This window comes from Rhodococcus sp. 14-2483-1-2 (assembly GCF_002259405.1).
GTDB lineage: Bacteria > Actinomycetota > Actinomycetes > Mycobacteriales > Mycobacteriaceae > Rhodococcoides.
Genome location: NZ_NPFW01000004.1, coordinates 56,760 through 113,092, shown reverse-complemented (window position 1 = coordinate 113,092; position 56,333 = coordinate 56,760). Strand labels below are relative to the sequence as shown.

Annotated in this window: 57 protein-coding genes (2 of these 57 cut by a window edge); 36 read left to right on the top strand and 21 right to left on the bottom strand. The window is 64.8% G+C overall.

The features are described from left to right. On the bottom strand, positions 1–747 hold the 5' portion of the coding sequence (locus CH295_RS03145) for a crotonase/enoyl-CoA hydratase family protein (protein ID WP_037191901.1). 18 nt of this gene lie to the left of the window's left edge; the window shows 747 of its 765 coding nt (coding positions 1–747); the start codon lies at positions 745–747; its stop codon lies beyond the left edge, outside the window. Between the two features lie 62 nt (positions 748–809). Between CH295_RS03145 and CH295_RS03140 the strand changes: the two genes are divergently transcribed. After that, positions 810–1,412, top strand: coding sequence for a TetR/AcrR family transcriptional regulator (locus tag CH295_RS03140; protein WP_094739760.1), 603 nt, complete (start codon positions 810–812; stop codon positions 1,410–1,412). Beyond that, the gene (locus CH295_RS03135; protein WP_094739759.1) at positions 1,399–3,015 is read left to right on the top strand and encodes an acyl-CoA dehydrogenase family protein; all 1,617 of its coding nucleotides are present in this window, start codon (positions 1,399–1,401) and stop codon (positions 3,013–3,015) included. Before CH295_RS03140 ends, CH295_RS03135 begins: the two co-directional genes overlap by 14 nt. A 67-nt stretch (positions 3,016–3,082) precedes the next feature. On the opposite strand, the gene CH295_RS03130 is transcribed toward CH295_RS03135, so the two are convergent. Further along, positions 3,083–4,051, bottom strand: coding sequence for a type IV toxin-antitoxin system AbiEi family antitoxin domain-containing protein (locus CH295_RS03130; protein ID WP_094739758.1), 969 nt, complete (start codon positions 4,049–4,051; stop codon positions 3,083–3,085). A gap of 124 nt (positions 4,052–4,175) precedes the next feature. Then, positions 4,176–5,825: a glucose-6-phosphate isomerase gene (gene pgi, locus CH295_RS03125; protein WP_037192202.1), complete on the bottom strand. Its 1,650-nt coding sequence runs from the start codon at positions 5,823–5,825 to the stop codon at positions 4,176–4,178. An 82-nt stretch (positions 5,826–5,907) separates the two neighbouring features. Between pgi and CH295_RS03120 the strand changes: the two genes are divergently transcribed. Continuing rightward, entirely contained in the window at positions 5,908–7,359 is a 1,452-nt protein-coding gene (locus tag CH295_RS03120; protein WP_037192204.1) for an NAD-dependent succinate-semialdehyde dehydrogenase, read from the top strand. 45 nt (positions 7,360–7,404) lie between these two features. Here the strand turns inward: CH295_RS03120 and CH295_RS03115 are convergent, their stop codons facing one another. After that, positions 7,405–7,695, bottom strand: a complete 291-nt coding sequence (locus tag CH295_RS03115) for a chorismate mutase (RefSeq protein WP_037192205.1) — start codon at positions 7,693–7,695, stop codon at positions 7,405–7,407. 296 nt (positions 7,696–7,991) lie between these two features. Here CH295_RS03115 and CH295_RS03110 point away from each other — a divergent pair, with 296 nt between their 5' ends. Further along, on the top strand, positions 7,992–10,472 hold the full coding sequence (locus tag CH295_RS03110) for a UvrD-helicase domain-containing protein (RefSeq protein WP_094739757.1): 2,481 nt from the start codon (positions 7,992–7,994) through the stop codon (positions 10,470–10,472). A gap of 69 nt (positions 10,473–10,541) precedes the next feature. On the opposite strand, the gene CH295_RS03105 is transcribed toward CH295_RS03110, so the two are convergent. Beyond that, a complete protein-coding gene (locus CH295_RS03105) occupies positions 10,542–11,576 on the bottom strand; it encodes a M23 family metallopeptidase (protein ID WP_094739756.1) in 1,035 nt (344 codons plus the stop codon). Between the two features lie 239 nt (positions 11,577–11,815). Between CH295_RS03105 and CH295_RS03100 the strand changes: the two genes are divergently transcribed. From CH295_RS03100 to CH295_RS03085, 4 genes are all read left to right on the top strand, one after another. Next, on the top strand, positions 11,816–13,681 hold the full coding sequence (locus CH295_RS03100) for a hypothetical protein (protein WP_141216943.1): 1,866 nt from the start codon (positions 11,816–11,818) through the stop codon (positions 13,679–13,681). Positions 13,682–13,827: 146 nt separating this feature from the next. After that, the gene (gene sucC / locus CH295_RS03095; protein WP_032377331.1) at positions 13,828–14,991 is read left to right on the top strand and encodes an ADP-forming succinate--CoA ligase subunit beta; all 1,164 of its coding nucleotides are present in this window, start codon (positions 13,828–13,830) and stop codon (positions 14,989–14,991) included. An 8-nt stretch (positions 14,992–14,999) separates the two neighbouring features. Then, a complete protein-coding gene (gene sucD, locus CH295_RS03090; RefSeq protein ID WP_027496015.1) occupies positions 15,000–15,911 on the top strand; it encodes a succinate--CoA ligase subunit alpha in 912 nt (303 codons plus the stop codon). Between the two features lie 115 nt (positions 15,912–16,026). Further along, positions 16,027–16,389, top strand: a complete 363-nt coding sequence (locus tag CH295_RS03085; protein ID WP_252341885.1) for a DUF2200 domain-containing protein — start codon at positions 16,027–16,029, stop codon at positions 16,387–16,389. 7 nt (positions 16,390–16,396) lie between these two features. On the opposite strand, the gene CH295_RS27665 is transcribed toward CH295_RS03085, so the two are convergent. From CH295_RS27665 to CH295_RS03065, 3 genes are all read right to left on the bottom strand, one after another. After that, the gene (locus tag CH295_RS27665) at positions 16,397–16,909 is read right to left on the bottom strand and encodes a hypothetical protein (protein ID WP_170945722.1); all 513 of its coding nucleotides are present in this window, start codon (positions 16,907–16,909) and stop codon (positions 16,397–16,399) included. Between the two features lie 439 nt (positions 16,910–17,348). After that, positions 17,349–18,359 (bottom strand): COG1361 family protein, encoded by a 1,011-nt coding sequence (locus CH295_RS03070; RefSeq protein WP_094739752.1) that lies wholly within the window; start codon positions 18,357–18,359, stop codon positions 17,349–17,351. Between the two features lie 7 nt (positions 18,360–18,366). Continuing rightward, positions 18,367–18,885, bottom strand: coding sequence for a hypothetical protein (locus tag CH295_RS03065; protein ID WP_094633105.1), 519 nt, complete (start codon positions 18,883–18,885; stop codon positions 18,367–18,369). A 210-nt stretch (positions 18,886–19,095) separates the two neighbouring features. Here CH295_RS03065 and CH295_RS03060 point away from each other — a divergent pair, with 210 nt between their 5' ends. The 9 genes from CH295_RS03060 (at position 19,096) to CH295_RS03020 (ending at position 30,981) form a co-directional block, all read left to right on the top strand. Next, positions 19,096–20,319 carry an acyl-CoA dehydrogenase family protein gene (locus CH295_RS03060; protein WP_170945721.1) on the top strand — a complete coding sequence of 408 codons (1,224 nt, stop codon included), beginning with the start codon at positions 19,096–19,098 and terminating at the stop codon, positions 20,317–20,319. 23 nt (positions 20,320–20,342) lie between these two features. After that, positions 20,343–21,467, top strand: coding sequence for a dimethylsulfone monooxygenase SfnG (sfnG, locus tag CH295_RS03055; RefSeq protein ID WP_094633106.1), 1,125 nt, complete (start codon positions 20,343–20,345; stop codon positions 21,465–21,467). Positions 21,468–21,562: 95 nt separating this feature from the next. Further along, positions 21,563–22,744 (top strand): DUF5336 domain-containing protein, encoded by a 1,182-nt coding sequence (locus CH295_RS03050; protein WP_141216941.1) that lies wholly within the window; start codon positions 21,563–21,565, stop codon positions 22,742–22,744. Positions 22,745–22,819: 75 nt separating this feature from the next. Next, complete coding sequence (locus CH295_RS03045) at positions 22,820–24,265, top strand: cell division protein PerM (RefSeq protein WP_094739751.1); 1,446 nt, start codon at positions 22,820–22,822, stop codon at positions 24,263–24,265. Between the two features lie 71 nt (positions 24,266–24,336). After that, positions 24,337–24,960: a phosphoribosylglycinamide formyltransferase gene (gene purN, locus CH295_RS03040; protein WP_353955445.1), complete on the top strand. Its 624-nt coding sequence runs from the start codon at positions 24,337–24,339 to the stop codon at positions 24,958–24,960. Beyond that, positions 24,957–26,513, top strand: a complete 1,557-nt coding sequence (gene purH, locus CH295_RS03035) for a bifunctional phosphoribosylaminoimidazolecarboxamide formyltransferase/IMP cyclohydrolase (protein WP_037191926.1) — start codon at positions 24,957–24,959, stop codon at positions 26,511–26,513. The genes purN and purH overlap by 4 nt, the downstream gene beginning before the upstream one ends. A gap of 150 nt (positions 26,514–26,663) precedes the next feature. Beyond that, positions 26,664–27,533, top strand: a complete 870-nt coding sequence (locus CH295_RS28065; RefSeq protein WP_094739749.1) for an endonuclease domain-containing protein — start codon at positions 26,664–26,666, stop codon at positions 27,531–27,533. Positions 27,534–27,649: 116 nt separating this feature from the next. Next, complete coding sequence (locus CH295_RS03025; protein WP_037191931.1) at positions 27,650–29,035, top strand: sigma 54-interacting transcriptional regulator; 1,386 nt, start codon at positions 27,650–27,652, stop codon at positions 29,033–29,035. Beyond that, positions 29,035–30,981 carry a vWA domain-containing protein gene (locus tag CH295_RS03020; RefSeq protein ID WP_094739748.1) on the top strand — a complete coding sequence of 649 codons (1,947 nt, stop codon included), beginning with the start codon at positions 29,035–29,037 and terminating at the stop codon, positions 30,979–30,981. The genes CH295_RS03025 and CH295_RS03020 overlap by 1 nt, the downstream gene beginning before the upstream one ends. Position 30,982: 1 nt before the next feature. Here CH295_RS03020 and CH295_RS03015 read toward each other — a convergent pair whose 3' ends face one another. From CH295_RS03015 to rpmB, 7 genes are all read right to left on the bottom strand, one after another. Next, positions 30,983–31,555, bottom strand: coding sequence for a DUF1707 SHOCT-like domain-containing protein (locus CH295_RS03015; RefSeq protein ID WP_094739747.1), 573 nt, complete (start codon positions 31,553–31,555; stop codon positions 30,983–30,985). A gap of 25 nt (positions 31,556–31,580) precedes the next feature. After that, positions 31,581–32,045, bottom strand: coding sequence for a hypothetical protein (locus tag CH295_RS03010; RefSeq protein ID WP_037191938.1), 465 nt, complete (start codon positions 32,043–32,045; stop codon positions 31,581–31,583). A 46-nt stretch (positions 32,046–32,091) separates the two neighbouring features. Further along, a complete protein-coding gene (locus CH295_RS03005) occupies positions 32,092–33,018 on the bottom strand; it encodes an AEC family transporter (RefSeq protein WP_037191940.1) in 927 nt (308 codons plus the stop codon). Between the two features lie 86 nt (positions 33,019–33,104). Further along, on the bottom strand, positions 33,105–33,359 hold the full coding sequence (rpsR, locus tag CH295_RS03000) for a 30S ribosomal protein S18 (protein ID WP_008719028.1): 255 nt from the start codon (positions 33,357–33,359) through the stop codon (positions 33,105–33,107). Between the two features lie 14 nt (positions 33,360–33,373). Continuing rightward, complete coding sequence (rpsN, locus tag CH295_RS02995; protein ID WP_037191942.1) at positions 33,374–33,679, bottom strand: 30S ribosomal protein S14; 306 nt, start codon at positions 33,677–33,679, stop codon at positions 33,374–33,376. 2 nt (positions 33,680–33,681) lie between these two features. Further along, on the bottom strand, positions 33,682–33,852 hold the full coding sequence (gene rpmG / locus CH295_RS02990) for a 50S ribosomal protein L33 (protein ID WP_170944568.1): 171 nt from the start codon (positions 33,850–33,852) through the stop codon (positions 33,682–33,684). Then, positions 33,849–34,085 carry a 50S ribosomal protein L28 gene (gene rpmB / locus CH295_RS02985; RefSeq protein ID WP_008719020.1) on the bottom strand — a complete coding sequence of 79 codons (237 nt, stop codon included), beginning with the start codon at positions 34,083–34,085 and terminating at the stop codon, positions 33,849–33,851. Before rpmB ends, rpmG begins: the two co-directional genes overlap by 4 nt. Before the next feature lie 138 nt (positions 34,086–34,223). Between rpmB and mrf the strand changes: the two genes are divergently transcribed. The 6 genes from mrf (at position 34,224) to CH295_RS02950 (ending at position 40,355) form a co-directional block, all read left to right on the top strand. After that, complete coding sequence (gene mrf / locus CH295_RS02980) at positions 34,224–35,456, top strand: ribosome hibernation factor-recruiting GTPase MRF (RefSeq protein ID WP_094739807.1); 1,233 nt, start codon at positions 34,224–34,226, stop codon at positions 35,454–35,456. Beyond that, positions 35,453–35,713, top strand: a complete 261-nt coding sequence (locus CH295_RS02975; RefSeq protein ID WP_094739746.1) for a type B 50S ribosomal protein L31 — start codon at positions 35,453–35,455, stop codon at positions 35,711–35,713. Before mrf ends, CH295_RS02975 begins: the two co-directional genes overlap by 4 nt. A gap of 3 nt (positions 35,714–35,716) precedes the next feature. After that, positions 35,717–35,884 (top strand): 50S ribosomal protein L32, encoded by a 168-nt coding sequence (gene rpmF, locus CH295_RS02970; protein WP_032388658.1) that lies wholly within the window; start codon positions 35,717–35,719, stop codon positions 35,882–35,884. A gap of 25 nt (positions 35,885–35,909) precedes the next feature. Continuing rightward, positions 35,910–36,971 carry a VIT1/CCC1 transporter family protein gene (locus CH295_RS02965; protein WP_037191946.1) on the top strand — a complete coding sequence of 354 codons (1,062 nt, stop codon included), beginning with the start codon at positions 35,910–35,912 and terminating at the stop codon, positions 36,969–36,971. A gap of 320 nt (positions 36,972–37,291) precedes the next feature. Beyond that, positions 37,292–38,473: an RtcB family protein gene (locus CH295_RS02955; protein WP_094739806.1), complete on the top strand. Its 1,182-nt coding sequence runs from the start codon at positions 37,292–37,294 to the stop codon at positions 38,471–38,473. Positions 38,474–38,636: 163 nt separating this feature from the next. Further along, positions 38,637–40,355, top strand: a complete 1,719-nt coding sequence (locus CH295_RS02950; RefSeq protein WP_094739744.1) for a metallophosphoesterase — start codon at positions 38,637–38,639, stop codon at positions 40,353–40,355. Between the two features lie 17 nt (positions 40,356–40,372). Here the strand turns inward: CH295_RS02950 and CH295_RS02945 are convergent, their stop codons facing one another. Both CH295_RS02945 and CH295_RS02940 read right to left on the bottom strand, forming a co-directional pair. Further along, a complete protein-coding gene (locus tag CH295_RS02945; protein ID WP_094739805.1) occupies positions 40,373–41,389 on the bottom strand; it encodes a magnesium and cobalt transport protein CorA in 1,017 nt (338 codons plus the stop codon). Positions 41,390–41,501: 112 nt separating this feature from the next. Continuing rightward, complete coding sequence (locus tag CH295_RS02940; RefSeq protein WP_170945720.1) at positions 41,502–41,873, bottom strand: PASTA domain-containing protein; 372 nt, start codon at positions 41,871–41,873, stop codon at positions 41,502–41,504. A 31-nt stretch (positions 41,874–41,904) separates the two neighbouring features. On the opposite strand from CH295_RS02940, the gene CH295_RS02935 reads away from it, so the two are divergent. The 10 genes from CH295_RS02935 (at position 41,905) to CH295_RS02890 (ending at position 50,876) form a co-directional block, all read left to right on the top strand. Beyond that, on the top strand, positions 41,905–42,519 hold the full coding sequence (locus tag CH295_RS02935; RefSeq protein ID WP_037191954.1) for a trimeric intracellular cation channel family protein: 615 nt from the start codon (positions 41,905–41,907) through the stop codon (positions 42,517–42,519). A 65-nt stretch (positions 42,520–42,584) separates the two neighbouring features. Then, positions 42,585–43,271 (top strand): response regulator transcription factor, encoded by a 687-nt coding sequence (locus CH295_RS02930; RefSeq protein ID WP_032395747.1) that lies wholly within the window; start codon positions 42,585–42,587, stop codon positions 43,269–43,271. Then, complete coding sequence (locus CH295_RS02925) at positions 43,271–44,722, top strand: HAMP domain-containing sensor histidine kinase (protein WP_094739742.1); 1,452 nt, start codon at positions 43,271–43,273, stop codon at positions 44,720–44,722. The genes CH295_RS02930 and CH295_RS02925 overlap by 1 nt, the downstream gene beginning before the upstream one ends. A gap of 101 nt (positions 44,723–44,823) precedes the next feature. Beyond that, positions 44,824–46,368: a S1C family serine protease gene (locus CH295_RS02920; RefSeq protein WP_094739741.1), complete on the top strand. Its 1,545-nt coding sequence runs from the start codon at positions 44,824–44,826 to the stop codon at positions 46,366–46,368. Positions 46,369–46,457: 89 nt separating this feature from the next. Beyond that, positions 46,458–46,955 (top strand): MogA/MoaB family molybdenum cofactor biosynthesis protein, encoded by a 498-nt coding sequence (locus CH295_RS02915; RefSeq protein ID WP_037191958.1) that lies wholly within the window; start codon positions 46,458–46,460, stop codon positions 46,953–46,955. Positions 46,956–46,963: 8 nt separating this feature from the next. After that, positions 46,964–47,167: a hypothetical protein gene (locus tag CH295_RS02910; protein ID WP_037191960.1), complete on the top strand. Its 204-nt coding sequence runs from the start codon at positions 46,964–46,966 to the stop codon at positions 47,165–47,167. Between the two features lie 560 nt (positions 47,168–47,727). After that, positions 47,728–48,414 (top strand): MspA family porin, encoded by a 687-nt coding sequence (locus CH295_RS02905; RefSeq protein WP_094739740.1) that lies wholly within the window; start codon positions 47,728–47,730, stop codon positions 48,412–48,414. Between the two features lie 172 nt (positions 48,415–48,586). Then, the gene (locus tag CH295_RS02900; protein ID WP_094739804.1) at positions 48,587–49,015 is read left to right on the top strand and encodes a hypothetical protein; all 429 of its coding nucleotides are present in this window, start codon (positions 48,587–48,589) and stop codon (positions 49,013–49,015) included. Between the two features lie 398 nt (positions 49,016–49,413). Next, positions 49,414–50,082 carry an MspA family porin gene (locus CH295_RS02895; RefSeq protein ID WP_094739739.1) on the top strand — a complete coding sequence of 223 codons (669 nt, stop codon included), beginning with the start codon at positions 49,414–49,416 and terminating at the stop codon, positions 50,080–50,082. Positions 50,083–50,144: 62 nt separating this feature from the next. Further along, positions 50,145–50,876, top strand: a complete 732-nt coding sequence (locus CH295_RS02890; RefSeq protein WP_252341884.1) for an MspA family porin — start codon at positions 50,145–50,147, stop codon at positions 50,874–50,876. A 99-nt stretch (positions 50,877–50,975) separates the two neighbouring features. Here the strand turns inward: CH295_RS02890 and mscL are convergent, their stop codons facing one another. The 4 genes from mscL to CH295_RS02870 form a co-directional block, all read right to left on the bottom strand. Further along, complete coding sequence (gene mscL, locus CH295_RS02885) at positions 50,976–51,449, bottom strand: large conductance mechanosensitive channel protein MscL (RefSeq protein ID WP_037191966.1); 474 nt, start codon at positions 51,447–51,449, stop codon at positions 50,976–50,978. Positions 51,450–51,492: 43 nt separating this feature from the next. Beyond that, complete coding sequence (locus CH295_RS02880; protein WP_094739738.1) at positions 51,493–52,155, bottom strand: SAF domain-containing protein; 663 nt, start codon at positions 52,153–52,155, stop codon at positions 51,493–51,495. A gap of 89 nt (positions 52,156–52,244) precedes the next feature. Next, positions 52,245–52,589 carry an FmdB family zinc ribbon protein gene (locus tag CH295_RS02875; RefSeq protein WP_037192233.1) on the bottom strand — a complete coding sequence of 115 codons (345 nt, stop codon included), beginning with the start codon at positions 52,587–52,589 and terminating at the stop codon, positions 52,245–52,247. A 153-nt stretch (positions 52,590–52,742) separates the two neighbouring features. After that, a complete protein-coding gene (locus tag CH295_RS02870; RefSeq protein WP_094633120.1) occupies positions 52,743–53,339 on the bottom strand; it encodes a 5-formyltetrahydrofolate cyclo-ligase in 597 nt (198 codons plus the stop codon). Positions 53,340–53,446: 107 nt separating this feature from the next. On the opposite strand from CH295_RS02870, the gene CH295_RS02865 reads away from it, so the two are divergent. The 3 genes from CH295_RS02865 to CH295_RS02855 all read left to right on the top strand — a co-directional run. Then, entirely contained in the window at positions 53,447–54,400 is a 954-nt protein-coding gene (locus tag CH295_RS02865; RefSeq protein WP_037192236.1) for a UTP--glucose-1-phosphate uridylyltransferase, read from the top strand. Positions 54,401–54,433: 33 nt separating this feature from the next. Further along, on the top strand, positions 54,434–55,693 hold the full coding sequence (gene glp / locus CH295_RS02860; RefSeq protein WP_032395737.1) for a molybdotransferase-like divisome protein Glp: 1,260 nt from the start codon (positions 54,434–54,436) through the stop codon (positions 55,691–55,693). A 72-nt stretch (positions 55,694–55,765) separates the two neighbouring features. Beyond that, on the top strand, positions 55,766–56,333 hold the 5' portion of the coding sequence (locus CH295_RS02855; RefSeq protein WP_037191969.1) for a GNAT family N-acetyltransferase. It continues 80 nt past the right edge of the window; only the first 568 of its 648 coding nucleotides appear in the window; the start codon lies at positions 55,766–55,768; its stop codon lies beyond the right edge, outside the window.

Below are 56,333 nucleotides of genomic sequence, written 5' to 3'. Positions count from 1 at the left end.
GTGTCGTCCCGCCCCCGATGCGAACCGGCTCGCGCCACTGAGCGCATCGGCGTTGATCGAGATGGCACCGTGTCGGAATTCGTTCTTCAGGGCGGACTCTTCGTCGAGGCCGTCCTGTTCCAGCAGGGACAACCGATCCTCACGCATGCAGGTCTGCGGTAGCAGCGCGAGCTCGGCGGCCAATGCCTCTGCTTCCGACCGGGCTCGGCCCACCGGAACCACTCTGGTGATCAGTCCCATGTTCAACGCCTCTTCGGCATCGACGGCGCGACCGGTGAGGATCATGTCCATCGCCCGGCCCGTACCGACGATGCGCGGCAATCGCACTGTGCCGCCGTCGATCAACGGAACTCCCCAGCGCCTGCAGAAGACGCCGAACGTGGCGTCGTCCTCGGCGATGCGGAGGTCGCACCACAGAGCGAGTTCCAGTCCGCCCGCGACGGCGTATCCCGACACGGCCGCGATGACCGGCTTGGACAACCGCATTCGCGTCGGGCCCATCGGTCCGTCCCCGTGTTCGGTCGCGTGATTCGAGCGCGGTGTGCCCAGTGCCTTGAGGTCGGCTCCCGAACAGAACGTGCCGCCCTCGCCCCACAGGACTGCCACCGAGGCGGATTCGTCGGCGTCGAACTCCTCGAACGCCTGGATCAACTCCTGAGCGGTGGGGCCGTCGACGGCATTGCGGGCCTCCGGACGCGACAGGACGATGGTGGTGACGGGGCCTGATCGTTCGATCCGTACCGGCATATCTGTGAACCCTACTCGAGTTCTCTTGCGTGAAGCAATGAATCAGTGCTTCAATCCTTGGCATGCCCTATCGACGAACCCGCGCGGTGCAGGCCAGGCTCGACGCCGGCCGCGAGAAGCTGTTCGCTGCCGCCATCGAGGTGCTCTCGACGCACGGTTACGCAGGGCTTTCGATCGCGTCGGTCGCCGCGGCCGCGGGAGTATCCGCAGGCAGCGTCTACACCCACTTCGAGGGCAAGGCGGACCTGGTGGTCGCCATCTTCCGCGAGGTCTGCGGCCGTGAGGTCGCGGCAGTAGTGGCCGTCGCCGGGCACGGAAGCACTGCCGAGCGGGTGACGGCAGTGGTGGAGACCTTCGCCGGACGAGCCCTGAAGAACCGAACGATGGCCTACGCGCTGCTCGCCGAGCCGGTGGATCCGGCCGTCGACGCCGAGCGGTTGGTCTTCCGGCGAAAATTCACCGAGGCATTCGCCGACGCGATCGCGGCAGGCATCGCAGCCGGGGAGATCCCCGAGCAGGACGCAGCGATCTCGGCGGCAGGTCTGGTCGGGGCCGTCGGCGAAGTTCTGGTCGGTCCGTTGTCTTCCCATGAATCCAAGGATCCGGTCCCGGGTCTGGTCGCATTGTCGTTGCGCGCGTTAGGAGTTCGAGATGGACACGCATGAGGTATTCAACCAGGCGATTAACCTGACGCCCTACGACACCTCCGCGGACCCGTCGTTGCTCGACGGCGTGGTGCGGGCAGGTGGCGGCTGGGCGCTCGACGAGGTTCGGCAGTTGGGAGCCCTCGCCGGCGGAGTCGAGGCTCAGGAGTGGGGACGGCTCGCCAACGAGAACCCACCGGTGTTGAAGACCCACGATCGCTACGGCCATCGCATCGACGAGGTCGAATTCCATCCGCATTGGCACGATCTGATGACCGTTGCTGTCGAGCACGGACTGCACGCCAGCCCCTGGACCGACGACCGCGTCGGTGCACACGTCGCCCGCGCTGCGAAGTTCTACGTCTGGGGGCAGGCCGAGGCCGGACACATGTGCCCCGTTTCGATGACCTACGCCGTCGTTCCGGCGTTGCGGCACAATCCTTCTCTGGCTGCGCAGTACGAGCCACTACTGGCGTCGAGGGAATACGATTTCGGCCTGCGGACCCCGTCGAGCAAGCGCGGACTGATCGCAGGCATGTCGATGACGGAGAAGCAGGGCGGCTCCGACGTCCGCGCCAACACCACCACGGCCACACCGTCGTCGGACGGTACGTATTCGATCGTCGGCCACAAGTGGTTCACGTCTGCGCCGATGTCGGACATGTTCCTCACCTTGGCGCAGGCCCCCGGCGGGCTCTCGTGCTTCATGCTGCCGCGCGTGCTGCCCGACGGCACCCGCAACCGAATGATGCTGCAGCGCTTGAAGGACAAGCTCGGCAACAAGTCGAATGCATCGGGCGAGCTCGAATATCACGGGGCCACCGGCTGGCTCGTGGGTGAAGAGGGACGCGGCGTGCGCACCATCATCGAGATGGTCAACATGACGAGACTGGACTGCGTCGTAGGGTCCGCAGCCGGAATTCGCAACGCCACAGTCCGCGCGGTCCATCATGCGCGCCACCGAGCAGCGTTCGGTGCTGAGCTGATCGATCAGCCTCTGATGCGAAACGTGCTGGCAGACTTGACCATCGAATCCGAGGCCGCGACCGCCGCCATGATTCGCTTGGCGCAGGCCACCGACGGATCGGCTCGCGGCGACGAGCAGGAGAGTGCACTGCGCCGAATCGCGTTGGCCGTGACCAAGTACTGGGTGTGCAAACGAGCGCCGGCCCACGCCGCCGAGGCACTCGAATGTCTCGGTGGCAACGGCTATGTCGAGGAATCCGGAATGCCTCGGTTGTTCCGCGAGTCGCCGTTGATGTCGATCTGGGAAGGCTCCGGCAACGTCGCCGCACTCGATTCCCTGCGCGCACTGGCCCGTCAACCCGACAGCGTCGAGGCCTTCTTCGGTGAGATCGGCCAGGCGTCGGGCGTGGATTCTCGCCTCGACGACGCCATCGCCCGCGTCGGCAAGGAACTCTCCGACACCTCCGACATGGAATACCGGGCCAGGCGAGTCGTCGAACTGATGGCGCTGACCTTCCAGGGTGCGCAGCTGGTGATGCACGGGAATCCCGCTGTGGCCGATGCCTTCTGTGCCAGTCGACTCGACCGAGACTGGGGCATCGCCTTCGGCACCCTGCCGACGGGAGTCGATGCGGCGGCGGTGCTGGCGCGGGTGTGATGCCGCGGATCTACGGAGCGGGGGATCGGCTCCCCATACTTGAATTTGTGACGCCGATCGGAGTCGGTTATCCAAAACTGGGGAGCTGATCCGACGAAATGCGCTGGTCTCCGAACCACCCGGCAGGCGTAGGAAGACCGGCCGCGCGGGCGAAGGCCTGCTCGAAACGGCGAAGTAGTGCGCGAGGATCGTCCAGGTCCCGCCAGTTCCACCGCACGATCACCCATCCCAACTCACGTAGTCGGTCCTCGCGATACTTTTCGTCGAGCAGTACACGCTTGGAGTCGTACTTCGATTCGCCGTCGAACTCGCCGATCACTTTGACCTCCCGGAACAGAAAGTCGACCCGCCCGACGAAGCGGCCCGCGCCGTCGTACACCCATTGATTGAGCAGCGGAGTCGGCAGAGGTAGCGTCTCGAAGAGCACCCGACTCCGAGATTCGCCGACGCTCTCGCTGCGCCCGTTCATCAGCGACACCGATCGCCGGGCGGCGGAGATACCGGTGCGGAACCGCGCCGACTCCACTGCAGTCGACAGAACGTCGGTGTCGGTGTGACCTGATCTGAGTGCGCTGTCGCCTACGCACACGGACCGCTCGACGGTCGTGGTGCGTGCGATGTCGACGATGGTGCGGGCTGCTGAGGTGACCGCGCACCCGTTGACGGAGGTCCGTTCGGTGGGATCCAGCGTGGTGCCGTGGAGAATTCGCAGCGGACGGCGTTTGCTGGCGTAGTCGAGTCCGTGCGTCATGTGCACCTTGTCGAGCGCAAGCTGCCAGATGTCGAAGCCCCACGCGATGGCGGCCGAGACGTGGCTGAGCACGTGATCCGGGGGAGCTGACATCAGATAGGACCGCGCGAGCAAAGAATGTCGTTCGGTCGGACTCGCGGATTGGATCACCGCATGCGGCACGTAGAACCCTGGCCTCAGAACCGACAGTTCACCGGTGCGGCGCAGTCGTCGCAGGTCGTCGTCAGTCAATCCGAATGCGAGCGCATCGGCACGGGTGAAGAGCCCACGTTGGTCGAAGTCCATGCTCAATTGGACGCACGGCTGACCTGTTCGGATCCGCTGAGCGCAATCTACGGCCCGTCCAGGAATCCGCACCTCCTGCAGGGTGCGTAGATTCCTAAGAGGGCCGTAGATCCACCGACCGACCTCAGGCCGAACGACCCCGCTGAGCCCGGTACCAGCGCACCAGTGCGTCGGTGGATGAATCCGATTGTGCGGCAGGGGCTTCGGAATCGGTGAGCACCGGAGTCAGTTCGAGTGCCTGGGTCTTGCCCAGTTCGACGCCCCACTGGTCGTAGGAGTCGACTCCCCAGATGACGCCTTCGACGAAGACCTGGTGCTCGTACAGGGCGATCAATTGTCCGACCACCGACGGCGTGAGCTTGGGGGCGAGGATCGAGGTGGACGGGCGGTTGCCCGGCATCACCTTGTGCGGCACCACATCTGCCGGAGTGTCCTCGGCGGCGATCTCCTCGGCGGTCTTGCCGAAGGCGAGCACCTTGGTCTGCGCGAAGAAGTTGCTCATCAGCAGATCGTGCATCGAGCCGGTGCCGTCGCGGGTCGGTAGATCGTCGGTCGGTTCGGCGAATCCGATGAAGTCCGCAGGTACCAAACGTGTTCCCTGATGCAGCAATTGGTAGAAGGCGTGCTGCCCGTTGGTGCCAGGCTCGCCCCAGAAGATCTCACCGGTCGGCGTGGTGACGGGGGAGCCGTCGGCCTTGACGGACTTGCCGTTGGACTCCATCGTCAACTGCTGCAGGTACGCCGCAAAACGGGAGAGATCATTCGAATACGGCAGCACTGCACGGGTTTCCGCGCCGAAGAAGGAGCTGTACCACAGGCCGACGAGGCCGAGCAGAACCGGCGCGTTCTCGGCCAGCGGTGTGGTGCGGAAGTGCTCGTCGATGCGGTGGAAGCCGTCGAGGAATTCGCCGAACGCTTCCTTTCCCACAACGGTCATGACCGACAACCCGATTGCCGAATCGACGGAGTAGCGTCCGCCGACCCAATCCCAGAAGCCGAACATGTTGTCGGTGTCGATACCGAAGTCCGCAACCCTCTCGGCGTTGGTTGACACGGCGACGAAGTGCTTGGCCACGGCATCTTCACCGAGCGCGTCGACGAGCCAGCGTCGGGCCGCGGTTGCGTTCGTCAGCGTTTCGAGGGTGGAGAACGTCTTGGACGCGATGATGAACAGCGTCGACGCGGGATCGAGTCCGTCGAGCGCACCGACCAGATCCGCGGGGTCGACGTTCGAGACGAATTTCGCAGAGATGCCGGCGTCGGCGTAGTGCCGGAGTGCGTTGTAGACCATGACCGGTCCGAGGTCGGATCCGCCGATGCCGATGTTGACGACGGTGGAGATCTTCGCGCCGGTGGCGCCGACCCATTCACCCGACCGCACCCGATCGGTGAATTCGCCCATCGCAGTGAGTACTTCGTGCACATCGGCGACGACGTTCTGGCCGTCGACGGTCAACGAGGCGTCGGCCGGTAGACGCAGCGCGGTGTGCAGAACGGCGCGGTCCTCGGAGGTGTTGATGTGCTCGCCCGCGAACATCGCGTCGCGTTTGCCTTCGACATCGGCGGTACGGGCGAGTTCGACGAGCAACTCGACGGTCTCGCGGGTGATGCGGTGCTTGCTGTAGTCGATGTGCAGATCGGCGGCGTCGAGAGTGAACGTGCGTGTTCGGTCGGCGTCCTCGGCGAACAGTGTCCGAAGATGAGTATCGGCGATCGTGGAGTGGTGATCGGTCAGCTTCTGCCAGGCATCCGTGCCGGTGATATCGACGCTCATACGAACCAACAGTAATCCCGTGCACAGTCACGCGCGCGTCGTTCTCGTTTGCTTCGGGCGCTGCGGAGGCATCATGGACGGTATGGACCAACGTGCATTGATCGATTCGATTCCGGCAAAACTGTGGATCGGCGGTAAGGCCGTCGACGCCGAGGGAGGCAAGACGTTCGCGGTGAACGATCCGGCCACCGGCAAGCCCCTGACCGAGGTGGCCGACGCATCGCCCGCCGACGCGATGAAGGCGCTCGACGCCGCCGCTGCGGCGCAGAAGAGCTGGGCGGCAACACCTGCCCGCGAACGCAGTGAAATCCTTCGAGCGGCGTTCGAGAAGGTCACCGAACGCGCCGACGACATCGCGCTGCTGATGACCCTGGAGATGGGCAAGGCGCTCGCCGAATCCAAGGCCGAGGTGAAGTACGGTGCCGAGTTCTTCCGCTGGTTCGCCGAGGAAGCGGTACGCATCGGCGGCCGCTACACCCCGGCCCCGGCGGGCAACGGACGAATCCTCGTCACCAAGGCTCCGGTCGGGCCCGTCCTGGCGATCACCCCGTGGAACTTCCCGTTGGCGATGGGCACCAGAAAGATCGGGCCGGCTCTGGCCGCCGGCTGCACCATCGTCGTCAAGCCCGCTCGCGAGACCCCGCTGACGATGCTGCTGCTCGCTCAGATCTTCGACGAGGTCGGCTTGCCCGAAGGTGTGCTCTCGGTGCTGACGACGTCGAAGTCCGGTGACGTCACCGGACCCCTCATCGAGGATCCGCGGATGCGCAAACTCACCTTCACCGGCTCGACGGGCGTCGGCAAGTCGCTCGTCGAGAAGTCCGCGACGAGGTTGCTGCGCACGTCGATGGAGCTCGGCGGCAACGCACCGTTCGTGGTGTTCGACGACGCGAACATCGACGACGCGGTGGACGGCGCGATGCTCGCCAAGATGCGCAACGGCGGCGAGGCCTGCACCGCCGCGAACCGATTGCACGTGCACAACAGCGTGCGCGAGGAGTTCACCACCAAGCTCGTGGCGAAGATGTCCGAGATGAAGCTCGGCCCCGGCGTCGACCCCGATACCAAGCTGGGACCGCTGATCAATGCCGATCAGCTCGAGACCGTGCAGGAACTGGTCGACGACGCGGTGGCCAAGGGCGCGACGGTGGCACTGGGTGGGAAGGCACCGGGCGGGGACGGTTACTTCTACCCGGCAACCGTGCTCACCGACGTGCCTGCCGATGCACGGATTCTGAAGGAGGAGGTGTTCGGGCCGGTGGCTCCGGTCGTCGGCTTCGACACCGAGCAGGAGGGAATCGACGCGGCCAACGACACCGAGTACGGCCTGGCGTCGTACATCTACACCGAGAACCTGGACCGCGCGCTACGGGTGGCCGACGCCATCGACAGTGGCATGGTGGGCGTCAACCGCGGAGTCATCTCGGACGCGGCCGCGCCGTTCGGTGGAGTGAAGGAATCCGGATTCGGCCGTGAGGGCGGATCCGAGGGAATCGAGGAATACCTCGAGACCAAGTACATCGCATTGAAGTAGAGCTGACGGTTGGGCGTGCACACTGCGCGCCCAACCGGAGGTCGATCAGTGTCCGAGGCGACCGCGACCGAGGCGGAGCAGGAGCATGGCCAGCGTGTGGCCTTCCTGACCGAGGCTGCTGAAACGCTCGAGAACCTTCATCTCGCGGCTGTGCACCAGACGCGGACCGCCGGAGGCCATGCGGGTGCGTCCGATGATCTGCGAGACCTCGGAGCGACGTTTGATGGCCGTCAGGATCTCGGCATCGAGGCGGTCGATTTCCTGGCGCAGGTCGTTGATCTCGGCCTCACTGGAAGGCACTGCAATGTCTGAGTCGATCTTCGTCGTCATGGCCATCGTCTCTCCTCGGGTCACATCTTGGATCGTTGCGTCGTCCGTCACCGTTACGCCTTTCGTATTCGGAACTGCATCGCCGGTCGGTTCGGTTCCCGTCCGGAACCAGGGCGTTGCGTCTATCGACAGGCTCCTGCACGCTCGGCCGAACAGCGGCCGATCCGATGCAGGCGATGACGTACGGTTTTTTCGATCACCGATCCAGTGTGCCACGGGTCCCCCCTCCTGAAAAGTCGTCGGTTCGGCCGACGACCACGCGATGTGGGTTTGTCGGTACGCGCCGGTAACCTGACCAGACGATGAACACATTCCTCCAGGGCCTTCAGTCCCGACAGAACACCTCGTCCGACGCACTGCTGGAAGGCCTCAATCCTCAGCAGCGCGAGGCCGTCGTGCATACCGGATCTCCGCTGCTCATCGTGGCCGGAGCCGGGTCGGGCAAGACGGCAGTGCTGACGCGACGCATCGCGTATCTGCTGGCCGAGCGAGGAGTGTCACCCGGCCAGGTTCTGGCCATCACGTTCACCAACAAGGCCGCTGCCGAGATGCGCGAGCGAGTTGCCGGACTCGTCGGACCGCGAGCGAACGCCATGTGGGTGTCCACGTTCCACTCGAGTTGCGTGCGGATTCTGCGTGCGCAGGCTGCGCTGCTGCCCGGTCTGAACTCGAACTTCTCCATCTACGACGCGGACGACTCTCGGCGACTGCTGACGATGATCTCCAAGGATCTGCAGATCGACACCAAGAAGTTCTCGGCGCGGCTAGTCTCGACGGCGATCTCGAACCTCAAGAACGAGCTGATCGGCCCCGACAAGGCGGCGGTGGACGCCGACGGCGATCCCGCCGAGCTGCCGCGACTGGTGGCCAAGGTCTACGGCGTCTACCAGCAGCGGCTGCGCGCGGCCAATGCGATGGACTTCGACGACCTCATCGGCGAGACGGTGGGCATTCTGCAGGCGTTCCCCCAGGTGGCGCAGTACTACCGACGCCGGTTCCGGCACGTTCTGGTCGACGAGTACCAGGACACCAACCACGCCCAGTACATGTTGGTCCGCGAATTGGTCGGTACCCCCGACGCCGAGGGCGCACTCGAGGGCACCGTCGCGCCGGGCGAGCTGTGTGTGGTGGGCGACGCGGACCAGTCCATCTACGCCTTCCGCGGCGCGACCATCCGCAACATCGAGGAATTCGAGCGCGACTATCCGGACGCGCGCACCATCCTGCTCGAGCAGAACTACCGATCGACGCAGAACATCCTCTCGGCCGCCAATGCAGTGATCTCGCGCAACATCGGCCGACGCGAGAAGAAGCTGTGGACCGATACCGGCGAGGGCGAGTTGATCGTCGGTTACGTGGCCGACAACGAGCACGACGAGGCGTCGTTCGTGGCCTCGGAGATCGACCGACTCGTCGACGGCGGAGACGTGCGCTTCGACGAGGTGGCCGTCTTCTACCGAACCAACAACTCCTCGCGTGCGCTCGAAGAGATCTTCATCCGACTCGGTCTGCCGTACAAGGTCGTCGGCGGTGTCCGCTTCTACGAGCGCAAGGAAGTGCGAGACCTCGTCGCGTACCTACGCGTGTTGTCCAACGAGGACGACACCGTCAGCATGCGACGCATCCTCAACACTCCGCGCCGGGGTATCGGCGATCGTGCCGAGGCCTGTGTCGCCGTCCACGCCGAGCAGCGCGACATCAGCTTCTCGCGCGCATTGCACGACGCGGCCGCGGGCAAGGTGGCGTTGCTCAACTCGCGGCAGCAGAAGTTGATCGCGCAGTTCATGGAGTTGCTCGACGAATTACGTGCAGTGCTCACTGCGACCGACGGGGACGGCAACGACATCGCAGACATCGGCGATGTCGTCGAAGCCGTTCTCGACCGCACCGGCTACCGCGCCGAACTCGAGGCCAGCAGTGATCCGCAGGACGGTGCTCGTTTCGACAACCTCAACGAACTCGTCAGCGTCGCACGGGAATTCACCTCGGAGGCGCGCAATCAGGCCGCAGTGGCGGCGGAAGCTCTCGAAACCGGGGACGACGAGAACGGCGACGAGGACGGTGGCGTCGATGGGTTGGCCGAGCCGGGGTCGCTCGCGGCGTTCCTCGAACGGGTCTCGCTGGTGGCCGACACCGATCAGATCCCGGATTCGGGTACCGGCGTCGTCACTCTGATGACGCTGCACACCGCGAAGGGCCTGGAGTTCCCGGTCGTCTTCGTGACGGGTTGGGAGGACGGCCAATTCCCGCACATGCGGGCGCTCGGCGACCCGAACGAACTGTCCGAGGAACGACGTCTTGCGTACGTGGGCATCACCCGTGCGCGGCAGCGGCTCTACCTCACGCGAGCGATCATGCGCTCGGCCTGGGGTCAGCCCATCGCCAACCCGGAATCGCGCTTTCTGCAAGAAGTTCCGCAGCACCTGATCGACTGGCGACGCGAGGATCCGGGCACCGGGGGAGGCCGATCCATCGGCGGCGGAAGATCCGGCAGCTACGGATCGGGTGGTGGCGGATACGGCTCGAACAGTTACGGCTCGGGCGGCTACGGCGGGTCCTCGAGTCGCGGCCAGAGTTCGACTCCGAGTTTCGGTGCAGCCAAGGGGCGCAACTCGAACCTCGTTCTCGCCGTGGGTGATCGAGTCAGCCACGACAAGTACGGCCTGGGTACGGTGCTGGAATCGACCGGAGCCGGAGTCAAGGCGATGGTGTTGATCGACTTCGGTTCGGCAGGCCGCGTGAAGATGATGCTCATCGGCGGCGTCCCGATGACCAAGCTGTAAGAGGGCCGAGAACGCGAAAGCCGGACCCTGCGAAAGCGGGGTCCGGCTTCGTGTGGAAAGTCGGTGGATTCAGTCCATCTCTGGTCCGAGGGAGATTCCTCGGGAAGCGAGCCACGGTAGCGGGTCGATCTTTACCTCGCCCGGAAGGTGAACCTCGAAGTGCAGGTGCGGGCCGGTGGAGAAGCCGCGGTTGCCCATCGTTGCGATCTGATCGCCGGCCATGACGTCCTGACCGACGGCGACGAGGGTGGTGTCGATGTGGCCGTAGACGGTGATCGTGCCGTCTGCGTGCTGCACGCGAACCCACATACCGAAGCCGGCAGCCGGACCGGAGTCGATCACCTTGCCGTCGGCGACGGCGTAGATCGGAGTCCCGATGGCATTGGCAACGTCGACGCCGGCGTGGAGAACGCCCCAGCGGGTGCCGAAGTTGGAGGTGTAGGTGCCCTGTGCCGGAAGTGCGAACAGCGGCCTGCGAGCAGCGGCCTCGCGTGCGGCGCGCTCTTCGCTGAAGCGCTGGCCCTTGGCGAGCAGGTCGTTGAACTGGCTCAGATCCACCGGTGCAGCGATGCTGAGGATCTGCGGTGCTTCCGACGGCGTCGCGCTGGACGAGTCGGCGTCGATCTCGGTGGTCTGCGGAGCGGTGGTGGCCGCGACTGCTGCGGCGGCGGGTGCTTCACCTGCGGCGAGCGCGTACTCGGAGGTGGCGACTGCGGCGGGTGAGTCGTCGTTGACGACGGCCTGGCCTGCCGCGACAACCGCGCCTGCGGCGACAGCGAGAACTGCGGCTCGGCCCTTGAGCGCAGTAGGGGGAAGGGGAATGCGGTGTGCGCCGCCGCGACGGGCCACGGGGGTGGCGTCTGCGGTGGTGGCGAACGAGTTGACGACGGTCGGCGACTCGTCGGCTGCGATGTGCGGGGTCTCTGCGAAGTCGGCTTCGACGTATCGGTACGCCGGGTAGGCGTACGCGTCGTAAGCGCTGGTCTCGTAGGCGGGCTCTGCGGCTGCTTCGGCGGCGGGCTCGTAGCTGTAGACCGTGGTCGCGTCTTCGGCCGAAGGTCGAGAGAACCGGCTGGAGGTGAAGGACGCACGGTGTTGCTGCAAGACCTACAACCTCCGTTTTCGTGACCTGGCCGTTACTGAAAGACTCGGCAGACGGTAACGAAATGATTGCGGGGCGCGCAAGTTAACAGCCCAAACCGGCGTCATATGTGAGATGGCTCACAAGGCGACCAGCGGTTATGTCGTGACGAGCCACATTCGTAATCGGACACGCGAACACGTGGACGGCACACGGTGACAGTAACGGTTCTCGCACCGATCGAGCCGATACCGTGATCCGAGTGCCGACTCCCACCTTCGACGACTCGTCCGCCCGCGGCTCCGAGCGAGCGGAACCACAACGGATCCGACCTCAGGACGGAGAGTTCGGTCGAGCGGACGATCCGTCGCCCACCCCCCGCGTCGCGCTCGCCGTCGTACTCGCCCTGATCGCTGCGGTTGCCGCAGTGACGGCTCAGCTGATCGGCGTCGTCCGCAGCGTCGACGGTTCGCCGGTGGGTGACGGGGCCGCGATGGCCGCGATCCTGGCCGGTGCCGTGCCCGTCGTCGTTGTCATCGGAGCCGCGGTGGGTGTGGCCGGTAGAAGCGTCGAACTGGCGGCGGCACTGCTGGCCGGGTACGGCGCCGTGGCACTCGGATTCACACTCCTCGACGTCGCCCTGTTGTCCGACCCCATCGATGCCAATCGACTCGAGCTCTTCCGCCCGCTGAGCGCCGCGATGCTCGACGCCACCGCCGGGGCCTACGTTCTGCTCGTCGGTCACGCTGTGTCGGTTCTGGCGGGTGTTGCGGGGTGGTCTGCGGTGCACCGCGCCGGGCTCGGTGACGGGTACGGCCAGTCGGTGTATTCCGAGCACGTGGGGCGGGCGGCGGCGGGGCGTGTCGGGCCGTTGCTCGCGGCGCTGCTCGGTGCGTTCGGTGTGCTGGCTGCCGTTGCGGCGTTCGCCTCGCTGTACCGCTCGTCGGATCCGGTGGTGATCGTGACGGCCGTGGTGGAGTCGCCGGTGTTCGTTGCGGTGGGTTCGGGAGTCGTCGGTGTCGCGGCGCTCGTGGTGGCCGCAGCTGCGCTGGCCGCACTCTCGCCGCAGGTGGCATCGGGTGCGTCCGTCGGAGCCGGCCTCGGCGTGCTCGGCTTCGCCGGGGTGGCTCTGCTCGCGGGACTCGGAACCGGTGACCGGGTCGATGCCGGCCTCGGTGCCTACCTGGGAACGGTCGCAGGGCTCGGGCTGCTGATCTGTGGCGCAGTGCTCGCACCCGTTGCCGCGGCGCGTGACCGTCGAGCACTGGAGCGAGCGCAACAGCGCGAGACGGGGGCGCGAGGTGTCCGCGGTGTCGCCGGTCCAGGAACGACGAGGTGGCACGCGGCAGCGGGGAGTGCAGGCGTGCTGTCCGGCGTGCTGTTCGTCGTCGGATCGTTGTTGCCGATTCTGGAGACCGACTCGGGGATCGCCGTGCCGCAGATATTGGCCACCAGGGTGGTGCTGGTTGCCGGGTTCGTGATGATTCTGGGGTCGGTGCCGCTGTTGTTCTCCGAGTTCGCCTCGGCTGCGCGGCCGTTCGTGTCGGTGTTCTGGCTCGGTGCGGTTGCGGCTGCGGCCGCGGTACTGCAGTCGGTGGTGCTCGCCGAGGACGTGGAGGGGGTGAGCACCGGCGTCGGTGCCCTGGCGATCATTGCGGGCGTCGTCGCGGCGGTGGCCACCGGACTGCTGGCCCTGTTCGCCGGATCGGCCGAACGCGACGACGTCGACACCTCGGCCGACGCCGGAACCGACGGCCCGCTGCTGGGTACCGCGCTGCTCGGCTCCGGTCTCCTCGCCATCGGGTTGGCACTGCCCTTGTATCGCGGTAGCGACCTGACGGCCGCGACAGTCACCGAATTCCCGTGGGGCTGGGACACCTGGGGTCAGATGCTGCTCGCCGCCGGAGTCGTCGTTGCTGCGGTCGTCGCGGCCCGAGCTCGGCCCGCTCGCGGCAGCGTTCTGCTCGGCGGAGCAGCCGTCGCCGGGATCGTTCATCTGTCGTCGTGGCCGCTGACATCTGCACGTGCCACCGATCCGGAGATGGGCCCCGGCGTCGTGCCGTCGGTGATCGGAATCGTCGTTCTCGGTGTCGCCGCGGCACTTTCGGCCCGACGAGTCGGTCGGTGACGGCCGTTTCATCGACCCGGAAGCGGTGAGATAGGCCACATAGCATGCATGCGCCCGATGCGCTGTCGGGCCACCTGGATAAAGTCCATGCTCAGACCCGCTCACACCCCTGGAGCGGGCGTCAACGTAGACGAGACGGTGAGCTGATGGATCTCTTCGAATACCAGGCGAAGGAATTGTTCGCCAAGCATGGCGTACCCACCTCCGCCGGTCGTGTCACCGACACGGTCGCCGGAGCAACACAGATTGCCGAAGAAATCGGCAAGCCAGTAATGGTCAAGGCACAGGTCAAGGTCGGCGGCCGCGGCAAGGCCGGTGGCGTCAAGTACTCCAAGGACGTCGCAGCAGCCACCGAGAACGCAGAAGCGATTCTCGGACTCGACATCAAGGGCCATGTCGTCAAGAAGCTTCTCGTTGCAGAAGCCTCCGACATCGCCGAGGAGTACTACATCTCCTTCCTGCTCGATCGCACCAACCGCACCTACCTCGCGATGTGTTCGGTCGAGGGTGGAGTCGAAATCGAGGTGACGGCGGAGGAGAACCCCGACGCACTCGCACGTATCCCGGTCGACGCCGTCAAGGGTGTCGACCTTGCTTTTGCTCGTGAAATCGCCGAAAAGGGCAAGCTTCCCGCCGAGGTGCTCGACGCCGCTGCGGTGACCATCCAGAAGCTGTGGGAGGTCTTCATCAACGAAGACGCTCTCCTGGTCGAGGTCAACCCGCTGGTTCGCACCCCGGACGATCAGATCCTCGCCCTCGACGGCAAGGTCACGCTCGACGCCAACGCGGACTTCCGCCAGGCCGGCCACGCCGAGTTCGAGGACAAGGACGCAGCCGATCCCCTCGAGGCCAAGGCCAAGGAGAACGACCTCAACTACGTCAAGCTCGACGGACAGGTCGGCATCATCGGAAACGGTGCCGGACTGGTCATGTCGACCCTCGACGTCGTCGCATACGCGGGCGAGGCACACGGCGGCGTCAAGCCCGCCAACTTCCTCGACATCGGCGGCGGCGCCTCGGCCGAGGTCATGGCCGCAGGCCTCGACGTCATCCTCGGTGACGAGCAGGTCAAGAGCGTGTTCGTCAACGTCTTCGGCGGCATCACCGCGTGTGACGCAGTTGCCAACGGCATCGTCGGCGCACTGAAGAAGCTGGGCGACGACGCCAACAAGCCGCTGGTCGTCCGTCTCGACGGCAACAAGGTCGAAGAGGGCCGCAAGATTCTCGCCGACGCCGCGCACCCGCTGGTGACGCTCGCCGGAACCATGGACGAGGGCGCCGACAAGGCCGCCGAGCTGGCAGCGAAGTAGAGGAAACAATGTCTATCTTTCTGAACAAGGACAACAAGGTCATCGTCCAGGGCATCACCGGCGGCGAAGGCACCAAGCACACCGCCCTGATGCTCAAGGCCGGAACCCAGGTCGTCGGTGGCGTCAACGCACGTAAGGCCGGAACCACGGTCAAGCACGTCGACGCTCAGGGCAACGACATCGAATTGCCGGTGTTCGCTTCGGTTTCCGAGGCCATGGAGAAGACCGGAGCCGACGTGTCCATCGCGTTCGTGCCGCCGGCATTCTCCAAGGACGCCATCGTCGAGGCCATCGACGCCGAGATCCCGCTGCTCGTCGTCATCACCGAGGGCATCCCCGTGCAGGACTCCGCGTACGCGTGGGCCTACAACGTGGAGAAGGGCAAGAAGACCCGCATCATCGGCCCGAACTGCCCCGGAATCATCACCCCCGGTGAGGCTCTCGTCGGCATCACGCCCGCGAACATCTCGGGAACCGGCCCCATCGGCCTGGTCTCCAAGAGCGGCACGCTGACCTACCAGATGATGTTCGAGCTCCGTGACTTCGGATTCTCGACGGCCATCGGCATCGGCGGCGACCCCGTCATCGGAACCACCCACATCGACGCCATCGAGGCGTTCGAGGCGGATCCCGACACCAAGATCATCGTCATGATCGGTGAGATCGGTGGCGACGCAGAAGAGCGCGCAGCCGATTACATCAAGGCCAACGTGACCAAGCCGGTCGTCGGCTACGTCGCAGGCTTCACCGCTCCCGAGGGCAAGACCATGGGCCACGCCGGCGCCATCGTCTCCGGCTCGCTGGGAACGGCGCAGGCGAAGAAGGACGCACTCGAGGCCGCAGGCGTCAAGGTCGGCAAGACGCCGTCCGAGACCGCTGCCCTCGCGCGCGAAATCCTGGAATCGCTGTCCGTGAAGTAAGTTTCACATCGTAAGAAGCCCGCCACCGAATCCGGTGGCGGGCTTTTTCGTGCGCCCCGGTCCGCGTGAATGGACCACTGCATGCGTCTGGACGCGGCAATGTCACATTCACGCGATGGGGTCTAGATTGATGCGCGTGCACAGGATCTTCACCACCGCCTTCAGCTCGGTCTATCCGCACTACGTGAACAAGGCCGAGCGCAAAGGTCGGACGAAAGCGGAGGTCGACGAGATCATCCGGTGGCTCACCGGTTTCGATCAGTCGGCCCTCGACCGGCATCTCGAAGCCGAAACGACGTTCGACGAGTTCTTCGCGGCAGCGGACCTCAACGCGAACGCAACCCTGATCACCGGAGTCGTGTGCGGCATACGCGTCGAGAACGTCGAAGACCCCCTGATGCAGAAGATCCGCTATCTGGACAAGCTGATCGACGAACTCGCCAAGGGCAAGAAGATGGAGAAAATCCTGCGCGGATGATTGTTGCTCAGTAAATCGAATGAGTGAGAGTGGCGGTGTATTCGTCGGCAATGACGCCCGCTGGAGGAATGGCCACCGATACCGTTGACGTCCATCCGGTGAGACACAGCGCCCCACCGGTTTTGGCGCGAATGGGCACCGAGGTCAAACCGACGCTCACCGCAGCGGAGTTGCCGGCGATACCCGCAGTGCAGGCCGAGGACGGTGCACTGTAGGTCACAGACGTCGGTGTGAGGGTTCGACCGGTAGCGGTGCCGCGAAAGTTCGACATACTGACTTCGGACGTCCAACCGGCAAGCCCTACTCCCAGCACCGTCATACTCATCGTCCCGATCCATGTCGTTCCCGGGACGATCGATGACGGCCCAGTCATCGTCGACGGCACCTCGATATTGAGAAGGTTCGCCGCGGCCGCTGGTGCTGCTGCCCTGGCAACCGATGCGGGTGCGTCGGTGGTCGTTGCAGTCGGCGTCGTCGAAACTGTCGGCACCGTCGTCGTCGGCAAGTCGGACGTAGGCACAGCCGTAGTGGTGTCGATCGATACCGCAGTGGTTGGACTGCTCTCGGTCGGTGCCGTCGTAGTGGTGTCGATCGTTGGGCCGGTAGTGACGTTCTCGACCGGTGCAGCCGGCGAACTGATCTCGTCCGTAGTCGTAGTCGTAGTCGTAGTCGGTGCCGGTGGGACTGCTGCCGGCGGTGCCGCCTCGCTCGTCGTAGTCACCTGCACCGGAGGAACCGGGGTCGTGGCTGTCGGATCGTCGAAGACCGGGCACAGGGGGGTCGGCACTGTCGAGGTGCTCGTCGGGACTGGAGTAGTTGTCTCCGGCACTTCCGCTTGTGGAAGAGCGCAATTTTCTTCCACAACGGGCTGTTCGACGATCGGCTGAGCCGACACCGCCGGATCGACGGTGGCCGCAAGGACCACCGCCAATCCGACTGCCAATGTCAGACGTCGCATGTCAGCTGGTCTTTCGTCGCCGAATCACAATGAGTACCGCCGCCGCGACGGCGATGATTCCCAACGCAACGACCGCCCAGACCCACACCGGAGTACCCGACTCGGACGAAGAGTCTTGTGCGGCGACCGAGCCCTGGTCGGGGAAGGTGAGTTCGACGTTCGACGTCTTGTTCACCAACCCGCTCGTGACGGTGACTGCGGCCTGCCACGGCCCTGCGGGAAGAGCGGGGTCGAGCGTGAACGTGACGCTTCCTGATTGCCCAGGCGCGATGGACCCGCCCGAGCCCTTCACCGGTGTACCGGAAATACCGCCTGGGCCACCGGAGAGTTCGACCGTCCCGCTCGGATCGAGAGCTCGGCCGCCGGTGTTGGTGATGTTCGCGACGACCTGTGGGGCACCGTCGTCGCTGCGAGCAGCGGTGACTCCATCGATGGACAGGTCGGCTGCGGGACCGTTTCCTGGACCGACCGAGAGGTAGGTGCGAATACCGACGCGGCTGACGTTCTGGATGCCGGTTCCTGATGGGGCACCAGCAGTTTGCGCCCAGACGACGGCGTACTGCTCACCCTCGGGGGCGTCGGGTGGAACCGCGATGGTCACCACCGCTTCGGCCGCCGAGTTAGGAGCGAGCGTGAGGTCTGTCGGCGTCACCGACATCCACGTCGTGAGCTCGTTGACGGCACGGTCGTCACCCACCTCGAAGCCGGAGTTGTCGGCTCCGATCGATGCAGCTGCCGGGTACAGCGTGACCGGCTGCTGTTGATCGGTGCTGTTGCTGACCTCGATGCGTCTGGTGATGGTGGTGCCGGGCGGCAGGTTGTCGATGATGTATGCCAGCGCCCGCGGGTCGTCCTGGAGGGATACCGGCGCTTCGAGCAGTCGTATACCCACGCTGCCCACCGGTGCCGATTCGGTTGGTTGCTGAGCGGCCGCCGGAGCCTGCGTGACGAACGCCGAAGCGAACATCAGCACGGTCAGGACTCCGGCAGCCAATCCCCGATGAAGTGACATGTACAGATCAGGCGACCGAATGCGTGACGACGCCCGTGTAGGTACCGGCGACGACGTTGCTCGGCAGCGCGACGGAGACAGTACCGGCCCAGGTGGCGGTGTTCGCTCCCACGACAGCCGTCGCGGTTACGACGGTCTTGTTGGTGTCGATGACCTGAGGAACCAGTATTCCGAGCACCGTCGAGATGCCCGTGCGCCCCGGAGCGAGCGGTGCCGAGTAGGACACGGCAGTCGCGGGAATCGATGCGGGATCCGGTGAGGGCTTGTCGAATGCGGTGCTGACAGCCTTCGCAGTCCAGCCGTTGAGTCCGAGTCGTTGATCGGACACGACGACCGGGGTGATGTCTCCGCTGGCAGTATTCCCGGTGACGGTCAGGGGTGAGTCTGTCGGCGCGGTGATGGTCAGTGCACCGCCCGCAACGGTGAAGGTCACGTTGGTGGGGACGGCGTTGGAGACGGCAGGCGAGATGACGGCAGCAACGAGGGCACCGGCGGCGGCGACGGTGGCGAAGAGTGACTTGCGCATGAGGGGCGTCCTAGGGGAGTGCGAGCCCCAGGGACTCGCCGGTTTGTGATGTGTACAACATTAATCGCCCCCGTTAGTGATGCGTTACAAATTGTGGATAACTGTCACGGGGTATTTTTGAGAGGCAGAAACGGACCTGGCACATAATTCTTAAAATCATGCTGAATCGAAGTGTGGTCATCGATTCGTTGCCGGACTTCACTGATCGTCATGACAACCACCGAGAACCGTGCTCTCACCAAGTCCTGGCCCGACGCCCCCACCACTGCTGCCGGATGGATCTCCCGCGCCGGTGAGGTGGCTCAACTTCTCGCAGTCGACGCTGTCGCTCGCGACAAGGGGCGCGAGGCCCCCGCCGCCGAGGTCCAGTTGCTCAAGGACGCCGGCCTCGTCACTCTGCTCGGCCCCGTCGAACACGGCGGCGCGGGCCAGGACTGGCCGACGGCGTATCAGGTGATCCGCACCGTCTCGAAGGCCGACGGCTCGATCGGTCAATTGCTCGGCTACCACCTGCTGTGGTTCTGGGCCGCTCGACTCGTCGGCACCCCCGAACAGATCGAGGCCGTCGAAGCAGACGCTACGAAGAACAAATGGTTCTTCGGCGGTGCCGTCAACCCTCGGGACAACGACGTCGCCGTCACCGACGAGGGCGACACCATCGTCTTCGACGGTTCCAAGACCTTCTCCACCGGCAGCCGCATCTCCGACGTCACCGTGCTCGAAGGAGCACTCGAAGGCAGCACCGATCACGTGTTCGCGATCGTGCCGTCGAACATCGAGGGGCTGTCCTTTCATGACGACTGGGACAACATCGGTCAGCGTCAGACCGAGAGTGGCAGTGTCACCATCGACAAGGTTCGCGTCGATTGGGCCAGCGCAGCAGGGTTCGTGGACAAAGCTTTTCAGCCGCGCGTCTACAACACCCTCAACGTTCCGACCATCCAGCTGGTGTTCGTCAACTTCTACCTCGGAATCGCGAGGGGCGCACTCGAGGAAGCCGCGTCGTACACCAAGGACAAGACCCGGGCGTGGCTGCACAGCACCGTGGACAAGGCCGTCGACGAGCCGTACATCATCGACATCTACGGCGATCTGACGTCCAAGTTGTGGGCCGTCGAAGCGCTCGCCGACGCAGTTGCGTTGGAAGGAAAGAAGATCCACGACAACGCCTGGAGCGTCACCGCGGAGGAGCGCGGTGAGCACGAGGTACGCGTCGCCGCAGTGAAGGCTCGCGCCACGGAGGTGTCGCTCGAGATCACGTCCACGGTGTTCGAGGCCCTCGGCGCGCGGGCGACGGCCAGCAAGTACGGCTTCGACCGTTTCTGGCGCAATGTGCGTACGCACACCCTGCACGATCCGGTCGCATACAAGCGACGCGAGGTCGGGCGCTGGGTTCTCACGGGCGAACTGCCCGAGCCGACCTGGTACTCGTAGAACGCACTGGTAGGAGAACAACGATGAGCACCGAAAAAATCGCCGACGCAATCAAATTCGCGTACTGGGTACCCAACGTCTCGGGTGGTCTGGTCACCAGCACCATCGAGCAACGCACCAGCTGGGATTACGAGTACAACAAGAAGCTGGCGCAGACGGCCGAGAACAACGGATTCGAGTACGCCTTGAGTCAGGTTCGCTACGAAGCCAGCTACGGGGCAGAGTTTCAGCACGAGTCGACCAGCTTCTCGCTCGCGCTGCTGCTGGCCACCGAACGACTCAAAGTCATTGCAGCAGTGCATCCCGGGCTGTGGCAGCCGGCGGTCCTCGCCAAGCTCGGTGCCACTGCCGATCACCTGTCGAACGGCCGATTCGCGGTCAACGTAGTCAGTGGTTGGTTCAAGGACGAGTTCACCCACCTCGGTGAGCCCTGGCTCGAACACGACGAGAGGTACCGTCGCAGTGCAGAATTCCTGCAGGTACTGCGCAAGATCTGGACCGAGGACGACGTGGACTTCCGAGGCGACTTCTATCGGATCCACGACTTCACACTCAAGCCCAAACCGCTGAACAGTCCAGATCGTCCCAACCCCGAACTGTTCCAGGGCGGCAATTCGTCTGCAGCGCAGGAGAATGCCGGTCGGTACTCGGACTGGTACTTCAGCAACGGCAAAGATTTCGACGGCGTCACCGAGCAACTCGACAACCTCCGACGCGTCGCGCGTGATCACCGGCGTGAGGTCAAGTTCGGGCTCAACGGCTTCATCATCGCGCGAGACAGCGAGAAGGAAGCGCGAGACACATTGCGCGAGATCATCGAGAAGGCCAACAAGCCTGCCGTCGAAGGTTTCAAAGGAGCGGTGCAACAGGCAGGCAATTCGACGGGCGACAAGAAGGGAATGTGGGCGGACTCGACGTTCGAGGACCTCGTTCAGTACAACGACGGCTTCAAGACCCAATTGATCGGCACCCCGGAACAGGTGGCCGAGCGCATCGTCGCCTACCGTCGCCGCGGCGTCGACCTGATTCTCGGCGGATTCCTGCACTTCCAGGAGGAGATCGAGTACTTCGGGGCGAAGGTCCTGCCGCTGGTTCGGGAACTCGAGGCCGCTGAGGCGCACGACCAGGAGTTGGTGGCAGCCCGCTGACCTTTCGGTTCCGTGATCGGTCGGGTCCGTGCAGTAGCGTGAGTTCTCGGACCCGACCGACCTGGGGTACGGACAATCTCAGATGAGGAGACGCGATGACCTACTCGCCCGGCGGCCCTGAAACAGGGGGCTCCAACTCTGGTGGCTACGGCGGAGGTGGACCGTCCTACGGCCCGTCGTCCTCGCCGAATCAGCCGTCGTCCAACCCGCAAGGTCATCCAGGCCAGAACCAGCCGTTTCACCAGCCGTCGGTGTCCAATCCCTTCGGCCCTCCGGTACCCGGCACCTCGGCACCGGGCTCGACCGGCCCGGCTTCCGCTGCACCGCAGTCGAAGTCGCCTGGGTCGGCTCTGTCGAGCCTGCCGAGAATTCTCACGTTCGTGATCCTCGGGCTCGGCGTCGTCACTTTCCTGCTCGGACTGCTCGACCTCGTGACCGCCGAGGTCACCTCGTCCCAGGAACTGCCCAGCAGCATCCAGACGTCGTTCAGCACCACGTTCTTCGCGTCCGGCGGTAGCGCGGTGTCGGTTGCTCTGCTGCTGGCAGCGGGCTTGATCGCCGGTGCCTCGCTGCTGCAGAAAGACGCCAGGAATCAAGCCGTGGTGGCCGCCCTGGCGATCGCCGGTTGGCTGGTGCTGGTCTTCCAGTCGTTCAGTCTGCCCAGCGCAGAGGGCAACGAGTTCGCCAGCACCACCAGCTCGCTCGGTATCGGTGCGATCCTGGTGCTCGTCCTCGGCTTCGTCCAGGCTGCCGCCGCGGTGGCTGCACTGCTGTTCGACGCGGGCATCGTCAAGGCTCCGGCTCCCAAGCCTGCGGGCTACGGCAATCAGAACCAGCAGGCCGGATACGGCCAGCAGAACCCGTACAACGCGCCGACCACATCGTTCGGTGGACCGTCGCAGCCGCAGGCCTACGGCAATCCGCCGTCGTACGGTCAGCCTCAGGGAACGTCGTCGAACTTCGGTCAAGCACCGAGCGGGCAGTCGTCGGGGCAGCATTCCTACAACCCGGGCGGACAGCCGTCGTACGGACAGTCCGCTCCCAACACCCCGTCGCCGCAGGGCGGCTACGCACCGCCGCCGTACACCGGTCCGAGTGCTCCGGCCGCCGGGCAGGCCTACCCACCGAATCAGTACCAGTACGGCCAGCCGTCCGGATACGGCCAGCCCCCGGCGAAGTCGGACGAGCCCGAATCGGGCGACCAGTCGACGCCGTACGGCGCGCCGACGCAGTCGTTCGGTGCCACTCCCGCCGAGGACGAGAACAAGCGCGACTGATTCATTGCTTCATCACAGCTCGCTTCGCGGCGCGCCTGACCGGCGCGCCGCGAAGATGATGCGACTCTCGTTGCGATGAGCGATCTATTGAACCGAGAGACGCGACGCGCGGCCGCCCGGGCTCCCCGCGCGAGCACCGGCCCGACGCCCGATCAGTCGCGCATGCTCGCCGCAGTGGCCTTCAAGACCTCCGGTCTGGTCGTGGTGATTGCGACGACCCTTGCTCTGATCACCCTGGTCTCGGTCAACAGCGACCTCACGGGAACCCTCGGGGCGATCGCCGGGTCGTGGTTCGCCGTGCACCTGGTACCCCTGAGCATCGGCGGTACGTCCCTCGGCGTCGCACCGCTTCTGCCGACACTGATCATCGGTTGGTCCGTCGCCCGTACCGTCCACCACTCGGTGGACTCCGGCACCGATCGCCGAGTGGTTCGGTGGGTGTTCGCGGCGTCGATGGCGGGCCCGCTCGCCGTCACCGCCATCGCCCTGGCCGTCGCCAAGGACGCGTCGACCGTCATCGGGCTGTCCAGCCCGAACGCCCTCGTTGCCTTCTCCTGGGTCGCAGGCGTACATGCGGCCGCGTCCGGGACCGGTCTGCTTCTCGCCCGCTGGGACTCACCCTTGATCCGCGGCGGACTCCCGGACTGGGTGCGCGCGCTCGTTGCGCCCTTCGTACGCGCGATATCGATTCTTGCTGCAGGCGGCGCGGCCGTCGTACTGCTCGCCCTGCTCGCCTCCTGGGAGACCGCGGGCGCGCTGCTCGAGAGCGGACGCGATGTCGTCGGCATGCTCGGACTGACCGTGGTGTCGGTGCTCTACCTCCCCAACGTCGTCATCGGTGCTCTCGCGGTGGCCACCGGTTCCACTGCCGGGTTCGGCGACGCGTCGGTCAGTCTGTTCTCCACCACGGGAGGACCGCTCCCGCCGCTGCCGATCCTGGCTGTTCTGCCCGAAGGATCGGCCCAGACGATCTGGGTCGTCATGCTCGCCGTTCCGATCGGTGCCGGGCTGCTGCTCGGCCGCGACTGCGCGATCCGCAGCGCCGATATCCAGGTCGCAGTGTCGTCCGTGTGGGTCGTGGCGGCTGCAACCGGCGTGCTCGCAGCGTTGTTCGGCTACGCCGCAGGCGGAAACCTCGGCACCTTCGGCACCGTCGAAGTCACCGTGTGGAGCTTCGGACTGCTGACATTCGCGTGGCTGGCCGTCGCCGGTTCGATTACCGCGGCCCTCGTCGTGTGGCGTCGAGCAGAACCCGAGCCGACGCTCGACGAGCCCGTTCCGATGCCCGTGCCTGCGGCCGAGTTGGCAATCGAGGCCGCCCCAGCCGAGCCGGAGGACGACGAACAGCTCCAGGAGGCCGACAAGGTCGAGGAGGTCGTCGAGGCGGAGGTCGTGGACGACGTCCCGGCCGAGATGCCCCCGGCCGAAGAACCGGATGCGACCGTCGAGGCCGCTACCGACGAACCGTTGGACGCCGAGATCGTCGCTCCTCCCGGAGACCAGGACGGACCTGCCCGGTAGGGCTCGAGGGCGCAGCGACTAGGCTTTCCGCTGGCTCGAACGATCCGCCTCGATGATTCAGGAGTAGTGCGCTGACTGCCTTGCGTGAGACACCCGCGCGGGTCGTCGTCCTCGCGTCGGGGACCGGCTCGCTGCTGCAGTCGCTCATAGCCGCGACTGCCACCGAGAACTATCCCGCCCGCATCGTCGCCGTGGGAGTCGACCGCGACTGCGATGCAGTCTGCCGTGCCGACGATGCCGATATCCCGCACTTTCGTATCGCCCTGCGGGACTTCACGGATCGATCGGGTTGGGACCAGGCGCTCACCGATGCCACGTCGAGCTTCGAGCCCGACCTGGTCGTCACCGCCGGTTTCATGAAGATCCTCGGCCCGCAGTTCCTGGGTGCCTTCACCGGACGCATCGTCAACACCCACCCCGCGCTCCTGCCGTCGTTCCCCGGTGCACATGCCGTGCGGGACGCACTCGACCACGGCGTCAAACTGACCGGTTCGACGGTTCATCTGGTCGATTCCGGCGTCGACACCGGGCCGATCCTCGCGCAGGAAGCCGTACCGGTTCTCGACGGCGACGACGAATCCGCGTTGCACGAACGCATCAAGACTGTGGAGCGACGGTTGCTGGTCGACGTGATCGCAGCCGTGGCCGCCAAAGGTGTCACCTCCGATGGACGAAAGGCTCAGATAATCCGATGAGTGAACGTAAAGCAGTGCGCCGCGCGCTGGTCAGCGTCTACGACAAGACCGGACTGATCGAACTGGCGACCGGCTTGCACAGCGCAGGCGTCGCTCTGGTGTCCACCGGATCGACGGCGAGCAAGATCGCCGACGCCGGAATCCCGGTCACCAAGGTCGAGGACCTCACCGGATTCCCCGAGACCCTCGAGGGGCGCGTCAAGACGCTGCATCCTCGCGTGCATGCCGGCGTACTCGCCGACACCCGTAAGCCCGAACATCTTTCGCAGCTCGAGGAATTGGGCATCGAGGCGTTCGAGCTCGTCGTGGTCAACCTTTACCCGTTCACCGAGACCGTCGCCAGTGGCGCGACGCCGGACGAATGCGTCGAGCAGATCGACATCGGCGGACCGTCGATGGTGCGCGCCGCGGCCAAGAACCATCCGTCGGTGGCCGTCGTTGTCGACCCGGCCCGCTACGAGGACGTGCTCACCGCCGTCTCCGGTGGCGGATTCACCCTCGCCGAGCGCACGTCGCTCGCCGCGCAGGCCTTCCAGCACACGGCCGCCTACGACGTCGCGGTGGCATCGTGGATGAGCAATGTGCTGACCCCCGACACCGAGACGGTGTTCCCGGAGTGGATCGGCGGCACCTGGGACCGTTCGGCCGTGCTCCGCTACGGCGAGAACCCGCACCAGAAGGCGGCCCTGTACGTCGACTCGTCCGCTGCCGCAGGCATCGCGCAGGCCGAGCAGTTGCACGGTAAAGAGATGTCGTACAACAACTTCACCGATTCCGATGCAGCCTGGCGTGCGGCGTTCGATCACGCCGAGCCCACCGTCGCCATCATCAAGCACGCCAATCCCTGTGGCATCGCGGTAGGCAAGGACATCGCCGAGGCGCACCGCAAGGCTCACGCCTGCGATCCGGTGAGCGCGTACGGCGGCGTCATCGCTGCCAACCGTGAGGTCACCGTCGAGATGGCCGAGCAGGTAGCCGAGATCTTCACCGAGGTCATCATCGCGCCGTCCTACGCCGACGGTGCCCTCGGAGTGTTGCAGCGCAAGAAGAACATTCGCGTGCTGCTCGCGGTCGCACCGCCCACCTCCGGCGTCGAACTCAAGCCGATCTCCGGCGGCGCACTGCTGCAGCAACGGGACGTGCTCGACGCGGACGGAGACAACCCGGCCAACTGGACCCTCGCAGCCGGCGAACCCGCCGACGAGCAGACGTTGAAGGATCTCGAATTCGCTTGGCGCGCAGGCCGAGCCGTGAAGTCCAACGCGATTCTGCTCGCCCACGACGGTGCGTCGGTCGGCGTCGGAATGGGCCAGGTCAACCGCGTCGACGCCGCCCACCTCGCCGTGCAGCGGGCCGGGGATCGCGTCGTCGGCTCGGTCGCGTCCTCGGATGCCTTCTTCCCGTTCCCCGACGGTCTGCAGGTTCTCATGAGTGCAGGCGTCAAAGCCGTTGTGCAGCCGGGTGGTTCGGTACGCGACAACGAGGTGATCGCCGCGGCTCAGGACGCGGGAGTGACGCTGTATCTCACGGGATCGCGGCACTTCGCTCACTGATGAATGACGCCGAAGTCGCAGTTATGCAGGCCCATACCCCATTTATGGCCGCATAACTGCGAACTCGGCGATCTGTGGATAGGCAAAAAGTTATCCACAGATCGCTGAGCAGGCCCTTTCCCTGGTGGCGACCCTGCCAAGGTTGAAGCCATGGGGATGCAGATCGGGCCGTTTCGGGGTTCTCAGGCGATACGTTCGGGCGCTCTCAGCAGGTACGAGCTGAGCCGCAACTACGTCAGGGTCTTTCGCGACACGTATGTCTGCGACGGGACCATTGTCGATGCGCGAACGATGGCTATCGCCGCATCGATCTGCGTCGGCGATGGTGCCGTGATTGCAGGGGTCTCCGCGGCGGCAGTCCACGGCGCGAAGTGGATCGACCCGAGTACTCCTCCGAGTGTGTTGGCGACCGGGAGATCGCACCAGTTGCCCGGGCTCCGAATCCACCACGACGCGTTCGATACCGACGACGTCATGATCGCTCAGGGATTCGCGGTGTCCACACCCGTGCGCACCGGATTCGATATCGGTCGCTGGGTGCCGTCGCCGCTGTCGGTGGTCTTTCTCGACTCACTACTCGCCGCAACCTGCGTCGACGGGGAAGCCATACGTGCGTATGCGCTGCAGCGACCGGGCACCCGAGGCATCCGGCGCCTGTTCGGTGCGCTCGATGTCGTCGACTGCGGTGCAGAGTCGCCACAAGAGACGCGCACCAGATTGCTTCTGGTCGAGGCGGGGCTCCCGAAGCCCGAGACTCAAATCGAAATTCGTGACAGTTCGAACAGATTCGTGGCACGCATCGACATGGGGTGGCGTCGTTGGCGGGTGGGGGTGGAATACGAAGGCGTTCACCATTGGTTCGACGAGCGTCAGCGGACCCGTGACATCGAGCGGTTCGAATATCTCGATCGTGCCGAGTGGCAGATCGTCCGCGTCAATTCCGAGCAGATGCGGCTGCGACCGCACGAAGTTGTGGCACGCGTGCGGGCAAAGCTCCGCGCCGCGGGTGCCCCGGTGTAGCGAGGTCGCACTTACGTGGGCGATTTGTCCTGTTCAAGTGGCGTAGGTGCGAACTCGGCGGCAGCGCTCTTTCCCTCTCGATGGCAGCATCGGCCAAACGCTCGTAGCGTGGAGAAGTGACCTCTACCAAACCTGGCATTTCGACTCTCGGCGAACTCAAGGCATCCGGACATCGGCAGCGGTCGATCAAGGAAGAGTTGCGGGAAAATCTTCTGACGGCATTGCGTGACGGCACGGATCCGTGGCCGGGGATCGTCGGATTCGGCTCGACGGTGTTGCCGCAGTTCGAGCGCGCGATTCTGGCCGGTCACGACGTGGTGCTGCTCGGCGAGCGCGGGCAGGGCAAGACGCGGCTGCTGCGCACCCTGAATCTGCTGCTCGACGAGTGGGTGCCGGTGATCGCCGGAGCCGAACTGGGTGAGCACCCGTACGAGCCGATCACCCCGGCCAGCATCCGCAAAGCCCAGGAGCTCGGCGACGACTTGCCCGTCGAGTGGCGACATCGCACCGAGCGGTATGCCGAGAAGCTCGCGACCCCGGATACGTCGGTGGCGGACCTCGTCGGCGACGTCGACCCCGTCAAGGTCGCCGAGGGCCGCAGCCTCGGCGACCCGGAGACCATTCACTTCGGACTCGTCCCGCGCAGCCACCGCGGCATCGTGGCGATCAACGAGCTCCCCGACCTCGCCGAGCGGATCCAGGTCTCGCTGCTCAACGTCATGGAGGAGCGTGACATCCAGGTCCGCGGTTACACGCTGCGGCTACCGCTCGACGTCATGCTCGTGGCGAGCGCGAACCCCGAGGACTACACCAATCGCGGGCGCATCATCACCCCGCTCAAGGACCGTTTCGGCGCGGAGATCAGGACTCACTACCCCCTCGAACTCGACGCCGAGGTGGCCGTCATCGATCAGGAGGCGGAGCTGCAGGCAACCGTCCCCACCTATCTGCTCGAGGTGCTGGCCCGATTCACCCGACTGCTTCGCGAGTCGCCGTCGGTCGATCAGCGCTCCGGTGTTTCCGCTCGATTTGCGATCGCAGCAGCCGAAACCATCGCTGCCGCAGCCGTTCACCGGGCCGCGATACTCGGTGAGGCCGAGCCCGTGGCCCGGCCGGTGGATCTCGGCACCATCATCGAGGTGCTGCGCGGCAAGGTCGAATTCGAGTCGGGTGAAGAAGGCCGCGAAATCGAGGTGCTCGAGCACATGCTGCGCCGGGCGACTGCCGATACCGTTCGAGCTCACCTCGGCGGCATCAACCTCGCGGCTCTGGTGACAGCAATCGAGACGGGCGAGCCGATCGTCACCGGCGATCGCATCACCGCCAAGGCGTTGCTCGACGAGCTGCCCGACGTCGAGGTCATCGGCGACATCCACGAGCGTCTGAACGCCACCTCGGACGGCGAGAAAGCGGCCGCCGTCGAACTCGCGCTCGAGGGTCTCTACCTGGCGCGTCGGATCTCGAAGGACCCCGACGACGACGGCCAGACGGTGTACAGCTGATGCGTCGTTCCAGGTACGGGCGCTATCACGACGGGCCGGATCCTCTTGCGCCACCGGTTGATCTGCGTGAGGCGCTCGACGCCATCGGCGAGGACGTGCTCGAGGGCGCGTCGCCGCGTCGGGCGTTGCAGGAGATGCTGCGACGCGGAACGAAGAACATGCGTGGGCTCGACGACCTGGCCGCTCAGGCCGCCAAGCGTCGTCGAGATCTGTTGAAGAAGAACAATCTCGACGGCACGCTGCAGGAAGTGCGCGAGCTGCTGGACAAGGCGGTGCTCGAGGAACGCAAGGCGTTGGCACGTGCCCTCGACGACGATGCGCGGTTCCAGGAGATGCAGATCGGCGATCTCTCACCGTCCACTGCGCAAGCGGTACAGGAGCTTTCGGACTACGAGTGGCGTTCGTCGGAGGCACGCGAGAACTACGAGAAGATCAAGGACCTGCTCGGACGCGAAATGCTCGATCAGCGTTTCGCCGGGATGAAGCAGGCCCTCGAAGGTGCCACCGACGAGGACCGTCAGGCCATCAGCGAGATGCTGAAGGACCTCAACGAATTGCTCGACGCCCACAACAAGGGTGAGGACACCGACGAGCAGTTCGAGCAGTTCATGGACAAGCACGGTCAGCACTTCCCGGAGAACCCGAAGAATGTCGACGAGCTGTTGGATTCGCTTGCGCAGCGAGCGGCAGCGGCGCAACGGCTTCGCAACTCGCTGAGTCCCGAACAGCGGGCAGAGCTCGATGCGTTGGCGCAGCAGGCCTTCGGCGATTCGAACCTGCTGAGTCAGCTGGATCAGCTCGATCAGAATCTGCAGCAGGCCCGGCCCGGCGAGGACTGGGACGGCTCGCAGAACTTCCGCGGCGAGAACGGTATGGGACTCGGCGACGGCACCGGCGCGCTCCAGGACATCGCCGACCTCGAGAACCTGGGAAACCAACTCTCGCAGCAGTACAACGGAGCTGCGCTGGACGACATCGACGCCGACGCGTTGCTGAAGCAACTCGGGCCCGAGGCCGCGGCCGACGCCAGGATGCTCGCCGAGCTCGAAAAGGCGCTGCAGCAGCAGGGTTTCATGGACAAGGGTGCCGACGGTCAATGGCGACTGTCGCCGAAGGCGATGCGGCAGCTGGGGCAGTCGGCGCTGAAGGACGTCGCGGGAAAGCTGTCCCGACGCGGCGGCGAGCGAGACACTCGCAAGGCAGGTGCGATGGGGGAGCCCACCGGAGCGTCGCGAGCGTGGGAGTTCGGTGACACCGAGCCGTGGGACGTGACCCGCACGGTCAACAATGCGGTACTGCGTTCAGCAGCAACAGGATCGGGCTTCCCGGTGCAGCTGCAGGTGACCGATGTGGAGATCAGCGAGACCGAGACGCGAACGCAGGCTGCCGTGGCCCTGCTTGTCGACACGTCGTTCTCGATGGTGATGGACGGCCGGTGGGTGCCCATGAAGCGCACAGCGCTGGCTCTCAATCACCTGGTGAGCACTCGTTTTCGCGGGGACGATCTGCAACTCATCGGATTCGGCAGGCACGCGCAGACATTGACGGCGTCCGAGCTGGCCGGGTTGGACGGTGCCTACGACCAGGGCACCAATCTGCATCACGCGCTGATGCTTGCGGTGCGGCATCTGCGGCGTCATCCCAATGCGCAGCCGGTGGTGTTGATCGTGACCGACGGTGAGCCGACGGCTCATCTGGAACCGGACGGTCGCGCATATTTCGACTACCCGCCGTCGTCGAAGACGTTGGGGCTGACGGTGCGCGAGCTCGATACCGTCGCGAAACTCGGTGCGCAGGTGACGATCTTCCGGCTCGGCGACGATCCGGGCCTCGCGCGGGTTGTCGACAAGATGGCCGAGCGCGTGGGCGGACGCGTCATCGCGCCCGATCTCGACGGACTCGGTGCCGCGGTGGTGACCGACTACCTGAAGCGTCGGCGATCCTGAATCACTTGTCGGCGGGCTTGATCTCCACCGATACTCCGCCCCAGAAGGCGAAACCGGTGATGATCACGCGGGGCGCGCCGGGGTGCGTCGCGCTGACGTGCTCGAATCCGCCCATGATGCCCATGCCGCGGACTTCGACGCTCACACCGGGCGGCACGGTGACCTCGATGCCGCCCATGATGGCGACGCAGTTGATGGTGGTTTCCTCGGTGGTGAACGTTGCGCGGCGTAGGTCGAGTTCGATGCCACCCCAGAATGCGAACGCGTCGATGCGCGTGGCGGGGGTCCATTCGCTTTTGCGCACGGCACCACTCATGATCGCGATCACGCGGTCGTTCGTGGGGCCACCGGACGGTGCATGTGCAGGGGGAGGGGACAGCACCAGGTCGCCGGTCAACAGGTCGAGTTCGCCGTAGGTCTTCGCTCGGTACACCGCAGCGGTGCGCTCGTCGTATTCATCGACGGTGAGTTGGCCGTTCGCGAAGGCGTCGCTCAGCAGCTGCGCGACGAGGGTCCTGTCCGCGTCGGCGGCGCGAACCTGGCTTCGATCTCGGTCGGGCAGATGATCGCTCACTGCCCGGACACTACCGGTGCCGCGGTCAGGCCGCATTCAGGATGGTGCGGCTCCCCAGTGGTGAAGCGAGAGTCATCTGCATGGTGGCGTAGACGGCAACCATGATGCAGGACTTGTCAGCGGCGTCGGGCCGGGTCCCGGTACGCAGTTCGATGGTGACCGTGGTGTCGGTCTCGGTGACCGACGCGTCGGCTCCGTAGCACTCGGGAGTGCCGGTGACGAAGTGGACCGCGATGGTGTTGGGGGAGATCTGGCTCCACGACTCGAACGGAGTGGTGGTGGCGCGGAGTAGATCGGCGGTCGGCTCGAACATCGTGCCGACGTCGCCGACGGGCACCTCGTGCGGAACCGGAGGGGCGCTGGGTTGCTGGGCGAGCCCCACAGGGGTGGTGGAACCGACTGTCGGGGTTGTGTCCTCGTCGCCACCGGAGGCGGTGCTGCAGCCGACCAGCAGCAGGCACAACATGACACCTGCAGCGAGAAACCTCATGAATCCAACGTAGCGCTGGGAGCTGAGGAGAACCTTTGTGTTCGGCTCATGCGAGGAAGACCGTCACGAGCGCTATGACGGGGATCGAGACGAGTGTGGTCACGAAGGCGGTGTCTCGGGCGAGTACCACGCCACGCTGGTAACGGCTGGCGAAAACGAACACGTTCTGCGCCGTCGGCAGCGCCGAGATCACGACGATGGCGAACAGATCGTGCCCGTCCAGACCGAAGACGAACCGAGCCATCAGGTAGCCGAGCACCGGCTGAAGCGCCATCTTGAACACCGTTGCCAGCGCTACGTCGCGACGCGGACTGATGCCTTTCTGCAGTACCCGGGCACCGTAGAGGGACAGGCCGAAGGCGAGCAATGCGCCGGGGACCGACGCATTTCCGACCAGCTGGAACGGCTGCATCAACGCCTCGGGCAGTTCGAAGCCCGTGATGGACAGAACGAGCCCTGCCGCTCCGGCCACCACGATCGGGTTGCGGAACGGCGTGGTGACGGTCTTGAAGAGAGAGACCTTCTCGATCTCGGTCGACACGTCGAGGATGGTCACCGCGATCGGGGTGTAGATCATGATCTGGAACAGCAGTAGAGGAGCGACGAAGTTCGCGTCGCCGAGTACGAACACGGCGATCGGTATGCCCAGATTGGCGGCATTGACGTACGAACTCGCGAGTGCGCCGATGGTCGCGTCGGGCACGGTTCGTTTCAGCGCGAGTTTGGCGATGACGAAATAGATGGCACCGACGAGCAAGGCGGTGGCACCGGCCACGGCCAGCGTGGGCGAGAGGATGACCGACAGATCCGAGTTGGCCAACGTGACGAACAGCAAGGCAGGCGTCGCGACGAAGAACACGAGCCTGCTCAGTACGAACTGGCCGTGATCGCCGAGCACCTTCAGATGGGCGAGCAGGTATCCCAGTGCGATGACGACGAAGATGACGGTGAAGCCCTCGAGGACGCCGGACATCTACGGACTGCTCATCTCTGGATCGGGAACGACAGAGAGGCCACGTAGCCGATGGCTACGTGGCCTCTCTGAACGAAAAGTCTGGATCAGCGGCTGGTGAACGGCAGCAATGCCATTTCACGAGCGTTCTTCACTGCGACAGCGACCTGGCGCTGCTGCTGCGGGGTGAGCCCGGTGACCCGACGGCTGCGGATCTTGCCGCGGTCCGAGATGAACTGACGAAGGAGGTTGATGTCCTTGTAGTCCACCGTGGTCACCTTGGCGGCGTTCAACGGGTTCTTCTTCGGTCGACGACCCGCCTCTGCGCGGACCTTCTTCGACGGTGCTCTCTTGACTGCCATCTCTACCTTTTCCCTTACCAGCTCGACTTGTGGACGCCTGGCAGCTCCCCACGGTGTGCCATCTCGCGCATTTTCACGCGGGACAGCCCGAATTTCCGTAGGTAACCGCGCGGACGTCCATCCGCAGCGTCACGATTGCGCAATCGTACCGGACTCGAATCGCGTGGCAGACGCTGCAGTGCTGCTTGGGCCTGTGCGCGCTCGGAATCGCTGCTCGAGGGCCTACGGATTGTCTCTTTGAGCTCTGCTCGACGCGACGACCACCGGGCGACGACGATCTTGCGCTGCTCGTTCTTCGCGATCTTCGATTTCTTCGCCACGGTTATCGCTCCTCTCGGAAATCGACGTGCTTGCGCACGACCGGGTCGTACTTCTTCATCACCAGTCGGTCGGGATCGTTGCGGCGGTTCTTGCGGGTGACGTAGGTGTATCCGGTGCCGGCCGTCGACTTCAGTTTGACGATCGGACGGACGTCGGTGCTCTTGCCCATCAGATCTTCTCCCCGCGTGCGCGCAGTTTCGCCACCACGGCGTCGATGCCGTCGCGGTCGATGGTCTTGATGCCCTTGGCCGAGAGCGTGAGAGTGACGCGGCGGCCGAGGCTCGGTGCGTAGTACGTCTTGCGCTGGATGTTGGGATCCCATCTTCGGCTGGTGCGCACGTGGGAGTGCGAGACCGATTTTCCGAATCCGGGGGTGCGGCCGGTGACTTGGCAGTGCGCTGACACGATCACTCCTTTTCTTGCCGTTATGACAATCGTTTTCGACAAAGCGTGTTCACGAATGTAGCGTGCAACCACAAGTAATGACAATCGTTGTCGAAAAGAAGGGTGCCCGTGAACTACTCACCGGACGATCGAACCCCGATGGTCCTCGTCTCCGGCTGGACCGGAGCCATGGATGCGGTCGTGACATCTCTGCTCGCGCCGGGGACCGTCGCGGTTCGCCACGATCTGAGTCGCGTCGCCGAAGGAGTCGTGCGTCGTACCCTCTGTGTGCTGGGCGAGAATCCCCGCGAGACCATCCTGGAACTGGCGCACGGCTGTGTCTCCTGCACGCTCCGCGAGGACCTGCTGCCGCTGTTGCGTGCGCTGTCCGCCCGCAGCAACGTCGATCGCATCGTGCTCGCCATGGACCCAGCCCTCGAACCCGAGGCGTTGTGCTGGGCCGTCGAGAACGTCGTCGTGGCCGGCATCGTCGGGCAGATCGACGGCCCGGCCTCTCGTGACGTCCGCATCGAGGTAGTGATCGACTGCCTCGACGCCGCAACCTGGTTGGCCGACGCCACCGGCGACGACGCCATGGCCGACCGCGGCATCGTCGCCAGTGGTGACGACGATCGAACCGTCGCGCAATTGGTGGTCGGGCAGGTCGATTACGCGGACGCGCTCGTCGTCACCGCCGGTCCCGACGTCGACGCGTGGGAGCGGGCAAGGCTCGCGGCGGTGCTGGCGCGTCTGGCACCGAACGCTCCCGTCGTCTGGGTCTCCCAGGATGCACTGGTCGACGCCCCAGCGCTTCTCGCGTCCGTGCCGACCGATGCGCGACGCGGTGCGATCACCGACGCACACTCGCCGCTGCTGCGAGGCCAGCCGCCGTTGAGCGTCGACTGCGGGGTCACGCTGGTCGAATTCACCGCAACCCGGCCGTTCCATCCCGAGCGGTTGCACGAGGCGATCGACGTGCTGCTCGACGGCGTCGTCACCGCGCGGGGGCGGGCGTGGGTGGCCACGCAGCCCGACGAAGCGCTGTGGATCGAATCGGCAGGCGGCGGCCTTCGTGTTGCCAGCGCCGGAAAGTGGCTTGCTGCAATGACTCCCGTGCAGCAGGAGCGTATCGATACCACCCGACGTGCAATGGCGGCACTGCGATGGGACGAGCAGTTCGGTGATCGAGACACCTCCCTGGTGATCCTCGTCCACGAGGCCGACCCCACCGAGATCGACCGAACCCTGCAGTGGGCGTTGGTATCCGACGACGAGATGACCGACCCCGCTCTGTGGTCCACCTGGACCGACCCGTTCGGCCAATGGCACGAAGACCCCTGCGAGAGCAGCGAATCCCCGTACGCAGAACAAGCACGAGAGGCACAAGAATGAAACCAGGCATCCACCCCGACTACCACCCGGTCGTGTTCCAGGACTCGAGTACCGGCAACAAGTTCCTCACCAGATCCACCGTCACATCCGCGCGCGAGACCGAATGGGACGACGGCAACACCTACCCACTGGTCGTCGTCGACGTCTCGTCCGAATCGCACACCTTCTGGACCGGAGCCGCCCGCGTGATGGACACCCAGGGACGCGTCGAGAAGTTCGAGAAACGATACGGCCGCCGAAGCCGAAAGGACTCCTGAACCATGGCTGTTCCGAAGAGAAAGATGTCGCGCTCCAACACTCGGAGCCGTCGTGCGCAATGGAAAGCCGTTGCTCCTGATCTGGTGACCGTTCGTTTCCAGGGGCGAGAGTTCCGAGTGCCACGGAGATTGGTCAAAGCAGTGCAGACCGGGGTGTACGACCCGAGCTGACCGGCGACGGGTCTATCTTCACTTCATGAACGATGGGCCCAGTGCGCGAGATGTGAAGCGGTGGCGGCAGTACCTCGCCGACGAGCGAGCCGAGGCCGCCGTCTATCGCGATCTGGCAGGCCGACGCAGCGGCGAGGAGCGCGAGATTCTGCTCGCTCTCGCCGATGCGGAGGGCCGACACGAGCAGCATTGGCGAAATCTGCTGGGTGACCGCGTCGGGATGCCGCTCAAGGGTGACATCCGCACCCGCATCCTCGGGGTGCTGGCACGTCGCTTCGGTTCGGTGTTCGTACTCGCGTTGGCCCAACGAGCCGAAACCCGCTCGCCGTACGCCACCGACGACGATGCCACCGAAGCGATGACGGCCGACGAACAGATCCACGCCGAGGTCATCAGGGCGCTGGCGGCTCGCGGTCGCAATCGACTGTCCGGAACCTTCCGGGCCGCGGTGTTCGGTGCCAACGACGGACTGGTGAGCAACCTTGCTCTCGTTCTGGGCATCAGCGGATCCGGCGTGTCCAATCAGATCGTCCTGGTCACCGGACTCGCGGGCCTGCTCGCCGGCGCGCTGTCCATGGGTGCGGGCGAATACGTCTCCGTTCGTTCACAACGCGAGTTGCTCGAGGCGTCGTCCCCGGACAGCGCGGCAAGCGATGCCGTCCAGCACCTGGACGTCGATGCCAACGAACTGGCGCTGGTGTACCGGGCCCGGGGAATGACACACGAGGAGGCCGACGCCAAAGCGTCGGAAGTGTTGCGGCTGTTGCCCACCGACGACGAGATGGCACCCGACGTGGACGAGCACGAGTCCATCGGAACCGGACTGGGCGCGGCCGGTGCCAGCTTCTGTTTCTTCGCCTCCGGTGCTGTCATCCCGGTGTTGCCCTATCTCTTCGGCCTCGAAGGCTTCGTTGCGCTCATCGTTGCGGCAGTCCTCGTCGGAATCGCCTTGATCTGCACCGGACTGGTGGTAGGACTGCTCAGCGGTGGACCACCGGTCAAACGTGCTCTGCGACAGCTGGCCATCGGCTACGGCGCGGCCGGGGCGACATATCTACTCGGACTCGCATTCGGTGGGGGAGTCTAGGTTCCGGCTGGTGGGCGAGATTGCACGCTATCGGGCCTCATCGACGGAATCCCGTCCGAACATCGCACTTCCGTGCATTCGGTCCCATCCCCGACGTTCCGCGAAATTCGCTCGCGTGGGCGATGCATCGATCGATAGGGTTCTCATCATGCGTGCAACCGTTCTGTCTGGTGCCGCCCTCGACACGAGAGCCGGTACGAGCCTTGTGCTGCGCGCGTATTCACCGGAGCGATGCGCCGCTCTCTGCGGCAAACAAGCTCCGCTCGTGAATCGACCCATCGAATAGCGCCCTCTTGTGCACGGGGGCAGGAAGGAACATCATGCCCCCGAACAAGGTGGGCTTGCGTTTGCTCAATTGGGCGTCACAGCTCGAGGACAAGACTCTCGAGCAGGCCCGTGAAACAGCGTCGATGCCGTTCGTGCATCCGCACGTCGCCCTGATGCCCGACGCTCACAGCGGTATGGGAAGCGCAGTAGGAACAGTGATTCCCACGCTGGGCGCAGTCATCCCGGCCGCCGTCGGAGTCGATATCGGTTGCGGAATGATCGGCGTCCGAACGGAATTCACACTCGACGACGTCGACGGCCGTAATCTGACGAACCTGCGACTCGCCATCGAGGCAAGCATCCCTCTCTCGCCCGGCAACTACAACGTCGGCGTCGACCGGTGGGATTTCACCGCGCCCAAGTTGCTCGAACTCGAGGAGGCGGCGGCCGAGGACGGTGTCGAGCTGAACCACTCACCACAGTGGCGTGAGCAGCTCGGTTCGTTGGGCGGCGGCAACCACTTCATCGAGCTGTGCCTCGACGAAACCGATCGGGTGTGGCTGTTTCTGCACAGTGGATCGAGGGGCGTGGGCAACAAGATCGCCAAGAAGCACATCGCCATTGCCCAGCGTTTGTGCGCGCAGTGGTGGATCTCGTTGCCGAACAAGGATTTGGCCTACTTGCCCGAGAGCGCACCGGAATTCGGACGGTACATCCGAGATTTGAAGTGGGCGCAGCGGTTCGCGTACCTGAACCGGGCCGAGATGATGGACCGGTTCGGTGCGGTGTTCGCCGAGTGGATGGGAACCGACGATCATCGCGAGGTCGAGCGGATCAATTGCCATCACAACTACACGGTGAAGGAAACGCACGCGCACAAGGACGTGTGGCTCACCCGTAAAGGTGCAGTGGACGCACACGAGGGTGTCAAGGCGATCATTCCGGGCTCGATGGGAACGCGCTCGTACGTGGTCGTCGGCAAGGGTTCCAAGGCCGGCCTGTGCTCGGCTCCTCACGGTGCCGGTCGGCAGTTCTCTCGGACCGAGGCCAGGAAGCGGTTCACCCACGAGAACCTGCAGGAGCGGATGAAGGGGATCGAGTTTCGCGACAGTGCAGATTTCATCGACGAGATTCCGGACGCCTACAAGCCGATCGATGTCGTGATGGAGGACGCACGAGACCTGGTGAGCATCGAGCACGAGTTGCGGCAGATCCTCAACGTCAAGGGGACCTGAGTTCACCTCCCGTCGTGCGTGGAATTTCGTAGTGGGCGACGAAATTCCGTGCACGACGGGATTGTCCGCGTTCGTCCCGTTGTGCATCGGTGTTCTCGTGCTGTTCACTCAACTGCTTCGCTTGGTTAACGGATAGAGCGGGCGTCACCGCCACGATCGACTGATGACGCTCAATCCCGCAGGCGAGACCGTCGCGACCGGAATCCCGGGCACGCTCGCCGAGAACATGACAATGGCCGAGCAGCATGATTGGCATCGTTCGTTTCTGCGGCGGCACCCGGTCAGTCGTCGAAACTTCCTGGTGGGAGCCGCCGCGACGGCAGCCGCGGTAGGCGTCGGGAATTCGGTGTTCGCGCGCACCGCCTATGCGCAGGACGCTCCGCTGGCGGTGGCCGGTAGGCATATGGGGTTCGGAAACGATCCGGCGACGCAGCTGCGGTTCTCGGCTCAGCTCTCTCGGAACCCCGGGCTGACCGGCGTCTTTCTCGACCACGGCCCCACGCCCGCCCTCGGTGCGACGACGTCGGCCGAGGTACGCAATCTGATCAGTCAGGTACCGCAGACCGACGGCGGGATTCTGTCGGCGGAGCAGTACTACGTGCATGTGCCCGTCGACAATCTGACGCCGAAGTTGCCGCACTACTACCGCTGGCGCACCGCCGACGGCTTCGTGAGCGATATCCGCAGCGCGTCTCCGGCGCTACCGTCCGGCCGCATCGCACCGTTTCGGTTCACGATGATGGGCGATCAGGGTGTCGACGAAACCCCCTCGCAGCCAGCAGGTCTGGTCGCCGGCGACTATGACGACCAGTACTACAAGGCGGACAACGAACCGTCGGTCAAGCATGCGCGCAACATCAATCGGCAGATCGAGGCCTCGCACCCGGACTTCCACATCCTCGCCGGTGATATCGCGTACGCCGACCCGTCCGGTGCCGGTCTGCCGCCGCAGTTCGCCAAGCACGGCCAGACGCCGCCGAAGGGGTTCGACAAGTTCAACCCGTTCGTCTGGGACGGCTATTTTCAGGCGATCGAAGCCAGCGCATCGACCGCGCCGTGGTTGTTCGCCACCGGCAACCACGACATGGAAGCGCTGTACAGCCCCAACGGATACGGCGGCCATGCGGCGCGTCTCGATCAGCCGAGCAACGGGCCGAAGGGCTGCCCGTCGGCGTATTCGTTCGTGTACGGCAACACGGCCGTTCTCTCGCTCGACGCGAACGACGTCAGCTACGAGATCAAGGCCAATACCGGGTACAGCGGTGGAGCCCAGAACACCTGGGTGGAGCAGACATTGGCGAGGTACCGTGCCGATCCGAACATCGACTTCATCGTCTGCTTCTTCCACCACTGTGCATATTCGACCACGTCCACCCACGCGAGCGACGGGGGCGTGCGCGACGCCTGGGTTGCGCTGTTCGACAAGTACGATGTGGATGTGGTGCTCCAGGCCCACAATCACGTCTTCGAGCGCACCGATCCGATCCGCGGCAATCGCGCGACGCGGGTCGCGGGTGACAACGCCACGGTCAGCGGAAAGACCGACGGCACCGTGTATTACACCGTCGGCGGTGGTGGTCGTCCGCGATACACGTTCCAGGACGGCGAGGGCGTGAGCTACCGCGGCAACGAGTTGCCCGACACTGCAGTTCCCAACAACTACGTGTGGGCACCGGACGGCACCAAGTCGGCCGAGTCCATCACCTGGTCGAGGGTGCGATTTTTGAACTACTCGTTCGTCAGAGTCGATGTGGTGCCGGGTATTCCGGGCATCACCGCCAGCAGAATGACGATCGGTGCCATCGACGAATACGGCAACGAGTTCGACAGGTTGACCTTCACCCGCGACATCCCGATCGGTCCGAGGTTCGGTTCGTCCTAGTCACTGCGCGGAGCGCACTACAACCACTTCTGACGCTTGAACACCACGAACAGTGCAGTCGAGCAGATCGACATGGCGATCAGTGCCATCGGATAGCCGAGTTGCCACTTCAGTTCCGGCATGTCGTCGAAGTTCATGCCGTAGATGGCGGCGATCAGGGAGGGTGCGAAAAGAATTGCACCCCATGACGAGATGCGCTTGACCTGTTCGTTCTGCTCCAGGCTGGCCTCGGTCATGTTGCGCATTTCCTCGTTCTGCTGCTGCGCGACGATGGTCGAATGCACGGTCAACGCATTCTGCAGGTTGGCCCGGAAGGACTCGATGCGGTCGGAGACGCGGATGGCGTGATCGTGCACGTCGCGCAGGTATCGCTGCAATTCCACGTCGACGTTGTACTTGTCCGACCCTCGCTTGAGTGATTCGATCATCTCGACGAGTGGCTTTGCAGCACGGTCGAATTCGGACACTTCACGCAGAAGCGAATAGATACGACGCGAGACAGACGGGTCGCCGGTGAACAGCTGATCCTCGATCTCGTCGATGTCGTTCTGCAGTCCGGTCACCACCGGGACGTACTCGTCGACCACTTGATCGAGGATGCCGTAGAGAATCGCCTCGGGACCGAGTTCGATCAGTTCGGGAGATCCTTCGAGGCGCTTTCGCACCATCGCCAGGTCGGGAGATTCGGCATGGCGGATGGTGACGACGAAGTCCGGACCGAGAAAGATGTGCAGCTCGCCGAATTCGACCTTTTCGGTCTCGTCGACGTATCGAGCGGGTCGGAGAACGACGAACAACTGCTCGGAATACCGTTCCAGCTTCGGCCGCTGGTGGGCGGCGATGGCATCCTCGACGGCGAGGCGGTGCAGACCGAACTCGTCTGCCACAGCCATGATTTCGGCGACCTCAGGTCGGTACAGCCCGATCCACGCCATTCCGTGCCGCTCACGCATGACCTCGAAGGTGATATCGAGACTCTCGGGATTGGCAGTACGTTTCCCGTCGACGTAGACGGCATTGTCGATGATCGGCACTTGTTCGTTCACCTCGGTTCTGCGAAATTCTGCTGCGCACCGAGACTATCGCCTGTGACGACAACGCCGACAGCCCAGCCGCCGTCGACGACGACGGGGCCGTGGGGCCGAGCTAGCGAACGGTCCCGGTGATCACGAGAATTGCGGCGTTCTTGTCGACCTCGACGCCCTTCTGGTAATTGGTTCCGATTGCGGTTCCGTCGGTGTCGGATCCCTTGATGTTGACGGTCGTGAATCCCAGATCCTCCAGGGTCTGTTCGGCAGCGGTCGCTGTCATGTCGTACACGTCCGGGATCTTGATCAGGTTGTCGGTGGTCGACGCGTTGGCGACGGCTCCACCGCCCAGCGTGAGTGCGGCGGCAGCTGCGACGGCTGCGATCGACTTCTTGAATCCACTGCGCATGATGTGCTCCTCGGTGTCGTGATCGGTGATGTCTCGAGGTTGCTCGCCGATGCTGTGGCAGCGGTCGGATGTTGCTGTCAAACCCCTGTCAGTCCCGTGACATGCTGATCCGATGCTTCTCGACGTGCTCGGACTCATCGGTATCGCGGTCTTCGCGGCCTCGGGCGCGTTGGTCGGAGTGCACCGCCGACTGGATCTGTTCGGGGTCTGCGTCGTCGGAATCACGACGGGCATCGGCGGCGGCATCATTCGTGATCTGCTGCTCGGCATCCACCCGCCGACGTCTCTTGACACGTGGCCGAACCTCACCGTCGGCTTTCTCGCCTCGCTGGTCGTGTTCGTTGCGCACCGACAGATGGGCAAGGTGCGACGCGGAGTGCTGGTGCTCGACGCGTTCGGGATGGGACTGTTCGCCTCGACCGGTGCGACGATCGCTCTGGCTTCCGGTGGTAGCGCGTTGGCGGGAGCTCTGATCGGAACGACGACGGCGGTGGCCGGCGGTGTGATTCGGGACGTGCTGGTCAATGAGGTGCCCCTGCTGCTGCACCGGGACCTGTATGCCCTCCCCGCGTTGCTCGGTGCGACGGCCGTCGTGTTGGCCGATTCTCTGACGCTGCCGGAGAACGTGGGTCTGGTGGTCGGAACAGTGCTCGCGACGGGGTTGCGTCTGCTCGCGCTGTGGCGAAAATGGAACCTGCCGCTGGCCCGCAATCTGCCGACGCATTAGCCCGCCGCAGGTGGAGTAGGTACCCCTCTCAGACATATCTCAGTCGACCAGGACAAACTGTACGGATGCGGATATTGGTGGTCGACGACGATCGAGCGGTGCGTGAGTCGCTGCGCAGGTCGCTGACGTTCAACGGGTACACCGTGGACCTGGCGGTCGACGGTCTCGACGCGCTCGAGCAAGTGGCTGCGGCGCGTCCCGACGCCCTGGTTCTCGACGTGATGATGCCTCGCCTCGACGGCCTCGAAGTGTGTCGTCGATTGCGCAGTGTCGGTGACGACCTGCCGATTCTGGTGTTGACGGCACGGGACTCGGTGTCCGAGCGCGTCGCCGGCCTCGATGCCGGTGCCGACGACTATCTGCCCAAGCCGTTCGCGCTCGAGGAGCTGCTGGCTCGCTTGCGCGCGTTGCTTCGTCGCACCGCGATGGAAGCGGGTATCGACTCGGAGACCATGACGTTCGCGGACCTGTCGTTGGACCCGGTCACCCGTGAGGTCTCGCGCGCCGAACGCTCGATCAGTCTCACCCGGACCGAATTCTCGTTGCTCGAGATGCTGATGACCAATCCGCGCCGAGTGCTCACCAGAAGTCGCATCCTCGAGGAGGTCTGGGGTTACGACTTCCCGACGTCGGGCAACGCGCTCGAGGTGTACGTCGGGTACCTGCGGCGCAAGACCGAGGCGGAGGGGGAGTCGCGGCTGATCCACACCGTTCGCGGTGTGGGGTACGTCCTGCGCGAGACGCCCCCGTGATGGTCGCGTCGTTCGGGCGCAAGTCGGCCGACAGTGTCGGCTCCTCGCCGACGGCGATGCGACCACCGATGCCCCTGACCCGGTCGGTGTCGCTGCGGTGGCGGGTGACGTTGCTCGCGGCCTCCGTGGTCGCAATTGCGGTGGCGGTCATGGCCATTGCCGCGTACACGGTGGTCTCGCGAGCACTGTACGGCGATGTGGACACTCAATTGCGTTCTCGTGCCTCGGCTTTGGCCGAGTCCAGTCTGGTGTCCTATGACCCACGCTTCGTGGCCGGAGCCACGCTGTACAGCACCGATGTGAGCGTGGCGCTGATCTATCCGGACATGTCCAGCTACAACCCTCCCGGGCCCAAGGTGCCGATCGGCGATGCCGAACTCGCTGTCGTGAGAGGGGAACAGGAATCGTCGCTGCGCACGCTCGACGATCAGCGGGTGCTCGCACTGCGCACCGAGGACGGCAGCACCCTCGTCGTCGCACAGAGGCTGCTGCCGACCGGGGAAGTGCTCGACCGTCTGGCGTGGGTGCTGTTGATCGTCGGTGCCTGCGGAGTGCTACTGGCGGCCGGAGCAGGTATGGCCGTGGGACGCACCGGTTTACGCCCGATCGCCCGACTGACGGCAGCAGCGGAACGGGTGGCACGCACCGATGACCTGACGCCGATCCCGGTGACCGGCGACGACGAATTGGCACGTCTGACCGAGAGTTTCAACACCATGCTCCGCGCACTGGCCGAATCTCGTGGCAGGCAGAGCAGATTGGTCGCCGATGCGGGCCACGAGCTTCGGACCCCGTTGACCTCGCTGCGGACCAACATGGAGTTGCTGATCGCGGCGGGACGCCCCGGAGCGCCGTCCATCCCGGACGAGGACATGGCCGAGCTGCGGACCGACGTGGTGGCGCAGATCCAGGAATTGTCCACTCTGGTGGGCGATTTGGTCGATCTCGCGCGAGAGGATGCACCGGAGACGGTGTTCGAGCGAGTCGACCTCGCCGACGCAGTCGAACGCAGTCTCGAGCGAGCACGCCGCCGTCGCAACGAAATCGACTTCGATGCGACGTTGATGCCGTGGTTCGTCTACGGCGATCAAGCGGGACTCTCCCGGGCCGTGCTGAATGTGCTCGACAACGCGGCCAAATGGAGTCCGAGCGGTGGTGAGGTTCGAATCGCGATGCGGCAGATCGGCGATGGTCTGCTGGAGCTGACGGTGGACGACGCTGGGCCCGGTATTCCCGAGGAGGATCGCGAGCTGGTGTTCGAGCGCTTCTATCGCTCGACGGCGTCGCGTTCGATGCCCGGATCCGGTCTTGGACTTGCCATCGTGCGACAGGTGGTCGTCAAGCACGGCGGGACCATCGGGGTCGAGGTGTCCGAGCGCGGCGGCGCGCTGATACGAATCGTGTTGCCCGGCGAAGGTGCTCCCGATCCCGGGACACTCTCGGCAAACTGATAGCCGGATCTCAGCGCTCTCTCAGTACCGCCCTGCACAGTGAGTAGCAAGAAGGCGGGCGGACCTCTACGACGAGGTCTCTACTGAAGGAAGCAGCAACGATGAGCGACGACCGTAACGAATCCGAACAGACCGGACAGGGTGCCGGCGGCGAGCAGCATCCGTCGGACCGGGCTTCGCGCGGCGACGAACAGAACTACTCGGCCCAGCAGCATCCGCCTCAGCAGGATTCCACTCACCAGCACCCGACGCAGCAGTTCCCGTCCCAGCAGACTCCACCCCACAACGCGGGGGCGCAGCCGCCGCAGCAGGGGTACCCGCAGCAGTACGCCGGCTACGGGCAGGGGCCGTATCAGCCCGGCTACGGGCCGTACGGTCAGCAGGGCGACCCGCAGACCGCCCAGCACACCCACGCCCAGCCGCAACACGTTGCGCCGCAATCGAACTCTGCTCCGGGGGCGGTCAAGACCCGCTCGGGTCGTTCGGCGCTGGTGGCCGGTGCCATCGCACTCGTTCTGGTCGGTGGCGGAATCGGCGGCGCAGTCGGTGCGATCGCCACCAACAACGCCAACGGCAACGGCGGGGGAGTGACCAACTCGTTGAACTCCACGGTCACCGCTGCTCAGCCTGCCGCCAACTTCCCCGACGGCTCGGTTCAGGCGGTGGCGAACAAGGTGCTGCCGAGTGTCGTGCAGATTCAGGTGAAGGGTTCGCAGGAGGAAGGTGAGGGCTCGGGCGTCATTCTCAGCAGCGACGGCTTGATCCTCACCAACAATCACGTCGCGACGGGCGCGGGTGCCAACGGCAAACTCACCGTCGCATTCGCCGACGGCTCGGTCGCCGACGCGACGATCGTCGGTGCCGACTCGGTCTCGGACATGGCCGTCATCAAGGCCGAGGGCAAGACGAACCTCACGCCGATCGAACTCGGATCGTCGTCGAACCTCGAAGTGGGTCAGCAGGTTGTTGCGATCGGCTCCCCGCTCGGCCTGGCGGGCACCGTCACCACCGGCATCGTTTCCTCGCTCAACCGTCCGGTCTCCACGTCGGGTGAGTCCGGCAATCAGAACTCGGTGATCGACGCCATCCAGACCGACGCTGCGATCAACCCGGGCAACTCCGGAGGTGCGCTCGTCAACACCGACGGACAGCTGATCGGAATCAACACCGCGATCGCCACCCTCGGTGGCAGCGAGGGATCCGGAGCCCAGAGCGGATCGATCGGGCTCGGGTTCGCCATCCCGGTGGATCAGGCGAAACGCATCGCCGACGAGCTGACCACCACCGGCAAGGCCACCCAGGCCATGATCGGGGTGCAGGTGCCGTCGCAGGACGACGCCAACGGCGCAACCGTCGTCGAGGTCACCGAGGGGGGCCCGGCGGCATCGGCAGGCATCCCCAAGGGCGCGGTGATCACCAAGCTCGACGATCGCATCGTCTCGAGCGGCGACGCGTTGATCGCAGCAGTGCGCTCGCACGCTCCGGGTGATTCCGTCACCGTCACCTACACCGACGGCGGCAGCGAGAAGACGGCGACTGTGACGCTCGGCACCGCCGAGCCAGCTGCGGCCCAGCAGCAGACTCAGACGCAACAGCAGGAACAGCAACTGCCGTTCCAGGTCCCGTCGTTCCCGGGCGGTCGCTGATGTTGCGGGAAGCGGGCAGGCACGGGACGGTTGCAACGATTTATGCACAGCGTGAGCCGGGTGGAGGCCTTACTACTACGGTGAGCGGTATGGAACTCGACGCACCACTGGCAGGGCGCGCGTTGGTCGTCATCGTGGACGACCGAACAGCGCACAGTACCGAGAAGGACTCGAAGGGCCCGCTCGTCACGGAACTGCTGACCGAGGCAGGTTTTCTCGTCGATGGCGTCGTCGCCGTGACGGCGGACGAAGTGGACGTGCGGAACGCACTCAACACTGCGGTGATCGGCGGTGTCGATCTGGTGGTCTCCATCGGTGGCACCGGCGTCTCGCCGCGCGACGTCACCCCGGACGTCACCGCGGAGGTGCTCGACCGCGAGATTCCGGGTATCAGCGAGGCTCTGCGATCGTCGGGACTCGCGGCCGGTTCGCTGGACGCAGGTCTGTCCCGTGGGCTGGTCGGGGTGTCCGGAAGCACCCTGGTGGTGAATCTGGCCTCGTCGCGGGCTGCGATTCGCGACGGGATGGCGACGCTGACGCCACTGGCGAGTCAGGTCATCGCCGAGCTGTCCGGATTGGACGCATAGCGATACCGATGAGCAACGAGCCGAACGACGATCGATCGGCCGAAGACGATGCGAGCCGGGCCCGAGCAGAACGGGCCCGGCTCGCTCGCATCTTCGGCGAGGTTCTGCCGGAGACGACCGGAGACGAGCGAGGAGACGGTGCAGGCACCGAATCCGGCGGCCCGTCCTCGGACGAATGGTTGAAGCAACAGCGACCACCTCATTACTTCTGATGTGATCCACGACACATTTACCGGGCCGGAATGACAGGTCTGTTAGTTACTCGTTTACCTGCCGTTAGCGAGCTACTCGGCAGTAGACCCACCCGCGACGCCCGAAAGGGTCCGAGTCGAGCGTGGTGCAGAACGGGCGAACCGGTCGATCGGGGCATGCCCGGCGCGGAGTTGTCCCACATCAAGGGCGGTGTACGCGTGTGCGGCATCTGTAACGGTTCGACCCTCGCGAGAGATGCTGTGACGCGGGTTATCGCTAACATCGATGTGAAACTTGTTCACGCGGCGGAAACACATCACGCCGCGGCAACATTCCGGTCGCAAACGTAGGGATTGTCACGATCCGGCATCTCCTCTAATGTTCCCCTCAGCTTCCAAGGGAGGGCGTGGGACCAACCGGTACCGCGCCCTTCATCTCGGAACTGAACAACAGGATGAGGCCGAAACGGTCGCATCCGGCTCGGGCCCGTCTGCACTGATGCAGGCGATCCAGTTCGAGGGTGAAAGCCACAAGCTTCCCTGTGCGACACCGTGCTGGGACTGAACATGATGAGGAATAAATGACGGAGATCCAGAAGTCGCGGCGTAGCCGGGGACTCAAGTCCATGAGCGCTGCGGTTGTCGCCGGCGCGTCGGTCGTCGGTCTGGTACTCGGTACCGGAACCGCGTCCGCTGCAGTGGACAGCACCAACACGGTCGTCGATGCCAACGGCAACGTCATCACCGTCTCGCTGTCCGACACCTTCATCAACAGCGTCTCGCCGCTCGACGGCAACCCGCTCACCCGTGAGTGGTTCGCCAACGGCGTCGCAGGCTGGACCGTCACCGGTCCCGACGCCGACGACTTCGAGGGCACCGTCGCCATCGGCTACCAGGTCGGCTACCCGATGAGCCTCGGTGGATCGATCACCTTCGGCTACACCACCCCGAACATCAGCCTCGGCATCAACGCGATCGGCACCGAGGGATCGACCGTCGACGTTTCGACCAGTGACTTGCTCCCGTCCGTCGGCTTCGAGGCCGAGATCGCTCCCGGACCCGGCATCGTCGACGCCACCGCTGCCTCGGGCAACATCCAGGGCACCGAAGGTGACGCCGCAGGCCCCTCCGGCACCATCCAGATCGCCAACGCTCACGGCACCGCTACCGGCATCCTCGGTAACGTCCGCGTCCGTCCGTACGTCTCCGTCACCAGCTCCACCGGTGACGTTGCTGTCACGTACGGCACCCCGTGGACCTTCAACTGATCTCGATCGGTTGATCAACAGCAGCACCTTCGGCTGACCTAGCCGAAATCGATTGGGCCCGCCCGGGTTTCCCGGGCGGGCCTGATTGCTGTGTACCAGCAGAACCGAACGAATCGACACCGCAGGACAGTGCTTCGGTACTGCCTGCGAGAAGGGGTCCGGGGGACCGACAATGAAAAAGAAAGCTCTCTCCGCCGCAGCCTGCGCGGCATTTCTACTCCTGGCCGGCTGTGGCAGTGATTCCTCGGATGCAGCATCGGGCGAGAATGCCGATACCTGCACGTCCTTCGCGACGTCGCACAATGCCTTTGTCGCCACCGTCGAAGCGGTGCCCACCGATCAGGCCGGTGTCGAGAAATGGACCGCGGACAAGGCCGCGTCGCTGAGCGAATTCACCACGCAGTCGGAGCAGGCGACAGGCGAGGTCAAGAATGCTCTGACGACCCTGGTGGCCGATCTGCCCGGCGATTCGCTGGAGCTGTCCGAGCCGGACAGTGAATCCGGCCAGAAATTCGTCGACAATTCGAATGCCGTTGCCTCGGCGTGTGAAGCGGATGGCACTGCCGTCACGCTCGACGAGTTTCCGCTGTTGAAGTTCTAGTTCGGGGAAAATAGTCGACGATGCCCTGCAATCCACGGATTGCAGGGCATCGTCGTGTCGGTCGAATGAATGGCGTGTGGAAAAGATCGTCGGATCATGCCGACGTCGATACTCGATTCGTTTTGTTGCATGCATTGTGTATTTCGGGTGTCTTTTCCTTGCTTTGTGTCAGCACAATTCGAGCGATCGATCCGAATACGGACGCCAGGTTGCGAGCGCAGGCGCTGTTTGGGTAGCGCAAGCAGGGAAAGTATCTGTGAGCTGCCGAAACATGCATCGGTATTGCGTCCGTTGTGGATGCTTCGTGTCGATTTGTACAGTATTCTTCTGCGAGAAAAGATGTCTCCCGATCGGTCCGGCCGTCGGACGGGGCATCGGCCGGTCATATGAGGGGAATCATGAACAATATTCGTCACTCCGTGCTGCGCAAGGTAAGTCGAATCGCAGCAGTGAGCGCGGCGTCGGCCGTTGCCATCGGAATGCTCTCGGTCGGCGCAGCCAACGCCGATACGTTCGTTCCATTGCCGAACGGTGAGAAGGTTGCGGGTCCGTACAAGATCTCGCACGTCGACGAATCGGCTGTCATCTCGCCCGCGATCGCGAACAATCCTCTCAACCGAAACGGCTGGGTCACCGGCACCGCTACCGCCGACGCTCCCGAGGGCGTGACCGGAACCCTGAAGACCGGCTACCTCGTCGGCTGCCAGCTCGACATGGACGATCTGAGCCTGGACATGAACGCGGGCTTCGGTATCGAAGGTGGCAACACCAACATCATCACGCTGTTCCCCATCCCGTTCCTCATCGGCGGAGAAGGCGAGACCACCAACAAGTTCGAGGGCGGCGTCGGAGTCAACGTCCCCATCAAGGACAAGGAAGTGGCGCAGGTCGAGCTCGGCAGCAAGGACGTCAAGGGCCCGTTCACCGCAATCCAGTACCAGGACGTCGGAATCTCCGTCGAGAACTGCGGCGGCTACGCGCAGGCTCGCTCGTACACCACACTCGAACTCACCGGCAACTACCGCTACAAGGGCACGCTCTACGGCCAGCCGTTCAGCCTCGGCTGAACATCCCACCACTTCACTCACCCTCGCCTAGAGCGCGTTTCACTTTCCCAAAAGGGGTAGCTATGCAGAACACCACCACCATGCGGCGTGGATTCCAGATCGCTGCAGCGGGAGCCGTCGGCGCCGTCGCCATCGGGTTCCTGTCCGCCGGAGCGGCCAACGCCGACACCTTCGTTCCACTGCAGGACAACGAGATCAGCAAGACGTTGATCGACGGAACCACCGTCACCGTCAAGGGATTCGGCCAGAGTGCGCTGATCTCGCCGTCGATGGGTGCCACGCCCACCCAGCGCAACGTGTGGGTCACCGGTAACTACACCGTCGAGACGTCCAATGCCAGTGGCGGATCCATCGAGCCGGGCTTCCTGGTCGGCTGCCAGGTGGATTTCAGCGCCGCGATCGGTGCCGACGGAAACGCGTCCTTCGGCCAGGGCAACACCATCGGCCTGGAGCCGGGCGACCTGAGCTCACTGACGATCAACCGCACTCAGCCGAACACCTACGACATCGGTGCAGGCGTCGAGCTGAATCTCGCCCCCGGCCAGTTCAACGACGTCAAGCTCGTGGCCGACGAGAAGTCCGCCGAGATCGACGGCGTCACGGTCGCCACCGAGGTATCGAACGACTTCTCGTTCGACGGTAACGGCGGCGGCTACACCTACGCCGACGAGACCCTGAGCGTCGCTGGATGCGCCGGTTACGCAGAGGCCCGTTCGTACGTCAAGGTCACCATCGAGAACGATGCCGTCACGGCGTCCACCACGCTGTGGGGACAGCCGTTCAGCATCGGTTGATGCCACCGCCGAAATTCGGCACCCCGTAACGAATGAATGCGCCATTCACGCTGTTTGACAGCGTGAATGGCGCATTCATTCGTCGAAGGCAGGCCGGTGTCAGTCCTTGGAATGCTTACCGAGATCCGGGGCTGCGTCCATTGCCTCGCCGCTACCGCCCGTGGTGTCGGCTGCGGTCGAAAGCTTCTGTCCGGCCGCGGTTCCCCCCGCGAGGATGTCGCGAATCTGTACCAGCACGTCGACGTCGCTCAGTTCCTTCTCCGGCTGGCTCACGAAGCGCTTCTTCGCGGTGTTCACCGGGAGAATGAGTACGAAGTAGACGACCGCCGCGATGATGACGAAATTGATGATCGCGGTGATGACTGCGCCGACGTTGACGAACGATTCCGGCGACGACGTGATCTGAAACCCGAATCCGTATTCGTTGCTGCCACCGAGGGCAGCGACGAGGGGATTGATGACGTTCGTCGTGAATGCGGTGACGATCGCCGTGAATGCCGCGCCGACGACCACGGCAACTGCGAGGTCCACGACATTGCCGCGCAGTAGAAAGTCCTTGAAGCCCTTCAGCATGAGCCCTTCTCCCAACGTTCGGTTTGTTCTGTCTCGAGAAACGTTAGTGCAGGGTGACCGTGAGCGCGCTGACCAACGAGGCGGCTGCCACTGTCGTCGCGTCGTTCGTCGGTAGAGCCAGTAGTGCGACGCGGTCGCGCTGCCGATTGCCACCGGCGTCGGCGGACACGAGCACGACCATCGCTCCCGACGCCAGCACCCGCGCTGCGGGCACCGCGTTCGGGTCCTCCTGAGACTCGACCGTCAACACGTCGACGCGGTCGCCTTCCCTCAGCAGGTCGGTCACCGCGGCGTCGGCGAGATGCACCGGTACGACGCGTGCCTCGGTCCCCAGAGCCGTCGTGGCGGTCCGAGATCCGAGTAGCCGTACGTCGGTGAGCAATTCGCCCGCTCGGACGGGGCCGGTCAGTGTCTGGCCCTCCACGGCGTCGGATTCGACGAGTGCGCCCTCGGGGACGTTCGCCCGGTCCCATTCGGCAACCACGACGTCGGCCGGCGTCAGTACGGTGCCGGGTGTCAGATCGCGTCCGGCGGTGATCACCCGGACTCGGTCGTCGCCGGCAGCGTCGTCGAGGAACAGCACCAGTGCGACCGCGACCAGCACGCCGGCCGCGATCCGTCTGAATGTGGTGGATCCGACCCACGCCGGACGCAGGGTGATGCGATCGAGCAGCGTCGAGTCGAGTCGATTCTTGCCGGCAGCCATGGCGAAAACGCTATCGGTGGCCGTGCCGGTTCGGGCACCGAAAAGGCCGGGCTGTGGATAACGGCCCGGCCTGTGGATGAAGCTGAAAGCTACTGGCTGGCAGCAGCTTTCGTGGTGGACGACGACGAGGTACTGCTCGACGACGACGAATCCGAGGACTTCTTCTCGGCGGGCTTCGAGTCGGTCTTGCTGTCCGATTTCGCGGCAGCAGCATCGGACTTCTTCTCGCTCGCGCCTTCGCTGGCGGTACCCGAGCCACCCCGGCTGTCGGTGCGGTAGAAGCCACTGCCCTTGAAGACGATGCCGACGGAGTTGAACAGCTTGCGAAGCTTGCCCGAGCACGCGGGGCACACCGTCAGTGTGTCGTCGGTGAAGGACTGAACGATGTCGAAGCGGTTGTCGCACTCGGTGCATGCGTATGAGTAAGTGGGCATCGTGTTTCCTCCGCGCTGGTCACCGAGGAAATTCGCCGCTCTGCTGGCCGAGGCCGAACACCGCCGGTGTCTTGTCTGTTCGTCGAAACTGTCGAAACTGGGGAGAGCATTAGCACTCTACAGTCAGGAGTGCCAACGAATCGAATCCTAGCGTTATTCCGTACCCAAGCGTACGAGCCCGCCGCCCGCGGTGAGAACGTGCGTCACCCGTCGGTCGTGCGGCTCGGCAGGTAGACGATCGACCACTTCGCTCTCGCGCACCACCGCGACCAGCACGGCGTCGGGTCTGCACAGGTCGAGGGTGCGGTCGTAGAAGCCCGCGCCTCGGCCCAACCTGGTTCCGCTCCGGTCCACGGCCAGCGCCGGGATCAGCACCAGAGTGCACGCGGACACCGCCTCGGGATCGAGCGTCGGTCCCGATGGTTCCAACAAACCGAACGGGGCCGTCACCAACGATTCGCGTCCGTCGTACCGAGCCCAGCGCAACGGACCGGGCTCGTGCGCACTCGGAAGCAGCACGGTCGACCCGGCCGCCGCCATCGCGTCGAGCATCTCGATGGAACCGGGCTCCCGGCCGACGGGAACGTATGCCGCCACGACCGGGTGTTCGGCCGCCAATTCGCCGAGGACGTGACAGAGTGCAGAGGATTCCATTGCGCGTTGCGCACCGTCGAGCAGTCGGCGTTCGGCGAGAACATGCTTTCGCCATCGATCCTTGGACGTGTTCTCCGTGAATTCGGGAACGCTCACAACGATTCGTCCTCCCTTCCTGTGCCGTCGTTCAACGATATGCACTCGGGGGTAAAACGCAGCACACGGCGAGCAGATCACCAGAAACCATGGATAGGGTGAGCACCATGACAGAAGCCGTTACAGCGACGACCGCCGCCACGCCCGTGCACTTCCGCACGGCCATCGTTCCCGCAGCGGGCATGGGTACCCGGTTCCTGCCGGCCACGAAAACCGTTCCGAAAGAACTGCTTCCGGTGGTCGACACTCCCGGTATCGAGCTCGTCGCAGGCGAAGCCGCAGATTCCGGCGCGCAGCGACTCGTGATCGTCACGTCCCCGGGCAAGGACGGCGTCGTCGCCCACTTCGTCGAGGACCTCGTCCTCGAGAACAAGCTCGAAGCCAGCGGCAAGCTGGAGATGCTCGAGAAGGTGCGGGTCGCCCCCGGTCTGCTCGACGTCCAGTCGGTCATTCAGCACGAGCCGCTCGGACTCGGGCATGCCGTCGCCTGCGCCGAGGAAGTCCTCGACGACGACGAGGATTCCGTTGCCGTTCTGCTCCCCGACGATCTGGTGATGCCCCGCGGTGTGCTCGACGTCATGGCCCGCGTGCGCGCCAAGCGCGGTGGCTCGGTGTTGTGCGCCATCGAGGTCCCCGACGACAAGGTCTCCTCCTACGGCGTCTTCTCCGTCGAGATCGTGCCCGACGCGGTCAACCCGAACGTCCTCAAGGTCACCGGTATGGTCGAAAAGCCCAAGCAGGAGGACGCCCCGTCCAACCTGGCTGCGGCGGGCCGCTACCTGCTCGACCGCGCGATATTCGACGCTCTGCGACGGATCAAGCCAGGTGCAGGCGGTGAGCTTCAGCTCACCGACGCCATTGCGTTGCTCATCGAAGAAGGCCATCCCGTGCACGTGGTGGTGCACCGCGGATCGAGACACGACCTCGGAAATCCCGGGGGATACCTGCGCGCTGCGGTTGACTTTGCTCTACAACGTGACGACTACGGCCCAGCGCTGCGCGAATGGCTGAACGAACGCTTGAGCGACAGCTGGGCGCCGGAACTGACCACGTACGAATAGCATCGCGGGTCGATGCCATAGAGGAAGGGCCAGATGCGCTCGGTCGAAGATCAGCAGACCAGGGTGACCGCCGCGGCGGTGGCTCCACGGCCTGTTCGGGTCGCCATCTCGGAAGCACAGGGCCTGCTGTGTGCAGAGGAAGTGGTCACCGAGCGTCCCCTTCCCGGTTTCGACCAGGCAGCGATCGACGGCTACGCGGTACGGAGCGTCGATGTGGCGGCCGCGGGCACCGACCTGCGCAACGAGGACGACGAACGCATCGATCTGACGCTTCCCGTCGTCGGCGAGGTGTCCGCCGGGTCGCGTCAACCCATCCGGCTGCAACCGCGTCAGGCAGTGCGAGTCGACACCGGCGCGCCGCTGCCCACGCTGGCCGACGCGGTGTTGCCGCTGGATCGAACGGACAGCGGTCGCGCCCGCGTCAAAGTGTTCCGTCCGGTGCGCTCGGGCGACTACGTCCGAAAGATCGGCGACGACGTGCAGCCCGGTGACGTGGCGGTTCGCGCAGGCACGATCATCGGCGCAGCTCAGGTCGGACTGCTCGCAGCCGTCGGGCGCGACAAGGTGCTGGTGCATCCGCGGCCGCGGCTGTCGGTGATCTCCGTGGGCGGCGAATTGGTCGACACCGACCGGACCCCGGGGCCCGGTCAGGTGTACGACGTCAACTCCTATGCGCTGGCCGCCGCAGCACGCGACGCCGGAGCCGACGTCAACCGCGTCGGGATCGTCAGCACCGATCCCAAGCGACTGCGCGAGGTGGTCGAGGGTCAGCTCATTCGATCCGAGATCGTGGTCATCGCCGGAGCAGTGGGCGGCGGCGCATCTGACGGTGTGCGTGAGGCGCTCGGCGAACTCGGTGACATGGAAGTGGAGCGAGTTGCCATGCACCCCGGATCCGTCCAGGGCTTCGGTCAACTCGGACGCGACGAAGTACCCACCTTTCTGTTGCCGGCCAACCCCGTCAGCGCGCTCGTGGTGTTCGAGGTCATGGTGCGTCCGCTGATTCGTATCGCTCTGGGCCGACGGCAGCCGATGCGGCGGACCGTCACCGCACGAACCGTCGCGCCGATCACCTCGATCGAGGACCGCAAGGGATTCCTTCGCGGCCAGCTCATGCGCGACGAGGGAACAGGCGAATATCTGGTTCAGGCGCTCGGCGGCGCACCCGGATCGTCCTCGCATCTGCTCGCGACACTCGCCGAGGCGAACTGCCTGGTCGTCATCGATCCCGAGGTCACCGAAATCCGAACCGGCGAAGAAGTGAAGGTCTCGTTCCTCGCGCAACGAGGCTGACACCAGTGGCACGTTCGAGTGCCGCGGAGGGCGCATAACCACGCCACTGCGCGTAGCGCATAACATCGACGGATGCCGCGAACGTGGTCGAGCCACCCAGGTTGGCCGGCGAAATTGGGTCCAGTGAGAGTGGCCGGCGGAACCGTCACCGTGCGGCCGGTACGGATGCGCGACGCGGCCGCCTGGAGTCGGATCCGCACAGCGGATCGCGCCCACCTCGAACCGTGGGAACCCAGCGGGGAAGGCAGCTGGAACTCACGCCATCACATCTCCTCGTGGCCGAGCCTGTGCTCGGGGCTCAAGTCCGAGGCCCGCAAGGGACACATGCTGCCGTTGGTGATCGAGGTCGACGGCGAATTCTGTGGTCAGATCACCACCGGCAACATCGTGCGGGGAGCACTCCGATCGGCGTGGATCGGGTACTGGGTGTCCAAAGAGGTCAACGGCAAGGGTGTGGCGACCGCGGCTCTGGCACTCGGGCTCGACCACTGCTTCGGTCCCGTCGGACTCCATCGTGTCGAAGCGACGGTGCGACCGGAGAACCTTGCGAGTCAGGCAGTTCTGCGCAACGTCGGTTTTCGCGAAGAAGGACTGCTCTACAAGTACCTGGACGTCGACGGCGAATGGCGCGATCACAAGC

Excerpts from the sequence above, each read along its gene's own strand:
- CH295_RS02935 (WP_037191954.1), top strand. The coding sequence starts at position 41,905 with ATGCTTCTCGACGTGCTCGGACTCATCGGTATCGCGGTCTTCGCGGCC.
- CH295_RS03140 (WP_094739760.1), top strand. The coding sequence starts at position 810 with ATGCCCTATCGACGAACCCGCGCGGTGCAGGCCAGGCTCGACGCCGGC.
- rpsR (WP_008719028.1), bottom strand. The coding sequence starts at position 33,359 with ATGGCAGTCAAGAGAGCACCGTCGAAGAAGGTCCGCGCAGAGGCGGGT.
- sucD (WP_027496015.1), top strand. The coding sequence starts at position 15,000 with ATGTCTATCTTTCTGAACAAGGACAACAAGGTCATCGTCCAGGGCATC.
- CH295_RS03070 (WP_094739752.1), bottom strand. The coding sequence starts at position 18,359 with ATGTCACTTCATCGGGGATTGGCTGCCGGAGTCCTGACCGTGCTGATG.
- CH295_RS02955 (WP_094739806.1), top strand. The coding sequence starts at position 37,292 with ATGCCCCCGAACAAGGTGGGCTTGCGTTTGCTCAATTGGGCGTCACAG.
- CH295_RS02905 (WP_094739740.1), top strand. The coding sequence starts at position 47,728 with ATGACGGAGATCCAGAAGTCGCGGCGTAGCCGGGGACTCAAGTCCATG.
- CH295_RS03130 (WP_094739758.1), bottom strand. The coding sequence starts at position 4,051 with ATGGACTTCGACCAACGTGGGCTCTTCACCCGTGCCGATGCGCTCGCA.
- CH295_RS03120 (WP_037192204.1), top strand. The coding sequence starts at position 5,908 with ATGGACCAACGTGCATTGATCGATTCGATTCCGGCAAAACTGTGGATC.
- CH295_RS02915 (WP_037191958.1), top strand. The coding sequence starts at position 46,458 with ATGGAACTCGACGCACCACTGGCAGGGCGCGCGTTGGTCGTCATCGTG.
- mrf (WP_094739807.1), top strand. The coding sequence starts at position 34,224 with ATGGTCCTCGTCTCCGGCTGGACCGGAGCCATGGATGCGGTCGTGACA.
- pgi (WP_037192202.1), bottom strand. The coding sequence starts at position 5,825 with ATGAGCGTCGATATCACCGGCACGGATGCCTGGCAGAAGCTGACCGAT.
- CH295_RS03005 (WP_037191940.1), bottom strand. The coding sequence starts at position 33,018 with ATGTCCGGCGTCCTCGAGGGCTTCACCGTCATCTTCGTCGTCATCGCA.
- CH295_RS03115 (WP_037192205.1), bottom strand. The coding sequence starts at position 7,695 with ATGGCCATGACGACGAAGATCGACTCAGACATTGCAGTGCCTTCCAGT.
- CH295_RS03010 (WP_037191938.1), bottom strand. The coding sequence starts at position 32,045 with ATGAGGTTTCTCGCTGCAGGTGTCATGTTGTGCCTGCTGCTGGTCGGC.
- CH295_RS02880 (WP_094739738.1), bottom strand. The coding sequence starts at position 52,155 with ATGGCTGCCGGCAAGAATCGACTCGACTCGACGCTGCTCGATCGCATC.
- CH295_RS02930 (WP_032395747.1), top strand. The coding sequence starts at position 42,585 with ATGCGGATATTGGTGGTCGACGACGATCGAGCGGTGCGTGAGTCGCTG.
- CH295_RS28065 (WP_094739749.1), top strand. The coding sequence starts at position 26,664 with ATGGGGATGCAGATCGGGCCGTTTCGGGGTTCTCAGGCGATACGTTCG.
- CH295_RS02965 (WP_037191946.1), top strand. The coding sequence starts at position 35,910 with ATGAACGATGGGCCCAGTGCGCGAGATGTGAAGCGGTGGCGGCAGTAC.
- CH295_RS02920 (WP_094739741.1), top strand. The coding sequence starts at position 44,824 with ATGAGCGACGACCGTAACGAATCCGAACAGACCGGACAGGGTGCCGGC.
- CH295_RS03045 (WP_094739751.1), top strand. The coding sequence starts at position 22,820 with ATGAGCGATCTATTGAACCGAGAGACGCGACGCGCGGCCGCCCGGGCT.
- CH295_RS02925 (WP_094739742.1), top strand. The coding sequence starts at position 43,271 with ATGGTCGCGTCGTTCGGGCGCAAGTCGGCCGACAGTGTCGGCTCCTCG.
- CH295_RS03110 (WP_094739757.1), top strand. The coding sequence starts at position 7,992 with ATGAACACATTCCTCCAGGGCCTTCAGTCCCGACAGAACACCTCGTCC.
- CH295_RS02975 (WP_094739746.1), top strand. The coding sequence starts at position 35,453 with ATGAAACCAGGCATCCACCCCGACTACCACCCGGTCGTGTTCCAGGAC.
- CH295_RS03135 (WP_094739759.1), top strand. The coding sequence starts at position 1,399 with ATGGACACGCATGAGGTATTCAACCAGGCGATTAACCTGACGCCCTAC.
- CH295_RS03085 (WP_252341885.1), top strand. The coding sequence starts at position 16,027 with ATGGGGTCTAGATTGATGCGCGTGCACAGGATCTTCACCACCGCCTTC.
- sucC (WP_032377331.1), top strand. The coding sequence starts at position 13,828 with ATGGATCTCTTCGAATACCAGGCGAAGGAATTGTTCGCCAAGCATGGC.
- CH295_RS02875 (WP_037192233.1), bottom strand. The coding sequence starts at position 52,589 with ATGCCCACTTACTCATACGCATGCACCGAGTGCGACAACCGCTTCGAC.
- rpmF (WP_032388658.1), top strand. The coding sequence starts at position 35,717 with ATGGCTGTTCCGAAGAGAAAGATGTCGCGCTCCAACACTCGGAGCCGT.
- CH295_RS03065 (WP_094633105.1), bottom strand. The coding sequence starts at position 18,885 with ATGCGCAAGTCACTCTTCGCCACCGTCGCCGCCGCCGGTGCCCTCGTT.
- CH295_RS02895 (WP_094739739.1), top strand. The coding sequence starts at position 49,414 with ATGAACAATATTCGTCACTCCGTGCTGCGCAAGGTAAGTCGAATCGCA.
- CH295_RS02900 (WP_094739804.1), top strand. The coding sequence starts at position 48,587 with ATGAAAAAGAAAGCTCTCTCCGCCGCAGCCTGCGCGGCATTTCTACTC.
- CH295_RS03020 (WP_094739748.1), top strand. The coding sequence starts at position 29,035 with ATGCGTCGTTCCAGGTACGGGCGCTATCACGACGGGCCGGATCCTCTT.
- sfnG (WP_094633106.1), top strand. The coding sequence starts at position 20,343 with ATGAGCACCGAAAAAATCGCCGACGCAATCAAATTCGCGTACTGGGTA.
- CH295_RS03060 (WP_170945721.1), top strand. The coding sequence starts at position 19,096 with ATGACAACCACCGAGAACCGTGCTCTCACCAAGTCCTGGCCCGACGCC.
- CH295_RS02890 (WP_252341884.1), top strand. The coding sequence starts at position 50,145 with ATGCAGAACACCACCACCATGCGGCGTGGATTCCAGATCGCTGCAGCG.
- glp (WP_032395737.1), top strand. The coding sequence starts at position 54,434 with ATGCGCTCGGTCGAAGATCAGCAGACCAGGGTGACCGCCGCGGCGGTG.
- CH295_RS02865 (WP_037192236.1), top strand. The coding sequence starts at position 53,447 with ATGACAGAAGCCGTTACAGCGACGACCGCCGCCACGCCCGTGCACTTC.
- CH295_RS02950 (WP_094739744.1), top strand. The coding sequence starts at position 38,637 with ATGACGCTCAATCCCGCAGGCGAGACCGTCGCGACCGGAATCCCGGGC.
- purH (WP_037191926.1), top strand. The coding sequence starts at position 24,957 with ATGAGTGAACGTAAAGCAGTGCGCCGCGCGCTGGTCAGCGTCTACGAC.
- CH295_RS02910 (WP_037191960.1), top strand. The coding sequence starts at position 46,964 with ATGAGCAACGAGCCGAACGACGATCGATCGGCCGAAGACGATGCGAGC.
- CH295_RS03050 (WP_141216941.1), top strand. The coding sequence starts at position 21,563 with ATGACCTACTCGCCCGGCGGCCCTGAAACAGGGGGCTCCAACTCTGGT.
- mscL (WP_037191966.1), bottom strand. The coding sequence starts at position 51,449 with ATGCTGAAGGGCTTCAAGGACTTTCTACTGCGCGGCAATGTCGTGGAC.